We start from the raw sequence: 57181 nt of genomic DNA, 5'->3' as shown, positions 1-57181 counted from the left end.
CCTGTCCCGTGCAGCATTGAGGTGCGCTGTCCATACTTATCTGCAGTGCCCATGAAGGAGGGAGACACCATGCACTGGCAGACTCATACGGTTTTCAACCAACCTGTTCCTCTGAATAACAGCAACTTATTTCTTTCCGACCGCGCGCTGTATGATGCCGTCATGCGCGAGGGCGCGGCGTGGGACGCCGAGTTCCTTGCCAGTATCGGGCAGCAGCTGGGCACGGCGGAATCGCTGGAACTGGGGCGGCTGGCGAATGTCAATCCGCCGGAATTGTTACGTTATGATCCCGCAGGCCAGCGGCTCGACGACGTGCGTTTTCACCCGGCATGGCATTTATTGATGCAGGGATTGTGCGCCAATCGGGTCCACAACATGGCGTGGGAAGAAGACGCGCGCGTTGGCGCGTTTGTCGCTCGCGCCGCGCGTTTTGTCCTGCATGCGCAGGTTGAATCCGGCACGCTGTGCCCCATCACCATGACATTTGCCGCCACGCCGCTGTTGCAACAAGCGTTGCCGAAGCCTTTTCACGACTGGTTTAAACCGTTACTCAGCGATCGTTACGATCCGCATATGGCGCCCGGCAGCCAGAAACGCGGCCTGCTGATCGGCATGGGAATGACGGAAAAACAGGGCGGTTCCGATGTGCTGAGCAATACCACCCGCGCGGAAAAAAGCGGCGATATGTACCGGCTGGTGGGACATAAATGGTTCTTCTCCGTACCGCAGAGCGACGCGCATCTGGTACTGGCGCAGGCGCGCGGCGGCCTGTCCTGCTTCTTTGTGCCGCGCTTTTTGCCCGACGGGCAGCGCAACGGCGTACGGCTGGAGCGGCTGAAAGACAAGCTTGGCAACCGTTCAAATGCCAGCAGCGAAGCGGAATTTTGCGATGCCAGCGGCTGGTTGCTGGGGGAAGAGGGCGATGGTGTACGGCAAATTCTGAAGATGGGCGGCCTGACGCGTTTCGATTGCGCCTTGGGCAGCCACGGTTTGATGCGGCGCGCTTTTTCGGTGGCGCTGTACCATGCGCACCACCGGCAGGCCTTTGGCAAAAATCTGGTCGATCAACCATTGATGCGCGACGTTCTCAGCCGTATGGCGCTGCAACTGGAAGGGCAAACCGCGTTTCTGTTTCGTCTGGCGCGCGCCTGGGATCTCCGCGCTGACGCACAGGAGGCGTTATGGGCGCGGTTATTTACCCCGGCGGCGAAATTTGCTGTCTGCAAGGCAGGCATTCCTTTTGTCGCTGAGTCGATGGAGGTGCTCGGCGGGATTGGCTACTGCGAAGATAATGAGCTGCCGCGCCTGTATCGTGAAATGCCGGTGAATAGCATCTGGGAAGGATCCGGCAATGTGATGTGCCTGGATGTGCTGCGCGTATTGAGCAAGCAATCGGGCGTGATGGCGCTGTTGGCCGAGGAGTTTGGCGCGGTGAAAGGCCAGGATCGCCATTTCGATCGCGCCTGGCGGCAGTTGCAGCCGCAACTGCATAAACCGAATGAAACGCAGGGGAGAGCCATCACCCAGCAGCTCTTTCTGCTGGGATGCGGAGCGCAAATGTTGCGTCACGCGTCACCGCCGATGGCGCAAGCCTGGTGCCAGGTGATGCTCGATACCCGTGGTTCGTCGCCGCTGGCCGCCCCGATTCAGGACGACCTGCTGCTCCGCGCCACGGGTGGGGTAAATTAATCCACTTTCAGGCGGAACTGGCTCACCAGACGGGTCAGGTTAGCGCCTTTTTCCCGCAGCGCCTGGGCGGTTTCTTCGCTATGCGACACCCGCCCGGCGTTGATATTGGTGGCATCGCCGATGTGCGTCATCGCCAGATTGACCTGATTGATCCCCGCCGACTGCTCGCGCGAAGCGTGGTTGATTTCGCCGACCAACTGGTTGATATGGTTCATATGGTGGATGATCGATTGCATCGCCACCTGCGTCGCTTCCGACTGAGCATGACCTTCGCTAACTTTCTTCTGCGTGTCGCCAACCAGCACTTCGATCTCTTTCACCGCATTGGCACAGCGTGACGCCAGCGCGCGAACTTCCTGTGCGACCACCGCAAAACCTTTCCCGTTTTCGCCTGCGCGGGCGGCTTCCACCGCCGCGTTCAGCGCCAGGATGTTGGTCTGGAAAGCAATGGATTCAATCACATGGGTGATATCGGCAATCCGCTGTGAGGCGGTGCGAATATCTTCCATCGTCGTGACGGAAAGGGCGACGGTCTCGCCGCCTTTTTGCACCACATCGGTGGTGTCATTCACCAGGCTTTGCGTCTGTTCCATGTTGGCCGCGTTTTGCTGTACGGTGGCAGCCAGTTGCTCCATGCTGGCGGAGGTCTCTTCCACACTGCTGGCCTGCTTGTTGATCTGCTCGCTGATCTCACTGCTATCGGAAGCCAGCGCATTGGTGCCAAGGTTGATTTCCGTTGCGGATTCGCGAACCTGCAACACAATGGTGTGCAGACCATCGCCGATGCCGTTAATGGCAGTGATTAACTGGCCGACTTCATCCTGGCGATCGACGGCGAGCGTGGCGCGCAGATCCCCGGCGGCATAATGCTGGGCCAGTTCGATGACGCTACGCAGCGGGCGGGTCAGCCAGCGGCGAATAATCACCACGAACATGGCGGCAAACAGCAGAGAGATGACTACGCCTGCCAGCAGGAACAGGTTGCGCATAAAGGTGACATCCTGCAACAGAAGGTCTTTGTCCACTTCACCAACCACGGTCCAGTTCCAGCCGGGCAGCGTGGTGTAAGACATCAGCAGCGTGCGGCCATCTTCACTTTCGCGTTCCAGCGTGCCCTCGCTGTTTTTCAGCAACGTTTGCAGATCGTTTTCATCCCAGTGCGGGCGCTTGCCTTCCTCGGTGTCATGGAACAGATAGCTGCCGTAATCATCCCCCTCGTTACGATCGAGTACGAAAATGTGGCCGTTATCGCCCAGCTTGTGATCGAGGATTTTGCTGCGCATTACATCCCAGGAACGGGAGATATCGACGCCGACAAACAGGATGGCGATGGTATTGCCGCTGGCATCCTTCACCGGTTGATACTGAGTGATATAGCGTTTACCGAACAGCAACGCCTGGCCGCGGTAAACCTCGCCTTTCATGATTGAGGTGAAAGCCGGGCTGGTTTTTTCCAGCCGGGTGCCAATTGCGCGCTCGCCATCCTCTTTACGCAGCGAGGTAGCTACGCGGACGAAGTCACTGCCGCTACGCACGAATATCGTGGCGATCGCGCCGGTACGCTTCAGAAAATCATCTGCGATGGCGTTGTTGTTGTGCAGCTCGATGTCGCCACCTTTGAACAGTGGAACATCAATGCCGTTAATTTCGCGGTGCTGTTGCGGATCGACCGCCAGCGGTTGCGGCAGAAAACTGCTGAACAAACGCGTGTAGCTTTCCACCTCTTCGCTAATACTGCTGTTGAACATTTCTACCATGCTCACCACGCCGGTGGTCTGGTTACGCAGATCTTCCATCGCCAGCGTTTCCTGTAACTGGCTGGCTTTATTGCTCATCAAAAAAGTAAACAGAAGAAAAAGCGCAGCAACGCTTATGCCAGTCAGGAGCGACAATTTGGCACCGAGGCCAGTGCGAATAAAAAGGGGGCTCATAGGATGTCCATATATTTTGTGGGTATGCCATTACCGCCGAACAATAGGAGATGCAAATTTGAATGTCAAAATAGCGAAAATTCATTAATGGTTATTTTCCATAAAATATAATTATTGTGTATGTATTCGTACACAGGCACGGGGGGTAGCATTCCGGGAAAAAATGTATGGCGCTGAAATACGGCAATTTTATTAATATTTTATGAGAATGAAGTGAGTATTTTCTGTATGCTAAATATATTTATCTTCGTCGATTTTCTTTTTTCTCATTTCAATGACAATAATTATTTTAAGGCAATGGCTTTTCTGGCTGTTTTTTAACTAAAAATTGCCAGTAAAAATAATAATGGCTTTTTGCTGACGGGCGCTAAACAGAGTGGGATCCAGGTAAATCCTTATAAACCGATGGCCCGCAGCACAAAAAAACAGCAGATAAATAGATGAAATCTGACCTGTTACTCTCTGTGCTGCGGGCAGGGACGTTAATCCATTTTTAAGCGGAACAGGCTGACCAGCTCCGTCAGATGCGCCCCTTTTTCCCGTAACGTGCGGGCGGTTTCTTCGCTTTGCGATACGCGTCCGGCGTTGATATGCGTGGCATCGCCAATGTGCGTCATTGCCAGATTAACCTGGTTGATCCCCGCCGACTGCTCACGGGATGCATGGTTAATCTCATGGACTAAGTTGTTGATCTCGCTCATATGGCGGATGATCGATTGCATCGCCACTCGCGTCGCTTCCGACTGAGCGTGGCCTTCGCCCACTTTCCTCAGCGTGTCGCCAATCAGCGCTTCGATCTCCTTCACCGCGTTAGCGCTGCGTGCGGCCAGCGCGCGGACTTCCTGGGCGACCACGGCAAAACCTTTCCCGTGTTCACCGGCGCGGGCGGCTTCAACCGCCGCGTTCAGCGCCAGAATGTTGGTCTGGAAAGCAATGGATTCAATCACATGGGTGATATCAGCGATACGCTGTGAGGCCTGGCGGATATCTTCCATGGTTGCCACCGAGTGATCCACGGTTTCGCCGCCTTTTTGCACGGCATCGGTGGTGTCATTCACCAGGCTCTGCGTTTGCTCCATGTTAGCGGCGTTTTGCTGCACGGTGGCGGCCAGTTGTTCCATGCTGGCGGACGTCTCTTCCACGCTGCTGGCCTGCTTGTTGATCTGCTCGCTGATTTCGCTGCTGTCGGAAGCCAGCGCAGTAGTACCGAGGTTAATTTCTGCCGCGGATTCGCGCACCTGCAACACAATGGTGTGCAGGCCATCGCCAATGCCATTGATCGCGGCGATCAACTGGCCGACTTCATCCTGACGATCAACGGCAAGGGTGGCGCGCAGATCCCCGGCGGCATAGCGCTGCGCCAGATCGATCACCTGGCGCAGCGGACGGGTGAGCCAGTGGCGGATAATCACCACGAACAGTGCGGCAAACAGCAGAGAAACCAGCACGCCAGCCAGCAGGAACAGGTTGCGCATGCGGTTGACGTCCTGTAACAGTACCTCTTTGTCCACTTCACCGACCACGATCCAGTTCCAGCCGGGTAATGTGGTGTAAGACATCAACATTGTGCGGCCATCGGCACTGGTGCGTGCCAGCGTACCGCTGCTGGTTTTGAGCAGCGTTTGCAGATCATTTTCATCCCACTGCGGGCGTTTGCCTTCCTCGGAATCATGGAACAGGTAGCTGCCGTAGTTCTTGCCTGCATTACGATCGATCACAAAGAAATGGCCGCTTTCTCCCAGCTTACGACCCAGGATCTTGCTGCGCATGATCTGCCACGAGCGGGAGATATCGATGCCGACAAACAGGATGGCGATGGTATTGCCGCTGGCGTCTTTTACCGGTTGATACTGAGTGATATAGCGTTTGCCAAACAGCAGTGCCAGGCCGCGATAAACCTCGCCTTTCATCACCGGGGCGAAAGCCGGGCTGGCGTTGTCCAGCCGGGTGCCAATCGCGCGATCGCCGTTCTCTTTGCGCAGCGAGGTGGCCACGCGGACAAAGTCATCACCGCTGCGTACAAACAGCGTGGCAATGGCGCCGGTGCGATTCAGAAAATCATCGGGAATGGCATTATTGTTGTGCAGCTCGGTGTCGCCGCCTTTGAATAGCGGAACATCAATGCCGTTAATTTCGCGGCGCTGTTGCGGATCGACCGCCAGCGGTTGCGGCAGGAAACTGCTGAACAAGCGTGTGTAGCTTTCCACCTCCTCGCTGAGACTACTGTTGAACATTTCAACCATATCCACCACGCCGGTGGACTGATTGTGCAGGTCTTCCATGGCCAGCGTTTCCAGTTGTTGGCTGGCTTTATTGCTCATCAGAAAAGTAAACAGGAGGAATAGCGTTGCTACGCTTGCGCCAGTCAGAAGTGACAATTTAGCACCGAGACCGGCGCGGGAGAAAAAGGCGCGCATAATTTGTCCGTTGTTCTGTGTATGAAGCACCTTCAACGGCACAAATTAGATAACATTTAGTACGTCAATGTAACAAAGTGTTACATTGAGATATCTTTACATTAACATAGTCTTAGTGATTGCAGGGAAATAAAAAAGCCACCAAATTTAGGTGGCTTTGTTTAGCGGCTCAGGCGTACAAGATCGCTTGTACCCGCCAGTTGTCAACTCGTTGATCTTCCTGCATTCGTACAATGCGATACCAGGAAGCTCCCTGTTCGTCTGCTTTTAACGCGATAACACGCTCCACATCCTGTAGGCTCCCTGAGACATTATTGACGGAAATCAGGCCGATTTCGTTCAGTCCCGTCACGCAGTCAGCGCTGGCGAACTCTGCGGGCTGCGCTGTTGTATTAAGCATTCCTGTAGAAAGCAACAGTGAGTTTACGGCAAGAGATCGTTTCATTGTCAGCTCCATTTTTCGTTACCCCGAAATATTGCAGGGCTTCCTTTCGCGCAACGGATTCCATTAATCCAATTGTGCACAGGAGAACATCAATGGACGCAAAGCAGTGTAAATATCCTGAAAATCAATGCCTCGCTATCGCCGATATAACAACGCACGTCCGACCCAACGGGCCGGAATAATGGAATCATCCATCATAATAATCACGTAATAATCGGCTTTTGCTGCGGCTGCTTTGGCCTTAATCGCGGCTTCCACGTCCATGGGAGAACCCAGTACCGTTACGCTTACTTCGCCTGTTTTTTGTAGACCGTGCGTTTGGTCGCGGCTGATCTCCTGCGGATGATCGCTCACCGGCGGAGCAGGTTGCGGTGTACCCTCTAACACAGAACAGCCGCTAAGCAAGGCGGCAAACAGAACCGATAGCAAAATGCGCATGGGTTTCTCATCTCTCCTGATAGCCATAGTGTAGTTCCTGACGTGATCCAAATTGGGGGAATGTTCCCGAATTGTTACCGCGAGCACTAATTTCGAATGAAAGTGGTTAGAAAGCGTAATCTATATCTCAACCTTACCTGATGCTATTGCGAATTCTGACTTGCGTCGAGGGGTTGCCGATGGCATACCAGCACAAGAAATCAAGGAGCGTGTGATGATCGAACTGCAAACAGAACACTTTGCCGGCGTGGAAGCACTACACGCTTTTCCGGCGGGAAAACGTACCGAACCCCTACCCAGCGTGGTGTTTTATCATGGTTTTACCTCGTCAAAACTGGTCTACAGCTATTTTGCCGTCGCGCTGGCGCAGGTGGGTTTCCGCGTGATCATGCCTGATGCGCCGGATCATGGCGCGCGTTTTAGCGGTAATGTGGAGCGACGCTTGCGCCAGTTCTGGCAAATTTTACAGGGCAATATTGAAGAGTTCTCCGCGTTGCGCGACGCCCTGGAGAGCCAGTCGCTTATTGATAATCAGCGGCTGGCGGTCGGCGGCGCGTCGATGGGCGGGATGACGGCGCTGGGGATTATGACCGCACATCCGGAAGTGCGCTGCGTGGCCAGCCTGATGGGTTCCGGCTATTTCTCTTCGCTGGCGCATACGCTTTTCCCGCCGCTGGATGTGACCAACGCAGAGCAACAGCGCGAGTTTGAAACCATTCTGGCGCCGCTGGCGCAGTGGGAGGTGAGCCATCAACTCGCACGTATTGCCGATCGCCCGCTGCTACTGTGGCACGGTGAGCAGGATGATGTGGTGCCCGCTGCAGAATCTTTCCGTTTACAACAGGCGTTGCAGGATGCGGGACTGGATGCGTATCTTACTTATCAGTGGGAAACGGGCGTGACGCATCGCATCACGCCGCTGGCGCTGGAAGCCACAACGGATTTTTTCCGCCGTCATCTCTGAAGGCGCATGCCGCACAGCGCCACCACGCAAATAATGGTGCTGGCCCAGAATGTGGATCACTTTCCATAACGCTGGCAAACCCTGATTAAACCTGCCGGTGGGGTATTTGATAAGATCCTAAAGAAAATTATTCTCCCTTCTGAGCGCGGCCCCAATCCGGGGCCGCAGCGCAAGGAAAACTTAGCCTGATTCGGTTAGCGGTAGATATCCGCGCTGGCGTGCAAAGCGCCGTTGCTGCCTGGCTCGTGTGTCAGGATGGGGTGAAAGTAGGTGGCGTTTTGTGCGTCGGTTGCGGTATTCAAAGCCTGGTCGGCTTCCTGTTCGCTGGCGAAGTTATGATTAATGTAGATAACGCCTAAGCTGCGCACATCATCCATGTTCCGGGCTTGCCGGTTATCGAGTTTTATTGCTGCCGTTGCATTGAGGCTCAGCAATAGGGTTGTTAGTAAAATTGCGATGTATTTCATGATGTTACTCTCCGATATAACGCCGAATATTATGTTTTGAACATCTCTCCTCCTTTGTTTTGAGGCCTGATTAAAGTTTACGCGTTTGTTATAAAACGTATCGCGACGATTTCTGATGCTGTCGTTCAAAAAATTGCCGGAATGCGTTTTGTTTAATTTTAATGCGTGGCGGGGAGTTCTCTTTGCGCTTAGTGCGAATTATTTGTGCAATTCACCTTGAGTTTGCCCGGTGGGATCAGTATTATGACGCGTCAATTTTTCAGCCGACCTTTAACACGTTCCTTGCCTCCCCGGGCCTCGGCTGACCCAGACAGGAGGCTGAATAATCCGTAAGGAGCAATTCGATGCGTCATTACGAAATCGTTTTTATGGTCCATCCTGACCAGAGCGAACAGGTTCCGGGCATGATCGAGCGTTACACTGGTGCTATCACTGGTGCGCAAGGCACGATCCACCGTCTGGAAGACTGGGGCCGCCGTCAGCTGGCTTACCCGATCAACAAACTGCACAAAGCTCACTATGTTCTGATGAACGTTGAAGCGCCGCAGGAAGTGATCGATGAGCTGGAAACAAACTTCCGCTTCAACGACGCCGTTATCCGTAGCATGGTAATGCGTACTAAACACGCTGTTACCGAAGCATCTCCGATGGTTAAAGCGAAAGACGAGCGCCGTGAGCGTCGCGATGATTTCGCAAACGAAACCGCAGATGATGCAGATGCTGGGGATTCTGAAGAGTAATTACTGATGGCCAACCGACTGGTGTTGTCCGGCACCGTGTGCAGGACCCCGCTTCGTAAGGTCAGCCCGTCAGGAATTCCTCACTGCCAGTTCGTGCTTGAGCACCGTTCTGTGCAGGAGGAAGCCGGTTTTCACCGGCAGGCGTGGTGCCAAATGCCTGTAATAATCAGCGGGCAGGAGAACCAGGCCATTACTCACAGTATAACGGTCGGTAGCGCAGTAACCGTTCACGGATTCATTAGTTGCCACAAAGCAAAGAATGGCCTGACGAAAATGGTTCTGCATGCCGAGCAGATTGAATTGATAGATTCTGGAGACTAGCCATATGGCACGTTATTTCCGTCGTCGCAAGTTCTGCCGTTTCACCGCGGAAGGCGTTCAAGAGATCGACTATAAAGATATCGCTACGCTGAAAAACTACATCACCGAAAGCGGTAAGATTGTCCCGAGCCGTATCACCGGTACCCGTGCAAAATATCAGCGTCAGCTGGCACGCGCTATCAAACGCGCTCGCTACCTGTCCCTGCTGCCGTACACTGATCGTCATCAGTAATCGGTCACGGTCCATTAATACGACTTTGAGAGGATAAGGTAATGCAAGTTATTCTGCTTGATAAAGTAGCAAACCTGGGTAGCCTGGGTGATCAGGTTAACGTTAAAGCGGGTTACGCTCGTAACTTCCTGGTACCGCAGGGTAAAGCTGTTCCTGCTACCAAGAAAAACGTTGAATATTTCGAAGCACGTCGCGCTGAACTGGAAGCCAAACTGGCTGACGTTCTGGCAGCTGCTAACGCTCGCGCTGAAGAAATCAACGCACTGGGCACCGTTACCATCGCGTCTAAAGCAGGCGACGAAGGTAAACTGTTCGGTTCCATCGGTACTCGCGATATCGCTGACGCAGTCACTGCGGCTGGCGTTAAAGTGGCTAAGAGCGAAGTTCGTCTGCCGAACGGTGTTCTGCGTACCACCGGTGAGCACGAAGTGGACTTCCAGGTTCACAGCGAAGTATTCGCTAAACTGATTGTAAACGTTGTTGCTGAGTAATTTTTACTCATAACGATGCCCTTAAGTGATTCGGGCTTGCAGAAAGGCGGCAAGTGAGTGAATCCCCGGAAGCTGAGTTAATTCAGTGACCAGGGTAAGCGAATGAGCCAATGAATCTGCAACGCGAAATACGATGGGGAATGAAACGCCGGCCTTGTGCCGGCGTTTTGCTTTTTAGCGCTACCAGAATGAAATGTGCCGGATAAGGGCTTATCCGGCTTTATGGGTTAACGTACGCGAATAAAGCTGCCGTCCGGCTGGCGGGTAAACAGCACCTGCTGGCCGCTGGTCTCAATGGTTAATCCGGTTACTACGCCGTTAGCATTCTGGCGAATCTTCACCATCTGGCCATTTTTCAGGCTGCTCAGCGGTTTTCCATCACCTTCCACTTTCGCCATCGCGTAAACATCGGTGGGCGGCAGATTATGATCGCGGAACAGTTGCGCCAGCGTTTTCCCTTCTTCCACACGATAAGAGCGCCACTGTTGCTCAATGCCGCCGGAAGAGGAGGACGTCGGGCGGCTTTGCGCCACCGGGGCTTCTTGCTGCTGTACCGGCTGTTGCTCTGGTTGCTGCTGTTCGAGCGACTCTTCAGCGCCGGGGGCGAGCTGTTGCGGATCGTTCACCACCGCGGGTGGCGTTTGCGCAGGGGCGACAGGCTGAGTGGCAGTGGATGAGGGTAACTGAATTTGCGCTTCGCGTGAGGTGGGAACCGGCCTCGTATCGTCCGTTGACGGTAGCAGAAAGCCGATAACCACCAGCAATGCGGCCAGGATCAAACCACGACGGTGAAACGGCGGGAGCGGGTCCATAAGGCGAAAATGGTCCGGGGCTTGCCAGATTTTCACCAGCGTAGGTTTCAGTTCAAATCGCCCGGGCATGGCTTTCCTCCTGCTCCGCGTCATTTAAAATCCTGTCTCGTTGAGTATATACACTTTATCCTTCCGGGGCGGCGTCCATCGTTTTTAACTCTCTGATCGTCAGCACAAAGTCGGATTTTGTTATAGCAATATTAGATTTATCTTACGGGCTCTATTCTTTCCCTTTCCCTGCGATTTGTCATCTTTCCTGCGACAAAGTTGTACCCGGCGCAGCCCGGCTGTTATGCTGCGCGCTACCTTAAAAAGCGATGAAAGGAAAACCCATGACAACCCCAACTTTTGACACGATCGAAGCGCAAGCCAGCTATGGCATCGGTTTACAGGTCGGACAGCAGCTTAGCGAATCCGGGTTAGAGGGGCTGTTACCGGAAGCGCTGGTCGCGGGCATCGCGGACGCGCTGGCAGGCAAACAACCTGCTGTACCGGTTGACGTTGTACATCGCGCCCTGCGTGAAATCCATGAACGTGCCGACGCCGTGCGTCGTTCCCGTTTTGAAGAGATGGCGGCGGAAGGCGTGAAATATCTGGAAGAGAACCGCGAGCGTGAAGGCGTGAACAGCACCGAATCCGGTTTGCAGTTCCGCGTCATCACTCAGGGCGAAGGCGCAATCCCGGCGCGCACCGACCGTGTTCGCGTGCACTACACCGGTAAACTGATTGACGGTAGCGTATTCGACAGCTCCGTCGCGCGCGGCGAACCGGCTGAATTCCCGGTTAACGGCGTTATCGCTGGCTGGATCGAAGCTCTGACGCTGATGCCGGTCGGCTCCAAATGGGAGCTGACTATCCCGCACAACCTCGCTTATGGCGAGCGTGGCGCTGGCGCATCTATCCCGCCATTCAGCACACTGGTATTTGAGGTGGAACTGCTGGAAATTCTGTAATTCCCCGCATAAATCCCTCTCTCTTTTTAGAGGGAGGGGTGAGAAGAGTGCGTCGATCGTTCGTTAATAAGATCAATGTCGATATATTATCTTGCAAACTATGCATTCAGGTGTATTTTTGTGAGGCGTTTCGCATTAACTAAGTGATATGACACTCACTTTCAACAAATATTTAACATTCGATTTAATTCAGAGTATCCATCCCGCCGATTCTTACCTAATATCGATGCGTCCATAAAGGACGGAACACGCAATAAAAGGCCAGAAGAGCCCAACAACACAGACAGGATTAAAACATGGTAGATCAGGTTAAAGTCGCAGCCGACGAACAGGCTCCGGCTGAACAGTCGCTACGGCGAAATCTCACAAACCGGCATATACAGCTTATTGCGATCGGCGGCGCTATCGGCACCGGGCTGTTTATGGGCTCCGGCAAAACCATCAGCCTCGCAGGTCCGTCGATCATTTTTGTTTATATGATCATTGGCTTTATGCTGTTTTTCGTGATGCGCGCAATGGGTGAGTTGCTGCTGTCAAACCTCGAATATAAATCATTTAGCGACTTCGCCGCCGATCTGCTGGGACCGTGGGCGGGGTACTTTACCGGCTGGACCTACTGGTTCTGCTGGGTGGTGACCGGGATGGCGGACGTAGTGGCGATCACCGCCTACGCGCAATTCTGGTTTCCAGGCATTGCCGACTGGGTCGCCGCGCTGGCGGTGGTATTGCTGCTGCTGAGCCTCAATCTCGCGACGGTAAAAATGTTCGGCGAGATGGAGTTCTGGTTTGCGATGATCAAAATCGTTGCCATCGTTGCGCTGATTATTGTGGGCGTAGTGATGGTGCTGATGCACTTCAAATCGCCGACGGGCGTTGAAGCTTCGTTCGCGCACCTGTGGAATGACGGCGGCTGGTTCCCGAAAGGCATCAGCGGTTTCTTCGCCGGTTTCCAGATAGCCGTCTTTGCCTTTGTTGGGATCGAGCTGGTCGGCACCACAGCGGCAGAAACCAAAGATCCGGAGAAATCCCTGCCGCGCGCGATTAACTCCATTCCGCTGCGCATTATCATGTTCTATGTCTTCGCGCTGATCGTCATTATGTCAGTGACGCCGTGGAGCTCAGTCGTCCCGGATAAAAGCCCGTTTGTGGAACTGTTTATGCTGGTCGGTATTCCGGCGGCTGCAAGCATCATCAACTTTGTGGTGCTGACTTCTGCCGCGTCGTCGGCGAACAGCGGCGTCTTCTCAACCAGCCGTATGCTGTTTGGCCTTGCGCAGGAAAAGATGGCGCCGAAAGCGTTCGCTTCACTCTCTAAACGCGCGGTGCCGGCAAAAGGGCTGACCTTCTCCTGTATCTGCCTGCTGGGCGGCGTGGTGATGCTCTATGTGAACCCGAGCGCGATTGCCGCGTTCACCATGATCACTACCGTATCGGCCATTCTGTTTATGTTTGTCTGGACGATCATTCTCTGTTCGTACCTGGTCTACCGTAAACAGCGTCCGCATCTGCACGAAAAATCGAGCTACAAAATGCCGCTTGGCAAATTGATGTGCTGGGTTTGCATGGCCTTCTTTGCTTTCGTACTGGTGCTGCTGACGCTGGAAGCGGATACCCGTGAAGCGCTGATCGTCACGCCGCTGTGGTTTATTGTGCTGGGCGCGGGCTGGCTCTATGCCGGTAAAAAACGTCTGGCTGACCGTCAGCCATAAAAAAAGAGCCGCAAAGCGGCTCTAAACTTCCATGAATCAAGGGCGCTCTTTTGGGCGCCTTTTATTATTCACCTGCGAGGGCACGCGGAAACAGGTTATTGTTTTCCAGACTGATGTGTTCCATTAGATCGTCAATTAACAGATTGATGCCGTTATACATGGCTTTCCAGGTGGTGCAGGCTTCCGGCGGCGGCGTGACGTTGTTGGTGATGTGCTTAATCACTTCCAGCAATTCACCGGCTTCATCGTGTTCACTCTCCATCACCGTGATCGGCCCCATAGCCTGCGAACCCATGCCCTGTTTGATCATTGGGAACAGGATCTGCTCCTCTTTCATCATATGGCTGGAAAGCTCCTGGTGCAGCATCGTCAAATATTTGGTTAACCCGCGCGGCACATTCGGTTTATCGGCATGCACGCGCTCTACTTTGGTGGCCTGTAAAATCAGCTCCGGCAGTTGTTCGCGGTGGCGATTATGGTAACGCACGATAATGTGGTCGATGATTTCCGAAAGTTTGGCAACGCGCCAGTCTTTCTCGATGGGCTGCTCGGCCAGTTTTGCCAGTTCGGCTTCAATCACATCAATATCCAGCTCTTTGCGCGCCGCAGAACGGCCTAGCGTCTGCTTACCGCCGCAGCAGTAGTCCATATCGTATTGACGGAACAGTGCGGAGGCGCGGGGGATTGAGAGCGCCAGCTCACCCAAGGGTTGATCGCGGAAAGCCATAGCAGTTACCTCATCGTGAAATTATAAGATGCATTTTAAATGCATCTTTATGGCGATGATATACCCCTTTTGGGGTGGGGGCCAGGCGCCTTATGCCTTTATTGCGCGAAAAACAGTGATATTCATCACAAAAAATCTTTCGCGTTTAACATATTGAATGCAGGTAATTTTATTGAAAAATTTTGGATAGAGTTTTGTAGCGAGATTAAACAACTACGTAACGCTGCCGATACAGAGACTCAGACCATTCCCTGTATCAAATGAAGGCCTACGATGTTCAAGCGTATTAAAGTTATTACCTTATTAATTATGGTGTTGCTCGTACTGGGTGCGATGCAGCTTATTTCTGCCGGCGTGTTTGTCAGCGCGCTGAATAATGACAAAAACAACTTTAACGTTTCTCAGATTTCCAGCCAGAACGTTTCTGAGTTCACTGATGCCTGGATCAGCCTTAACCAGGCGCGCGTCACGTTAAACCGCGGCATGCTGCGCTTACAGAGCAGCACCGCCAGCCAGATCAATGGCGGGCAACTGAGCGAGCTGGCCAACACCGCGACCGACTTGCTGAATCAGGCGCAAAAGCATTTTGAAAAATACAAAGCGATGCCGGACACGCCAGGGCTGGATAAAAATCTCTCCAGCGACCTGGAAAAACAGTACGGCATTTACCATGCGACGCTGACGGAAATGAACCGTCTGCTGTTGGCGGGTAAGCTGGAAGATATGTTCCGCCAGAATGCGGAAGCGAAACAGGTCGCTATGCAGAAAAGCTACCGCGCATGGCGTGATGCTCAGGCTGTACTGGCGAACCAGGGCGTAATCGAAAACGAGAGCGATTACCAGCGCATCCTGTGGATTCTGGGTGTCGTCATGGTCGTTGTTCTGGCGGTGATCATCATCAGCTGGGTGGCGATGCAGCGTGTATTGCTGAAACCGCTGCATGAAGTGATGGGGCATATTCGCCACATCGCGGCGGGAGATTTGACGCACGCGATCTATGCCGAAGGCAAAAACGAGATGGCGCTGCTGGCGCAAAATGTGCAGGAGATGCAGCAGTCGCTGGTGAAAACCGTCAGCGTGGTGCGCGATGGTGCCGACACCATTTATACCGGCGCGGGCGAAATCTCTGCCGGTAGCAACGATCTCTCTTCCCGTACCGAACAGCAAGCGGCCTCGCTGGAAGAGACTGCGGCCAGCATGGAGCAACTGACAGCAACGGTGAAACAGAACGCCGACAACGCCCGTCAGGCGACGCAACTGGCGCAGAACGCCTCCAGTACGGCGAAAAAAGGTGGTCAGGTTGTGGATGGCGTGGTGCGTACGATGGATGAAATTGCTACCAGCTCCAGCAAAATCGCGCAAATCACCAACGTGATCGACGGCATCGCCTTCCAGACCAATATCCTGGCGCTGAACGCGGCGGTTGAAGCTGCCCGCGCTGGTGAACAAGGCCGTGGTTTCGCCGTCGTTGCGGGTGAAGTTCGTACGCTGGCGCAGCGCAGCGCGCAGGCGGCGAAAGAGATCAAAGGGCTGATCGAAGATTCCGGTAGTCGCGTCGATGCAGGCGCTGCGCTGGTACATCAAGCCGGAGAGACGATGAAAGAGATCGTCAGTGCGGTTACCCGCGTGACGGATATCATGGGCGAAATCTCATCGGCTTCGGACGAGCAGAGCCGCGGTATCGACCAGGTGGGTCAGGCCGTTGCTGAGATGGATCGCGTTACGCAGCAGAACGCCTCGCTGGTGGAAGAGTCCGCCGCTGCCGCTGCCGCGCTGGAAGAGCAGGCTGCACGCCTGACGGAAACAGTAGCGGTATTTAAAGTCAACCGCAGCCGCAGCGTGCGCACGCCTGCGCTGGTAAAACCGGGCAGCAAACCGCAGGTGAAAGCCGCAGAGAGCTTTAGCGAAGCGAACTGGGAAACCTTCTAAACTCTCGCTTCAGGCTGAGCAAACCCGGCGCATGATGCCGGGTTTTTTTATTCCTGTTGTAGCGGAATGACACTCGCTTTTTGCGGTTTTGACAGCACTGCCATCACCACGCCACACACCAGCAGCACAATGCCGCAAAAGGTGAGCAGCGGTGGGATGCTCTGGCGCAGCAGGAAGGTATACAGCAGCCCGGCCAGCGTTTCGAAAACAATCAACGGGCCGACAATTACCGTTGGCAGACGCTGGCAGGCAATATTCCAGCATAGCGCGCCCACCCACGAGCAGAGCACGGCAATGGCAAACATCAGCACGATAAACACCAGTGGATGCGGACCGAATGGCAGGGAGAAATCGGGCTGCTGTACGCCAAGCCACAGGCAGGCGGCGAGATAACCGACCAGCGAGACGGGCAATGTCACCAGCGCCTGCGCCGTCGCCCACATCATCGGATTTTTATCCGGGTTCTCCCGCAACCAGCGGGCGTTACGCAGGGCATACCACGCCCAGCTACCCACCGAGGTAAATGCCAGAGCGATCCCCGTACCGTAACGACGCCAGGTGAAATCCGGCAGCCCGTGGCGCAGCTCGGCGATATTGACGCACACCAGGCCGATCGCGATGCAGGCGAGCGCGGGTGCCAGCCGACGCCAGGAGAGTTTGCCGTCCCGCTGGCTGTAGAGCAGGTTGGCGCACACCGGAATCACCACTGGCAGGGTGGCGATGATCATGGTCGATACCGGCGCGCCAGTACGCTGGATGGCGCTCGCCAGGCAGACGTAATAAATCAGGTTGCCCATCATCGTCAGCGCCAGCGCCGTCATCCAGTCGCTGCGCGTTAACTGGCGCAGACGCACGCGCCCGAGCCATGCCAGCGGCAGGGCGATCAGGCCCAGCGCCAGATAACGGCCGGTGGATTGCAGTACCGCCGGGTAATCCGGCACGATCAACGGCCCAACGAAAATTAACCCCCATAACAGCCCGGCAAGCAGGGCATACAACACACCACTAATCATCATTCCATCCACATTTACATTGGCTGTCGCCAGTGTAGAGAAGCGATGGCGCGGAATATTGTATGAGATTGCGCATTAACGGCGGGTGACTTGCTTCTGGTAACGCACCGGCGTGATGCCATAGCGGTGAGTAAAGGCGCGTGTCAGATGCGATTGATCCGTCAGCCCGGTCATGGCGGCGACGTCTGCGGCGGGCATGCCCTGCGTGAGAAACGCTTTTGCCCGCCACAGACGGATCGCCATCAACATCTGGTGCGGCGTGACGTGGAAGTGCGCCTTGAACTGGCGCTGAAAATGGTACGGGCTAAGCGCAGCAACGCTTGCCAACTCGTCCAGCGTCAGGCTGTGCATATAGTTGTCGTGCAGATAGTCGCGCACGCGTTCAAAACGGTGTGCGCCTTCCGGGCGCTGCGGCGCGTGATGCGCCAGCGGGCGAAAAGTATCGATCAGATCCAGCAAAATGCCTTGCTGCGCCAGCGGATCGTCGGTATGCCACAGGCCGTGGATCTGCGTGCAGATCTGCCGGGTGCGCAGCGGATCGTGACGCATCACCTCGCTGAACCACCAGTGGCGGACGCCGGTCACCTCTTCGAGCAACTGCGGATCGAGATAGACCATGCGATAACGCCAGCCGTCGTCGGCTGCGGCTTCGCCGGTGTGCAGCTCGTCGGGGTTCATGGTGACTACGGAATTGGCCGGAGCGACATACTGCGTGCCGCGATAGCGGAAGCGTTCGGCACCGGCTTCAATGGCACCAATGCCAAAGGCTTCATGGGTGTGGGGTTCGAACGCGTAACGGGAGATATGCGCGTGGTACAGCTCAACGCCCGGCACCTTCGCCAGGTGGCGAAAGCGTGCGCGATCTCGCTCGTCGTTAAACTGCTCTGGTACGCCTTCCACAATGCATCTCCACGCGGGTCATCGCTGCATTATTCAGGATGACCCGGCGGCAGGCTACAAAAATTAACCAATATTTAACCGTTACGCGAGGTCGTTGACGCTGTCAGCAATCGGCGTGGTCGGGCGACCAATCAGTTTGCTGAGCGTTTTGCTGTCGTCAAACAGACCACCTTTTGCGGCTCCGGCATCGGAATCCGCCAGCAGATTAGCAAACACGTCCGGCAAGCCCGCACCTTTCAGCGCGGCGGCGAAATCCGCTTCGCTCAGGTTCTGGTAGACGATGTTTTTGCCACTGGCTTTGCTTAACAGCGCGGCCAGTTCACTCAGCGTCCAGCCGTTGTCGCCCGCCAGTTCGTAAACCTTACCGGCATGACCCTCTTCGCTGATCACACGAGCCGCAGCGGCAGCATAATCCGCGCGGGTCGCCGAAGCGATTTTGCCGTCGCCTGCGGCACCGATAAAGACACCGTGCGCCAGTGCAGCCGGTGCGCTGGCAAGGTAGTTTTCGCTATACCAGCCGTTGCGCAGCAGTGCATACGGAATGCCGGATTCAGCGAGCATTTTCTCGGTTTCAACATGTTCGACGTGCAGGCCGAGCGGGGATTTATCCGCATGCAGCAGGCTGGTGTAGGCGATAAATTTCACCCCGGCGGCTTTAGCGGCGTTGATCACATTGCGGTGCTGCGCGGCACGCTGGCCCACTTCGCTACTGGAGATCAGCAGCAGTTTATCGACGCCTGCCAGCGCCTGCGTTAGCGCGGCCTGGTCGCCGTAGTCGGCCTTACGCACCAGTACGCCCTGTTTGCTCAGCGCTTCGGCTTTCGCCGGGTTACGGACAATGGCGACAATCTGTTTTGCCGCGACGGTTTTCAGTAGCTCTTCTACCACAAACTGGCCCAGTTGGCCGGTCGCGCCGGTAAGTGCGATCATGGTGTTCTCCTTACGTGTTCAGTGAGTGTTGTGGTAAGCTATCATCCACACTAACTTTTGGTAAGTACGTACAAAAAGGTAAGTATGAAAACAGTTTCTGCCCCCCGAACCCTGAGTGAACTGGTACGCGACGGCAATTTGTTCGCCGAGCAGTGTCCGTCGCGGGATGTCCTCAAACATGTAACCAGCCGCTGGGGTGTGTTGATCCTTGTGGCGCTGCGTGATGGCACGCACCGTTTTAGCGATCTGCGCCGCAAGATGGGCGGCGTCAGCGAAAAGATGCTGGCGCAAAGCCTGCAATGGCTGGAGCAGGATGGTTTTATTAACCGCGTCGCATACCCGGTTGTACCGCCGCATGTGGAGTATAGTCTGACCCCGCTTGGCGAAGAGGTCAGCGAGAAGGTCGCCGCGTTGGCGGACTGGATAGAACTGAATATTCCGCAGGTGCTGGCGCATCATGCGAAACAGGTGGCGTAAGCCCGGTAATCGTTAGCGCCACCGGGCAAGATGCCAGATGGCGCTGCGCTTAGCTGGCCGACAAAAGCGAGGCCTCACGGATCGGGTTAATCACGACTTGTTTAAATCGATGCTATAAATCGCAAAGCCGATTTCGTCGTTCCCCACTTTTTGCATCGGATAACGCGCGTTCTGTTTAATAAACGCGGCGGCTTTGTCCGTCGGCGCGGTTTCAAAACGAATATCCAGCTTGTGGTTTGCGTGAACCGGAGCCAGTTGCCAGTTGTTATCGGCGGCGGGATGGATTTCCCCGGCGCGCTTCGTTTCATCGCTGATCCACTTTGCCAGCACGGCGCGGTTTTCATCCGGCGAAGCAAACGCGATATGGCTGTCTCCCGTCCCGGCAAACTTACCGCCATAGGCGCGGTAATTATTGGTGGCGACGAGGAAAACCGCGTTCGGATCGATGGGCTTGCCGTTAAACGTCAGATCCTTAATGCGTTCCGCCTGCGGATTTATGCTCTGGCATTCGCCGTCATAACGCGCAGGCTGCGTCACATCGATCTGGTATTTCACGCCGTCGATAACATCGAAGTTATAGGTGCGGAAACCGTCCCAGTTAATCAGGTTTTGCGGCTTATCGCTGTTGGGATCGATTTGATTGAACTGCCCGGCTGAGCACTCCAGCCACTCTTTCACCTCTTTACCGGTCGCTTTTACTACCACCAGTGTGTTGGGGTAGAGGTAGAGATCGGCGGCGTTACGGAACGTAAGCTGGCCTTTTTCCACTTCAACAAAACTGGCCGGATCGTTTTTACGTCCACCTGCTTTAAACGGCGCGGCGGCAGAGAGCACCGGCAGTTTCGCCAGATCCGGATCGCCCTGAATAAAGTGCTCGACGTAGGCTTTTTGCGCGTTATTCACCACCTGTACGGTCGGATCGTCCTGCACCAGCGACAGGTAGCTGTACATGTTGTCAGCCGATTGACCAATCGCCTTTCCCACAAAATGGCGCGTGGCATCGTGATCGTGTTTGAGGATCGCGACCAGCTTACTGTCTTCGCCAACGAGGGCTTTTTTCGCCGCCGCGTCGTAGATCGGGCGCGCTTCGGCTTTGGATTGCGTCACCTGCCATTTGCCGGAATCGTTGTTCAGCACCAGATCGACTACGCCGAGATGGTCGCCCCACATGCCCGGCATCACCGACGGAATACCGTTCAGTGTGCCTTTGCTGATATCTGCGCCTTTGATGGCGGCAAAATCTTTACCCGGGAAGACGGCGTGAGCGTGACCAAACAGAATGGCATCGACGCCTGGCACTTCGCTCAGGTAGTAAACGGAGTTTTCCGCCATCGCCTGGTACGGCTCCGCCGACAGCCCGGAGTGTGCCACCACGACCACCAGATCGGCACCTTTGGCGCGCATTTCCGGCACGTAGCGGCGCGCGGTTTCGGTGATGTCATTGACCGTCACTTTGCCGTTGAGGTTGGCTTTATCCCACACCATGATCTGCGGCGGCACAAAGCCGATATAACCGATGCGCAGCGTGTGGGTTTTGCCCTCTTTATCCTGCACGGCGGTCTCTTTAATCAGGTAAGGCGTGAACAGCGGTTTTTTGCTTTTGGCATCAATGATATTGGCGTTCACATAAGGGAACTTCGCTCCCGCCAGCGCTTTGTGCAGGTAATCCAGGCCATAGTTGAATTCATGATTGCCGAGGTTACCCACGGTGTAATCAAGGGTGTTCATCGCCTTATAGACCGGGTGAATTTCTCCCGCTTTAAGCCCCTTTGCCGCCATATAGTCGCCCAGCGGACTGCCCTGGATTAAGTCGCCGTTATCCACCAGCACGCTGTTTTTGACTTCGCCCCGCGCGGCGTTGATCAGGCTGGCAGTGCGCACCAGTCCGAATTTTTCCGTCGCAGTATCTTTGTAGTAATCAAAATCCATCATGTTGCTATGCAAATCAGTGGTTTCCAGAATACGCAAATCCACCGTTGCAGCCTGCACGCTGGCCGCAATCAGCGTCGCCAGAAGCGTTGCACTAAACTTAATCATCAGAGGCATCCTTTTTCGATCTAAGCCACAAAAGAAATTGTTATGTACATTTTGTTGCTTACAGAACTGTGAATACTGCCATAAAAGTGAGCAAAGAAAACGCAATCGTTATCACAGATGGCAGATTCCAGCGCAATGCGATATAAGTAAAACAACGAGTTACAAACCACTGAACAGATAAGAGGTGGATATGTTAGATGCAATTTGCCAACTCGCGCGGGAAGCGGGTGACGCCATTATGCAGGTGTATGACGGTCACAAACCGATGGAGGTCACCAGCAAGGTGGATGACTCCCCGGTGACCGCCGCAGATATTGCGGCCCACGGCGTGATTGTGCGCGGTCTGCAGACGTTGACACCAGATATTCCGGTGCTCTCGGAAGAGGATCCGCCCGCATGGGAAATTCGCCAGACATGGGGACGCTACTGGCTGGTAGATCCGCTGGATGGCACCAAAGAGTTTATCAAGCGTAACGGCGAATTCACGGTCAATATCGCTTTGATTGAAAAGGGAAAACCTGTGCTGGGCGTGGTCTACGCGCCGGTGCTGAAAGTGATGTACTCTGCCGCTGAAGGCAAAGCGTGGAAGGAAGAAGCGGGGCATCACCAGCAGATTCAGGTGCGCGATGCGCGTCCGCCGCTGGTCGTGGTGAGCCGCTCCCACGCTGATGATGAACTGAAAGAGTATTTACAGCAGTTAGGCGAACATCAAACCACGGCGATTGGTTCATCGCTGAAGTTCTGCCTGGTTGCAGAGGGGAAAGCGCAGCTCTATCCGCGTTTCGGGCCGACCAGCGTCTGGGATACGGCGGCAGGGCATGCTGTTGCGGTAGCCGCCGGGGCGCATGTTCACGACTGGCAGGGGCGTACTCTGGATTACACCCCGCGTGAATCCTTCCTCAACCCCGGCTTTCGGGTCTCTATTTACTGAGTAACTTGTGCAGCAGGTCGATCACCTGCTGCACCTCTTGCTGGCTCAATCCACCGTCTTTAGCAAACTGCACGCGGCCTTCTTTATCCAGCACGATAATCGCGGAACTCTCTTCGTCCAGATGCCACGCTTTACGCGTCACGCCTTCACTATCGACAATAAATTGCGACCACGGATAGAGCTTCTTGTTGCTCTCAATGCTGCTGCGCACAAACATGGCGCTGCCCGGAATGGCATCATCGGTGTTGACGATGGTGGTGGTTTGATAGCGGTCATGAGGCAGATTTGCAGCTTTTATCGCCTCAATCAGCCCGGCATTCTTCTCTTTAGCGGAGGTGCGACCGGCAATATGCTGTACAACCCGCACCTTGCCTGGAAGCTGGGCGCTGTTCCAGTTTTTATAGCTAAACTTGTCATTCTCAAGAATCAACTCCCCTCTGTCGGCAATGCCCACAGGCGGCACGCGCTGATTGGTTTCGAAGTTATGGGCTGAAGCCATCAGCGGCAGTAACAGGCATGTCGCTGCCAGGATAGAACGTAGGGTCATGGTGTTTCCTTATCGTTATGCAGGTGATCCGACCACTTGAATTACGGTTTTAATCATAAGTGCGATCTATACGTTTTTCCCGCAAGGGGGATGCCAGTTTGCGGGCGGACGCACATAACTGTGAAAAAAAATGGCTTTATACTGCGTGGATTAAGGGACTGAAAAGAATATTCTGAATAATTGTCATCAAAAGGTAAATAAAGTTATTCACACTATGTATGAGTGAGGTTCTGAACTATAGTCATTGAGCATTAAAATTTGCGCTCACCAACGCTGGTCCGATTGTGGTACCGCAAGGGCGTAATGCTTTACAGGAGAAACAAGAATGAAAATTTTCCAGCGTTACAACCCACTTCAGGTGGCTAAGTACGTAAAAATCCTGTTCCGTGGACGGTTGTATATCAAGGACGTTGGCGCTTTCGAGTTCGACAAGGGTAAGATCCTTATCCCGAAAGTGAAGGACAAACAGCATCTCTCTGTGATGTCCGAAGTCAACCGTCAGGTTATGCGTCTGCAAACTGAGATGGCTTAACCAACCCGTTGTGCTATGCAGTAGTTTAAGTACTATAAAAAAACGGCCCCACAGGGGCCGTTGATATTTCAGCAGGCGATTACGCCGCGCCTTTATCTTCCGCGTCAGGTAGCTTCGGCGTCAGCACCGCCGCGCGAGTGTCGATACGGGTAACCAGCAGCTGATCGATGCGGTAGTTATCGATATCCACCACCTCAAATTTGTAGCCGGAGAATTTCACCGCATCGGTGCGCTTCGGGATCTTACGCAGCATAAACATCATAAAACCGCCGATGGTTTCATAGTTGCCGGACTGCGGGAATTCATCGATATCCAGCACGCGCATCACGTCATCAATCGGCGTGCCGCCATCTATCAGCCATGAGTTTTCATCACGGGCGACAATCATCTCTTCCAGCCCCTGGCCGATCAGATCGCCCATCAGCGTGGTCATCACGTCATTAAGGGTGATAACCCCGACCACCAGCGCGTATTCGTTCATGATTACCGCGAAGTCCTCACCGGCGGTTTTGAAACTTTCCAGCGCTTCCGACAGGGTTAAGGTATCCGGCACGATCAGTGTGTTGCGGATCTGCACGCCGCTGTTGAGCGCCATGCTTTGATTCGCCAGCACGCGGTTGAGCAAATCTTTGGAATCGACATAGCCGACAATATGGTCGATATCACCATTACAGACCAGAAATTTAGAATGCGGATGTTCGGAGACTTTGTTTTTCAGGCTCTGCTCATCTTCATGCAGATCGAACCAAATCACGTTCTCGCGCGAAGTCATTGACGACGGCACGGTGCGTGACTCCAGTTCAAACACGTTCTCAATCAGTTCATGTTCCTGTTTACGCAACACCCCGGCTAAGGCACCGGCTTCCACAACGGCATAAATATCGTCGGAGGTGATGTCGTCTTTGCGCGCCATCGGCAGTTTGAAAATACGGAAGATGACGTTGGCCAGGCCGTTGAAGAACCAGACCAGCGGGCGGAAAAGGAACAAACAGAAGCGCATCGGGTTGATGATACGCAAAGCCACGGCTTCGGGCGCAATCATACCGATGCGTTTCGGTGTCAGGTCGGCGAACAGAATAAACAGCCCGGTCACCAGCGAGAAGGAGATAATAAAGCTGAGCTGTTCGGCCAGCTCCGGGGAAACCACGTTGATCAACATGCTGTGAAAAACGGGAGAGAAAGCCGCATCACCGACGATACCGCCAAGAATGGCGACGGCGTTAAGACCAATTTGCACCACCGTAAAGAACATGCCGGGCGTTTCCTGCATTTTCAGAATGCGTTGCGCGTTGATGTTGCCTTCATCGGCAAGCAGTTTGAGCTTAATTTTTCGCGATGCGGCGAGTGAGATCTCTGACAACGAGAAAAACGCACTTACCGCGATCAGACAGAGTATGACTAAAATGCTGTTTAACATAATTTATCCAGCTATTAACCGGATCCTCGGAAGGGGTTTTGAATATCCATGTGGTAAACACAATGAAAGCCGGCCCGAAGCGGTGAGCCGGCAATTTCGAGGGGTAGTATAGCGTAAGCCTGTCGCTAGCTGCCAGAGGCTTAATTTTCGCCGAATTGTCTGAGAATTCCCTTACTATTTTATGGGTTAAGCTGCGGTGGTAAACAAACCCCAATCCCACCGATACCGCAGTATCCATGCGGGTTTTTATACAGATACTGTTGGTGCTCATCTTCCGCGTAGTAGAACGGCGTTGCGGATTTGATCTCCGTGGTCACGGTACGTGCATCTCCGGCGCTGCGCATGGCTGCCTGGAAGCGTTCAAGGCTGGCGCGCGCGGCGGCGTTTTGCTCCGGCGTCAGCGGGTAGATTGCGGAGCGGTACTGGGTGCCGAGATCGTTACCCTGACGCATTCCCTGTGCCGGATCGTGGTTTTCCCAGAACACCTGCAGCAACTGCTCGTAACTCACCACTTTCGGGTCGTACACCACGCGCACGGCTTCGGCATGGCCGGTCTGCCCTGTGCACACTTCGCGGTAGGTCGGATTTGGCGTATAGCCGCCGGTGTAGCCCGCAGCGGTGCTGTAGACGCCCGGCAACTGCCAGAACAGGCGCTCTACGCCCCAGAAACAGCCCATAGCAAACAGCGCAATCTCCATACCTTCGGGAACATGGCTCATTGAATGCTCGTTAACAGCGTGTAAACTGGCGACAGGCATGGGTGTATTGCGTCCGGGCAATGCATCTGACTGAGAAACAAGGTCTTTTTTATCAAAAAAGCTCACGGTGATACCTCCCGGCGAGAGTAATTGCGGTTAGGGTTGTGTTGCGGCGTGTGTTTTAACACAATAAACACCACAAATCAGGCTAGATTTAAACATAAGAAATTTTGGGCTAGCCGTCCGTTTTTCAACCTGCATTAGCGGGTTTTTATCAGTCTGTGTTCTGCATAAAAGCCGACCAGGCTCAGCGCGGAGTTGCGCTTACGTTTCCTTCCAGAGGTGGGAACAAGGATATTCAGGAGAGAACGTGCCAAAGATCCGTCTTTTATGTTTTGCCGGTTTGTTGCTGGCGAGTGAAACGGCTTTTGCCGCGAATGTACGATTAAAACTGGAGGGATTAACGGGCGAACTGCAAAAGAATGTGCGCGCTCAGTTGTCCACTATCCAGAGTGACGAAGTGACGCCGGATCGGCGTTTTCAGGCACGTGTTGATGATGCTATCCGCGAAGGGTTGAAAGCCTTAGGTTACTACGAACCTACCATTGATTTCGAACTGCTGCCGCCACCAGCAAAAGGGCGTCAGGTATTGATTGCCCGCGTCTCTGCGGGTGAACCGGTGTTGATTGGCGGCACCAACGTGATCCTGCGCGGCGGCGCACGTGACGACAGCGATTACCTGGCGCTGCTCAAAAAGCGTCCCGCCATCGGCACCGTGCTGCACCATAACGATTACGACAATTTCAAAAAATCCCTCACCAATGTGGCGCTGCGCAAAGGCTACTTTGACAGTCAGTTTATTAAAAGCCAGCTCGGCGTTGCGCTCGATCGCCACCAGGCCTTCTGGGATATCGACTACGACAGCGGCCAGCGTTACCGCTTTGGCGCGGTGACCTTTGAAGGTTCGCAAATTCGCGACGAATATCTGCAAAACCTCGTCCCGTTTCATGAAGGGGATTACTACCAGACCCAGGATCTGGCGGAGCTGAACCGTCGCCTGTCCGCCACCGGCTGGTTTAACTCTGTTGTGGTTGCTCCGGAATTTGATAAAGCGCGTAGGACCAAAGTGCTGCCGCTGAAAGGCGTGGTGTCACCACGTACGGAAAATACCATCGAAACGGGGGTTGGCTACTCCACCGATGTCGGGCCGCGCGTTAAAGCGACGTGGAAAAAGCCGTGGATGAACTCTTACGGCCACAGCCTGACCACCAGCATGAGCGTCTCGGCGCCGGAACAGCAGCTTGATTTCAGCTATAAAATGCCGCTGCTGAAAAATCCACTGGAGCAATATTATCTGGTTCAGGGCGGCTTTAAACGTACCGATCTGAACGATACTGAAGCGGATTCCACCACGCTTGCGCTGTCGCGCTACTGGGATCTCTCCAGCGGCTGGCAGCGAGCGATTAACCTGCGCTGGAGCCTCGACCACTTTACTCAGGCCAGCGTCACCAACACCACCATGCTGCTCTACCCCGGCGTGATGATCAGCCGTACCCGCTCGCGCGGCGGCCTGATGCCGACCTGGGGCGACTCGCAACGCTACTCGGTTGATTACTCCAACACCGCCTGGGGATCGGATGTCGATTTCCTCGTATTGCAGGCGCAAAACGTCTGGATCCGCACGCTTTACGATCGCCATCGCTTTGTGGCGCGCGGCAATCTCGGTTGGATCGAAACCGGTGATTTCAACCGCGTACCGCCGGATCTGCGCTTCTTCGCCGGGGGCGATCGCAGTATTCGCGGTTACAAATACAAATCCATCGCGCCAAGAGATGATGACGGCAAGCTGATCGGGGCATCCAAGTTGGCGACCGGTTCGCTGGAGTACCAGTACAACGTGACCGGGAAATGGTGGGGCGCCGTATTTGTTGACAGCGGCGAAGCGGTCAGCGACATCCGGCGCAGCGATTTTAAAACCGGGACCGGCGTTGGCGTACGCTGGGAATCGCCGGTCGGGCCTATCAAGCTCGATTTCGCCGTGCCGGTCGGCGATAAAGATGAACACGGATTACAGTTTTACATCGGTCTGGGGCCAGAATTATGAGTTTATGGAAGAAAATCAGCCTCGGCGTACTGGTGTTTATCCTGCTGCTGCTGGCAACCGTTGCCTTTCTGGTGGGGACCACCAGCGGGCTGCATCTGCTGTTTAACGCAGCAAACCGCTGGGTACCGGGGCTGGAAATCGGCCAGGTTACCGGCGGCTGGCGCGATCTGACGCTGAAAAACCTGCGCTATACGCAGCCTGGCGTGGCGGTCAATGCCGGGGAGATCCACCTTGCGGTCAAACTGGGTTGCCTGCGTAACAGCAGTTTGTGCGTCAACGATCTGTCGCTGAAAGAGATTAACGTCGCTATCGACAGCAAACAAATGCCGCAGAGCGCGCCCGTAAAGGAAGAGGAGAGCGGGCCGCTCAATCTCTCCACGCCCTATCCGATTACCTTAAGCCGGGTGGCGCTGAACAAGGTAAACATCAAAATCGATGACACCACGGTATCGGTGATGGATTTCAGCACCGGGCTGAACTGGCAAGAAAAGAACCTGACGCTGACGCCGACCTCGCTGAAAGGGTTGTTAATTGCGCTGCCGAAAGTGGCCAATGTCGCGCAAAAAGAGGTGGTGGAGCCGAAGATCCAGAACCCGCAGCCGCAGGAAAAACCACTGGGCGAAACGCTGAAAGCGCTGTTTGACAAACCGCTGCTGCCGGAAATGACCGATGTGCACCTGCCGTTGAACCTCAATATTGAGGAGTTCCGCGGCGAACAGTTGCGCCTGACCGGCGACACCGATCTTCTGGTCAGTAGCCTGCTGTTGAAAGTCAGCAGCATCGATGGACAGATGAAGCTTGATGCGCTGGATATCGACTCCAGCCAGGGTACGGTAAACGCCACCGGCAGCGCGCAACTGCATGATAACTGGCCGGTGGATATCACCCTCAACAGCACACTCAATATCGATCCGCTGAAGGGCGAGAAGGTGAAGCTGAAAGTTGGCGGTGAAATGCGTAAGCAGCTTGAGGTTGGTGTGAATCTCTCCGGCCCGGTTGATATGGTCTTACGGGCGCAAACGCAGCTCGCCGAAGCGGGATTGCCGCTCAACCTTGAGTTGACGAGCCAGCAACTTTACTGGCCGTTTACCGGGACAAAACAGTTCCAGGCGGACGATACCAGACTGAGCTTCTCCGGCAAAATGACCGATTACGTGCTGTCGTTCCGCACGGCGGTGAAAGGGCAGGATATTCCCCCGGCAACCATCACGCTGGACGGTAAAGGTAACGCGCAGCAGATCAGCCTTGATAAGTTGACTGTTGCCGCGCTGGAAGGGAAAACCGAACTGAAAGCGCTGCTCGACTGGCAGCAGGCGATCAGTTGGCGCGGCGAACTGACGCTTAATGGCATTGATACGGCAAAAGCCTTCCCCGAGTGGCCGTCAAAACTGAATGGCCTGATCAAAACCCGCGGCAGCCTGTACGGCGGGAGCTGGCAGATGGATGTGCCGGAGCTGAAACTCAGCGGCAACGTGAAGCAAAACAAAGTGAGCGTTGACGGGCAACTAAAGGGCAACAGCTATTTGCAGTGGACGATCCCGGGCCTGCATCTGGCGCTGGGGAAAAACAGCGCCGATATCAAAGGCGAACTGGGGGTTAAGGATTTGAACCTCGACGCTAACATTGATGCGCCGGGGCTGAATAACGCCTTGCCGGGCCTCGGTGGAACGGCGAAAGGGGTGGTGAAAGTGCGCGGTACGGTCGATGCGCCGCAGGCGCTGGTGGACATTACCGCCAATGCACTGCGCTGGCAGGAGCTGTCTGTCGCCCGCGTTCGCGTTGAAGGGGATGTTACGTCCAGCGATCAGATCGCCGGGAAACTCAACGCGCGCATTGAGCGTATCGCCCAGCCGGGCGTGAACCTCAGCCTGGTAACGCTGAATGCCGACGGCAACGAAAAGCAGCACAAATTGCAGTTGCGCGTGCAGGGCGAGCCGGTCTCCGGGCAGTTAAATCTGGCCGGGAGCTTCGATCGCCAGCAGCAGCGCTGGAAAGGGACGCTGAGCGATACCCGCTTTGCCACGCCGGTTGGCCCGTGGTCGATCAACCGGCCAATCACTCTCGACTACCGTAATCTGGAGCAGAAAATCGCTATCGGCCCGCACTGTTGGCTGAACCCCAACGCTGAACTGTGCGTGCCGCAGACTATCGATGCGGGCGCTGAAGGGCGCGCGGTAGTGAATCTGAATCGCTTCGATCTGGCGATGCTCAAACCGTTTATGCCGGATACCACGCAGGCCAGCGGCGTATTCAGCGGTAAGGCGGATGTAAGTTGGGACACCACCAAAGAGGGCCTGCCGCAGGGCGAGGTGACGCTTTCCGGGCGCGGCGTGAAGGTCACCCAGGAAGTGAATGGCGCGCCGCTGCCGGTGGCGTTCGATACCCTGAACCTGAATGCGCAGCTTCGTAACAACCGTGCCGATCTCGGCTGGCTGATTCGCCTGACTAACAACGGCCAGTTTGACGGTCAGCTACAGATTACCGATCCGCAGGGACGACGTAATCTGGGCGGTAATGTGAACATCCGTAACTTCTCGCTGGCGATGGCCAACGCCATCTTTAGCCGTGGCGAGCAAGCCGCAGGGACGCTGAATGCCAACCTGCGGCTGGCGGGGAATGCACAAAGCCCGCAATTGTTCGGACAGCTAGGGCTGAACGGGCTGGATGTCGAGGGCAACTTTATGCCGTTTGACATGCAGCCCAGCCAGTTGGCGATCAATTTCAACGGCATGAGTTCGACGTTGCAGGGCGTGGTGCGTACCGGGCAAGGGCAGATTAACCTCAGCGGGGATGCTGACTGGCGGCAACTGGATAACTGGCGTGCGCGCGTGGCGGCGAAAGGCAGTAAAGTGCGCATTACTGTGCCGCCGATGGTGCGGCTGGATGTTTCGCCAGATGTGGTATTTGAAGCCACGCCAAGCCTGTTTACGCTCGATGGGAATGTCGATGTGCCGTGGGCGCGCATTGTGGTGCACGATCTGCCGGAAAGCGCAGTGGGCGTCTCCAGTGATGAGGTGATGCTCAACAACGATCTGCAACCGGAGCAGCCAAAGAGCGCGTCGATTCCGATCAACAGCAATCTGACGGTCCACGTCGGCAATAACGTGCGGCTGGATGCTTTCGGTCTGAAAGCACGGCTGACCGGCGACCTGAAAGTGGCGCAGGATAAGCAAGGGCTGGGGCTGAACGGGCAAATTAATATCCCGGAAGGGCGCTTCCATGCGTATGGCCAGGATCTGATTGTGCGCAAAGGCGAACTGCTGTTCTCCGGCCCGCCGGATCAACCGCTGCTGAACATTGAGGCGATTCGTAATCCGGAGTCGACCGAGAACGATGTGATCGCCGGGGTTCGTGTTACCGGTACGGCGGATGAACCGAAAGCTGAGATCTTCTCCGATCCGGCGATGTCGCAGCAGGAAGCGCTCTCTTATCTGCTGCGCGGGCAGGGTTTGGATAGCGAGCAGAGCGACAGCGCGGCAATGACCTCTATGCTGATTGGCTTAGGGGTTGCACAAAGTGGTCAGGTTGTGGGTAAAATCGGCGAGACATTCGGCGTCAGCAATCTGGCGCTGGATACTCAGGGGGTAGGCGACTCCTCCCAGGTGGTGGTCAGCGGCTATGTTCTGCCGGGTCTACAGGTCAAATATGGTGTAGGAATTTTTGACTCACTGGCGACTCTCACGTTACGTTATCGCCTGATGCCTAAGCTGTATCTTGAAGCGGTGTCTGGCGTAGATCAGGCACTAGATTTGCTCTATCAGTTTGAGTTTTAGCAATGCGAATATTTGTCTACGGCAGTTTACGACGCAAGCAGGGCAACAGCCACTGGATGACCAACGCTCAGTGGCTGGGGGACTTTTGCGTCGAAAATCATCAGCTGTATAGTCTGGGGCATTACCCGGGGGCTGTTCCGGGCGAAGGAAACGTAAAGGGTGAAGTTTACCGCATCGACGCGGCAACGCTCGGTGAACTGGATGCCTTACGTACCGCAGGGGGCGAATACAAACGTCAACTGATCCAGACGCCTTATGGCAGCGCCTGGATGTATGTGTACCAGCGTTCGGTTGAGGGAAGAACCTTGATTGAAAGCGGTAACTGGCTGGACAGGGAACAGTACCAGAAGTAATTAGTCATAGAGAACCGCGCCGCATGGCGCGGTTTTTCTTTGGCGGGCCGCAGAAATTTTTCGCCGGATGGCACCCGATCAATGCTTAATCCAGATCGTTGCCCAGTGCAGGCCGGGTAAGGCGATTCATCGATGCGCAGCCATAAAAAAGCCCCGGCCGCATAATGCGCACCGGGGCTTTTTCACTGAAGCGTATTATTTTTTGGCAGCGCGTTCGAAGGAAGCAACGATTTCCGCTTTCGCGGCTTCAGCGTTGTCCCAACCGTCCACTTTCACCCATTTGCCTTTTTCGAGATCTTTGTAGTGCTCGAAGAAGTGGGTGATCTGCGCTTTCAGCAGTTCCGGCAGGTCGTTCACATCTTTAATGTGATCGTACTCTTTGCTCAGTTTGGTGTGCGGAACCGCAACCAGTTTCGCATCTTCGCCAGATTCGTCGGTCATTTTCAGCACGCCAACCGGACGGCAACGGATCACAGAGCCTGGCTCCAGCGGGTACGGCGTCGGCACCAGCACGTCAACCGGGTCACCATCCAGGGAGAGGGTGTGGTTGATGTAACCGTAGTTGCACGGATAGAACATCGCGGTGGACATGAAACGGTCAACGAACAGCGCGCCGCTTTCTTTGTCAACTTCGTATTTGATCGGATCAGCGTTAGCCGGAATTTCGATAACCACGTAAATATCTTCTGGCAGATCTTTACCCGCCGGGACGTTCAATAAGCTCATGTTTGTTTCCTTTAAAATGTGTGGCAAACAAGTGCCGGGTATTATAGCCAACTGGCGGTGAATGTCTTCGCCTGTTTTAACTTACTCACACATTTTCAGAGCGCTTCGCATCCCCTTTTCATGACCGTTTTATCCATAACAATAGCAGCATACTGAATAATTTTGTGGAAACGATTACAGCGTAATTTTTCACCACCCTGCAACAGTTAAATTTCCATAAGATCAAGTGCGGATTTAGGGTACATAAGAGTGCGTCATTTCGCGCGCCAGATCTCAACTGGTAATCAACAATTCATTCACTTTTCCGATTTGTGATGTAACGCATTCTGTTACATCGCGGTTTGTCTATAGTTTTCTCCGCAGGTGAAGTTGTAGCCAACAATAACCCTACGAGGATGCTCTTATGTGGAAGCGCTTACTTCTTGTCACAGCAGTTTCGGCAGCCATGTCGTCTATGGCGATGGCCGCCCCTTTAACCGTAGGATTTTCGCAGGTCGGATCAGAATCCGGCTGGCGAGCCGCTGAAACCAACGTCGCGAAAAGCGAAGCCAGCAAACGCGGCATTACGCTGAAAATCGCTGACGGTCAGCAAAAACAGGAAAACCAGATCAAAGCCGTACGTTCGTTTATCGCTCAGGGCGTGGACGCCATCTTTATTGCGCCAGTGGTGGCAACGGGCTGGGAGCCGGTACTGAAAGAAGCGAAAGACGCCAAAATTCCGGTATTCCTGCTCGATCGCTCCATCGATGTTAAAGATAAATCGCTCTATATGACCACCGTCACCGCCAACAACATTCTTGAAGGCAAGCTGATTGGCGAATGGCTGGTGAAAACCGTGGCTGGCAAACCGTGTAACGTCGTCGAACTGCAAGGCACCGTCGGCGCCAGCGTGGCGATCGATCGTAAGAAAGGGTTTGCCGAAGCCATTTCTACAGCCCCCAACATTAAGATCATCCGTTCGCAATCCGGCGACTTTACTCGCAGTAAGGGTAAAGAGGTGATGGAGAGCTTCATCAAGGCGGAAAACAACGGCAAAAACATCTGCATGGTTTACGCCCATAACGATGACATGGTGATCGGTGCGATTCAGGCGATCAAAGAAGCGGGTCTGAAACCGGGCAAAGATATCCTGACCGGCTCCATCGATGGCGTGCCGGATATCTACAAAGCGATGATTGACGGCGAAGCCAATGCCAGCGTCGAACTGACACCGAACATGGCTGGCCCGGCATTCGACGCGTTAGAGAAATACAAAAAAGACGGCACCCTGCCGCCGAAGCTGACCATCACCAAATCCACGCTCTATCTGCCGGATACGGCAAAAGAGGAGCTGGAGAAAAAGAAAAATATGGGTTACTGAGTCGTGAAAACCCTCTCCCCATCGGGGAGGGGGTAATGGTTTAAGGGGTCGATAATGAACGCGGAAGCACACCAGGAAATCCTGCGTACCGAAGGCTTAAGTAAATTCTTTCCCGGCGTAAAAGCGCTCGATAACGTGGATTTCAGCCTGCGGCGTGGCGAGATCATGGCGCTGCTTGGGGAAAACGGCGCCGGGAAATCAACGCTGATTAAAGCGTTAACCGGCGTTTATCATGCGGATAAAGGGGCTATCTGGCTGGAAGGTCAGCAGATCAATCCCAAAAACACCGCCCATGCACAGCAACTTGGCATCGGCACCGTGTACCAGGAAGTAAACCTGCTGCCGAATATGTCGGTGGCGGATAACTTATTTATTGGCCGCGAACCGCGGCGTTTTGGTTTGCTGCGCCGTAAAGAGATGGAAAAACGCGCGACCGAGCTGATGGCATCTTACGGTTTCTCGCTGGATGTGCGCGAGCCGCTCAACCGTTTTTCGGTGGCGATGCAACAGATCGTCGCGATCTGCCGCGCCATCGATCTGTCAGCCAAAGTGCTGATCCTCGATGAACCGACCGCCAGCCTTGATACCCAGGAAGTCGAGATGCTGTTTACGCTGATGCGCCAGCTTCGCGACCAGGGCGTCAGCCTGATTTTCGTCACCCACTTTCTCGATCAGGTGTATGAAGTCAGCGATCGCATTACCGTATTGCGTAACGGCGGTTTTGTTGGCTGTCGCGAAACCCGCGAGTTGCCGCAAATCGAGCTGGTGAAAATGATGCTGGGCCGCGAACTGGACAGCAACGCGCTTCAGCGCGCCGGACGTACGCTGTTGAGCGAGAAACCGGTTGCGGCGTTCAGCGGCTATGGCAAAAAAGGCGTCATCGCGCCGTTTGATCTGGAAGTTCGCCCCGGCGAAATCGTCGGCCTGGCCGGGCTGCTGGGTTCCGGGCGCACCGAAACCGCCGAAGTGATTTTTGGCATCAAACCCGCCGACAGCGGCAGCGCGATCATCAAAGGTAAGAGCCAGACCCTCCGCTCTCCGCACCAGGCTTCATGCCTGGGAATCGGTTTTTGCCCGGAAGACCGCAAAACCGACGGCATTATCGCGGCGGCCTCCGTCCGTGAAAACATTGTGCTGGCGTTGCAGGCGCAGCGCGGCTGGCTGCGGCCGATTCCGCGCAAAGAGCAAAACGCGATTGCCGAGCGCTTCATCCGCCAGTTGGGGATCCGCACGCCGAGCGCTGAGCAGCCGATTGAGTTTCTCTCCGGCGGCAACCAGCAAAAAGTGTTGCTCTCGCGCTGGCTGCTGACCCGGCCTCAATTTCTGATCCTCGATGAACCGACGCGCGGTATCGACGTTGGCGCGCACGCTGAGATCATTCGTCTGATTGAAACCCTCTGCGCCGATGGTCTGGCGCTGCTGGTTATCTCCTCTGAACTGGAGGAGCTGGTGGGCTATGCGGATCGCGTGATTATCATGCGCGATCGCAAACAGGTGGCGGAGATCCCGCTCGCAGAGCTGTCGGTTCCGGCGATCATGAATGCCATTGCGGCGTAAGGAGTAGAGTGTGATGCCTCAAACTGTGGGTCAAACCGGGCAGCCGAAGCGCCGCTTTAACTGGCCCACCGGAACGCCCCAGCTTATCGCGCTGGTGCTGGTTCTGGTGGTGGACAGCCTGGTCGCGCCCCATTTTTATCAGGTGGTGCTGCAGGATGGTCGCCTGTTCGGCAGCCCGATCGACATTCTTAACCGCGCAGCACCCGTTGCGTTGCTGGCGATTGGTATGACGCTGGTGATCGCCACCGGCGGCATTGATCTTTCTGTTGGTGCAGTGATGGCAATTGCGGGCGCAACGGCGGCATCGCTCACCGTTTCCGGGCACAGCCTGACGGTGGTGCTGCTGGCCGCGCTGGGCACCGGCGTGCTGGCCGGATTGTGGAATGGCATTCTGGTGGCGATCCTCAAGATCCAGCCTTTCGTTGCCACGCTGATCCTGATGGTGGCTGGGCGCGGTGTGGCGCAGCTCATTACTTCCGGGCAGATCGTCACCTTTAACGCGCCGTCGCTGGCGTGGATCGGCAGCGGATCGCTGTTGCTGTTCCCGACGCCGGTGATTATCGCGCTGCTCACGCTGGTGCTGTTCTGGTTGTTTACCCGTAAAACGGCGCTCGGCATGTTTATTGAAGCGGCAGGGATTAATATTCGCGCGGCAAAAAACGCCGGGGTGAATACGCGCGTCGTGGTGATGCTGACCTACGTATTGAGTGGCGTGTGTGCGGCTATCGCCGGGGTGATCGTCGCGGCGGATATTCGCGGCGCAGATGCCAATAACGCCGGGCTGTGGCTGGAACTGGATGCCATTCTGGCGGTGGTTATTGGCGGCGGCTCGTTAATGGGCGGGCGCTTTAACCTTGTACTCTCGGTGGTCGGTGCGCTGATTATTCAGGGTATGAATACCGGGATTTTGCTCTCCGGTTTCCAGCCGGAACTCAACCAGGTCGTAAAAGCGGTGGTGGTGATGTGCGTATTGATTGTCCAGTCGCCGCGCTTTATCGCGCTGATTAAAGGAGTACGCGGTCATGATAAAACGTAATTTGCCGCTGATGATAACGTTAGGCGTGTTTGTGCTCGGTTATCTCTACTGCCTGACGCAGTTTCCCGGTTTTGCCTCGACGCGTGTGATTTGCAATATCCTGACGGATAACGCTTTTCTGGGCATTATCGCCGTTGGTATGACCTTCGTGATCCTCTCCGGCGGTATCGATTTGTCCGTCGGCTCGGTGATCGCCTTCAGCGGCGTCTTTCTGGCAAAAGCGATCGGTGACTGGGGAATATCGCCGCTGCTCGCTTTCCCGATGATTTTACTGATGGGCTGCGCTTTCGGCGCATTTATGGGGCTGCTGATCGACGCGTTAAAAATCCCGGCATTTATCATTACTCTCGCGGGGATGTTCTTCCTGCGTGGCGTCAGCTACCTGCTCTCGGAAGAGTCGATTCCGATTAATCACCCGATCTATGATTCGCTCTCCAGCCTTGCGTGGATGATCCCCGGCGGCGGGCGGTTGAGCGCTATGGGATTATTAATGTTGCTGGTGGTGGTAATGGGGATTTTCCTCGCTCACCGCACCCGTTTTGGCAATGAAGTGTATGCCGTTGGCGGCAACGCGACGTCGGCGAACCTGATGGGGATCTCCACCCGCGGCACCACCATTCGCATCTATATGCTTTCTACCGGGCTGGCGACGCTGGCGGGGATTGTCTTCTCGATTTATACCCAGGCCGGTTACGCGCTGGCGGGCGTAGGCGTGGAACTGGACGCCATTGCCTCGGTGGTCATTGGCGGGACATTGCTCAGCGGCGGCGTGGGCACGGTGCTGGGAACGCTGTTTGGCGTGGCGATTCAGGGGCTGATCCAGACCTATATTAACTTCGATGGCACGCTCAGCTCGTGGTGGACGAAAATCGCCATCGGCATCCTGTTGTTTATTTTTATCGCGTTGCAACGCGGCCTGACCGTGCTGTGGGAGAACCGTCAAAGCTCTCCTGTAACACGCGTTAACACAACGGCAATAAAGTAATAACACATTGAAATAATTACTTTCTCCTAAAGTAAATCCGGTAGCGGTCGATAACTGACGAAATGGGCTTAATTTACGCCAAAAAGTATCGCTGCTACCGGAATTCACATCATGCTTAAAACGCTTTCGATCCGTACTGGTTTACTTTCTTTGCTGGCTGTTATGACGCTGCTGCTGCTGCTGGTCAGCGGCATCGGGGTGTATGCACTTAATAAAAGCTCCTCGTCGCTGGAGCGAATTAGTCAACTTCAGGGCGAAAAAATGGCGCGCCTGAGCGAGGGGTACACGCTGATTTTGCGGGCGCGTAACGAAGCCGGTCAGGCGGTGCGGATGATGGAAGTGGGGCTGCTGGATGACGCGGCCAAATCCGTGAAGCAGATCAACGGCGAAATCGCGCAGGGCGAACAGTCTCTCAGCAACGTGATCGCCGCTGGTGTGGATGATGAGCAGGGTTCCGCGCTGCTTGCCCAGGTGGCGAAAAGCTACGGCGATTACGTGAACCAGGGCATTAAACCGATGCAGGATGCGCTGAATCAGCAAAGCGCGGATGCCTACTACGATTTGCTGGAAAACAAACTGATCCCCATTTCCCGCCAGTTCGACAACGATATGCAAGCCTTCCAGAAGTGGGGCGAGGCGCGCGGCAGAGCGGAAGTGGACGCCGTACAGGGCAGCAAACACGTGGTGATGTTGCTGATTCTGGTGGTGGCGCTGATGGTCGCCGGGATTATCGTGCTGGCCTGGCTGGCGCTGCGCCATATGTTGCTGAAACCGCTGGATCGCTCTATCGAACAGCTTGAGCATGTTGCAGCCGGCGATTTGATTGCAGTTAAAGCCGAGGCAAGCAGTAAAGAGTTTAACCGTCTGAACGCGGCCATCGAAGAGATGCGTCACTCGCTGATAAGCTCGGTTACCCGCGTTCGTGATGCCAGCGCACAAATCGATACTGGCAGCCGCGAACTGGCCGCTGGCAACGTCGATCTGTCGCAACGCACGGAGTCAACGGCGACATCGCTTGAACAAACGGCTGCCAGCATGGAGCAGATCACCGCCACGGTGAAACTGAACGCCGACAACGCCGAGCAGGCGCATAAACTGGCGAAAACCGTTTCCGATACCGCCGATCGCGGCAGTGAAATGGTGTGCTATGTGATTGAAAAAATGCGCGATATCTCCAGCAGTTCCGATCGCATCGCCGATATTCTCAGCGTGATTGATGCCATTGCCTTCCAGACCAATATCCTCGCGTTGAACGCTGCGGTCGAAGCGGCGCGCGCGGGAGAGCAGGGGCGTGGTTTCGCGGTGGTGGCCGGGGAAGTGCGTAATCTTGCCAGCCGCAGCGCCGAATCGGCGAAAGAGATCCGCCAGCTTATCAGCAGCTCGCAGGCGCAGGTGTCTGAAGGCAGCGATCTGGCGATGCAGGCGGGTGAAACAATGGATGAAATCGCCGAAGAAGTGCTGCGTATGACCAAACTGATGCGCGAAATCGCCAACGCCTCGCAAGAGCAGAGCCGGGGTATTGAGCAGGTCAATATCGCGGTCAGTCAGATGGATGAAACCGCGCAGCAGAATGCGGCGCTGGTACAACAATCGTCTGCCGCGACCCGTTCGCTGGAAGAGCAGGCGCGCGAGCTGTTGCAAGCGATGGCATCATTCCGCCTGCAAACCCAGGGATAATCAAAGGAAGAGAAATGGGTGTTTGTATTCAATGCGATAACGAAGCGCTGAAAGACAGCGATTATTGTGCGGCGTGCGAAGAGCGCGAGTTTAAAAAGATCCGCGGCTGGCTGTTTGTACCGGCGATTGGCCTGCTGGTGTCGCTGATTGCGATCATTGCCTCCATTAACACCACCACCAAAGTGTTGATGGAGCACTACAGTGCCATCGGCACAGGGCCGAAAGCGCTGCTGATTTACGAACTGGTTTTCTATATCGCCATGTTCGCTTATACGCTGTTTGTTTGCGGCCTGTTTTTTCGGAAAAAGCGTTAGCTTCCGCGCTTTTACATTGGTTTTCTGCTGATTTGGCTGATTTTTTACGGCGTTGATTTATTGCTGGCACACTACCTTATCGCGCTGCCGTTCGTCTTCGAAACGGTGAAGGCGTTGATCCGCAATGCGATAAGCGCTGCGATTTGGGTGCCCTATTTCCTTATCTCCGAGCGCGTTAAACGGACTTTCGTGCGCTAAAAAAAGCGCCACATTTGTGGCGCTTTATTCCTCTTTCCCTGCGCTTACGCGTCCGGGAATTCACGCATAAAACGTTCTACATCATCAACCATGTGCTCATTGCCGACGAAGAACGGACGGCGCTGGTGCAGGCTTTCCGGTTGAATATCCAGAATGCGCTCTTTCCCATCGCTCGCTTTGCCGCCCGCTTGTTCAGCGAGGAACGCCATCGGATTGCACTCATACAGCAGACGCAGTTTCCCTTGCGGGTGGCTTGCGGTGCTTGGGTAGAGGTAGATGCCGCCTTTCAGCAGGTTGCGATGGAAATCCGCCACCAGCGAGCCGATATAGCGCGTGGTATACGGACGGTTGGTCGCTTTATCCTCTTCCTGGCAGAACTTCAGGTACTTTTTCACGCCCTGCGGGAATTTGATGTAGTTACCTTCGTTGATGGAGTAGGTATTGCCACGCTCCGGGAACTGCATACGCTCCTGGCACAGGCAGAAAACGCCGAGTGATGGATCGTATGTAAAGGCGTGGACACCGCAGCCGGTGGTGTAAACCAGCATGGTGGACGAACCGTAGACCACATAGCCCGCAGCAACCTGTTTGTTGCCCGGTTGCAGGAAGTCTTCTTCCGTAACCGGCGTGCCGACAGGAGTCACGCGGCGGTAAATAGAGAAAATGGTTCCGACAGAGACGTTAACGTCGATGTTCGATGAGCCATCAAGAGGATCCATCAGCACCACGTATTTGGCGTGTTCACAACCTTCGAAAACGACAATTTCGTCCTCTTCTTCAGATGCGATACCGGCCACGATATCGCGTGCGCGAAGTGCAGCTTTCAGTTTTTCGTTTGCGAACAGGTCGAGTTTTTGTTGCTCCTCGCCCTGGACGTTTTCAGCACCGCTTGCACCCAGGATATCGACCAGACCGGCCTTATTGATATCGCGATGAATGATCTTGGCGCCCAGTTTTATCGCCGACAGCAAAGCAGTTAATTCACCGGTGGCGTGTGAGAACTCGTGCTGCTTTTCGACAATAAATTCACCTAACGTTTTCATAACACTTTCCCTGCATGTATATGGAGTAAAGCGATCTTGTCCTGAAGGTTTCAGGTTGCTGGTGACAGCAAGTCCCGGATAGTAAACAGCCTGAACCTTAACAGCCAGCGCTTTCGAAGTCGAAAACGCGACGGACATACAACAATACTAACAAAGATTCAAAAGGCCGTGCTCAGGTGAATCGCGCCAGCAGTATGGGGATTATCCTGAAATGCATTTCTCAGACGTTAAACATATGCGTAAAATGTGCGCCAGTTTTGGAAAGGATAAAAACGTATGCGCATTCATATTTTGGGGATTTGTGGCACTTTCATGGGCGGCCTGGCCTTGCTGGCGCGTTCGCTGGGACATCAGGTGACGGGCTCTGACGCCAATATTTACCCGCCGATGAGCACGCTGCTAGAAAAGGAAGGCATTGAGCTGATTGAAGGTTATGACGCAAGCCAACTCGATCCCGCACCGGATTTAGTGATTATTGGTAACGTCATGAAGCGCGGTAATCCATGCGTGGAAGCCGTGCTGGAGAAAAACATTCCATTTATGTCCGGCCCACAGTGGCTGCACGATTTTGTTTTGCGCGATCGCTGGGTCGTCGCCGTTGCCGGTACGCACGGCAAAACCACCACCGCCGGGATGGCAACCTGGATCCTCGAAGCCTGCGGCTACAAGCCGGGCTTTGTTATTGGCGGCGTACCAGGGAACTTTGAGGTTTCTGCGCGTCTGGGCGATAGCCCTTTCTTCGTCATTGAAGCCGATGAGTATGACTGCGCGTTCTTCGACAAGCGTTCCAAATTCGTTCATTACTGCCCGCGCACGCTGATTCTGAATAACCTTGAATTCGATCATGCGGATATTTTTGACGACCTGAAGGCGATTCAGAAGCAGTTCCACCACCTGGTGCGCATCGTGCCGGGACAAGGGAAAATCATCTGGCCGGAAAACGATATCAACCTGAAGCAGACCATGGCGATGGGCTGCTGGAGCGAGCAGGAACTGGTGGGCGAACAGGGCCACTGGCAGGCGAAGAAACTGTCCACCGATGCCTCAAGCTGGGAAGTGTGGCTGGACGGCGCATGCGTTGGGCAGGTGAACTGGGGTCTGGTGGGCGAGCACAACATGCACAACGGTCTGATGGCGATTGCCGCTGCGCGCCATGTTGGCGTTACACCGGCGGATGCCGCCAGTGCACTGGGCTCGTTTATCAATGCCCGTCGTCGCCTGGAGTTGCGCGGGGAAGCAAACGGCGTAACGGTGTATGACGATTTCGCGCATCACCCGACGGCAATCCTCGCCACGCTGGCCGCGCTGCGCGGTAAAGTCGGCGGTACGGCGAAAATCATCGCCGTGCTGGAACCGCGCTCCAACACGATGAAAATGGGCATCTGCAAAGACGATCTGGCGCCGTCGCTGGGACGCGCTGATGAAGTGTTCCTGCTACAACCGCAGCATATTCCGTGGCAGGTGGCGGAAGTGGCCGACGCCTGTGTGCAGCCTGCTCACTGGAGCGCGGATGTCGATACGCTGGCGGAGATGATCATCAAAACCGCACAGCCTGGCGATCATATTCTGGTGATGAGTAACGGCGGTTTCGGCGGCATTCACCAGAAGCTGCTTGATGGCTTAGCGAAAAAGGCTGAGGCCGAAGCGGACAAGCTCTGACGGCTGGCTGAAATAAAAAACCGCGACCGGGAACCCGGCGCGGTTTTTTTTATGGCTGCGGATTACTCTTTTGCCATTGGCGTGTCGATAGTTTGCGGCGTTTTGCTGCCCTGAATCTCTTTCACGCGTTTCTCTACGTCAGCCACCTGTGATCTGTTATGCAGCAGGGTGTACGTCAGATCGAAGCGTGTACTCTGACCCGGTTGCAGTTGTTTTACGCGTTTTTGCGCGCGTTCAATGGTGACCGGATAGGCATAGCTGGTGCCCGGCTCAATTCCGGTGACATAGCCCTGTTTTTCCGTGTCCGTGTTTTTCCACATCGTCAGCACTGGCAGTTGTTCGGTGTTATAGCTAATCGCCACCCCTATATCGCCCGCTTTGTTCACCAGCGCGGCCACCGTCTGTTTGCTGGCATCGGCCAGCGGTTTGATATTAAACACCATCTCATCGAAGCCTTTGGTCGGCCCGGCGTAGGTTTGCCACTCTTTCAGGCCACCTTTGGCGTAATCATTGAAGGGGCTGACGTTTTCATACGGCGTTATAAAACGCGCGCCCTGTTCGAGAATCGGTTTGCTGAAGTTGCTGTGATAGATAATTTGATAGTCGTGTGGGTAATCCGCATGGTTGGTCAGCACATCATGCAGGCTGAAGCTGTTGCTGCCAGGAATATAGCGCAGCTCCGTCTCAGTTTGCAGATCCACTTTTTTAAACGCGCTCTCTTTTACCAGCCCGCGAATACGAATTTCATAAGGCGCTGTTTCGCTGACATCCACCGAAACCTGGGATGCAGGCGTGTTGCCCACTTTGCCGTGCAGGGTATAAATCTGCCCGTCAGCGGTGACCGGATGGCCGGTCCATTCATAACCGCAGCGCACCACCATCTCGTTGAAACCTTCCAGCCAGCCCAGGCCGTTACGGCTTTCGAGGTTAATAAATGCCGGGTTGACTACCTCTTTAACCGGTGAATTCCAGCCCAGATGTACGCCAAAACCGTCGGCGTAAAGCAAATTCATGCCGCGCGTCGGGCTAAGGGCAATGGTGAGGCCGTTTTTGCTGATCAGTTTAATGACTTTACTGCCTTCCTGCTTGCCACCATGCAGTACCACCTGCTCAATGCTGAACTGCTGATCTTTGATGTTCAGCTGATCGCTGGTAATCCGCCAGTTTCCTTGTTCTGTACCGCCTTCAGCACTTGTCAGCACCCAAGTTTTCGCCATCGCCGGGCCAGAGATAAGCAGTGCCAGAGCGGAAAGTATTACTCTCTTTTTCATCATTTCATCCTTTTTAGCTGAATCGATTATCGTCACCACGGCGAAAATCTACGTTTTGCGCAGTGGATAAAATGTGATCCGATTCATCTGATGAAAAACAGCGCAGAATGATGTCTGAAAAGCGAATATTGATCCCATTTATGAGAGAAATGAAACGTATAACGGTATTAAATTTGTGATCGCTGATGATTTTAGCTTTAACGATTCAGCTAAACAGGTGTAATGCAGAAAGGCGATAAAAAAACGGGGGAAATCCCTCCCCTGGCGGAGAGGGGGATTGTCGGGCGATTACTGCTCGCTGGTTTCGGCCAGTTCGCGCAGATACTGGAAAATCAAACGCGCGGATTTTGGCGGTTTGTTGCCTTCTTTCTCTTTCTGCGCGTTACGGATAAGCGAACGCAGTTGCTGACGGTCGGCGTTCGGCCACAGGTTCAGCACTTCCGGCACCGCATCGTCGCCCTCTTCGATCAGACGATCGCGAATCTGCTCCAGCTTATGGAAAAATGCCACCTGCTGGTTGTGACGGTTTTTCAGCTTATCCAGCGCCTGGCGGATAGGATCCACGTCGCGTTGACGCAGCATTTTACCGATCAGCTGTAGCTGGCGGCGGCGGCCCTCTTTTTTGATGCGCTGCGCCAGTTCAATGGCGTCACGCAGATCCTGGTCGAGCGGGAGCTTATCCAGCGCGTTTTTCCCCAGATCTACCATTTCCGCGCCAAGCTGCTTTAACTCTTCAGCATCGCGCTTAATTTCACTTTTACTGACCCAGATGATCTCATCATCTTCGTCTTCAATATCATCACCGGGCACGTCGTCGAGCCAGTCGTCGGGCTGCTTTGTCATCTCAGGCTCCTTAAAAAAAGAGGCTAATGTTACCAGTTAAGGCGCGCACTGAAAAACGGTTCTCTGTTAGACTTCAAAGATTCTCTCCCTTAATTATGGCATTGGCGATGAAAGTAATCACACAAGTTGCACAACAACGCAAAACGCTGGAAGAAGCGGTTTCCACAGCACTGGAGCTGGCCTCCGGGAAAGCGGATGGTGCGGAAGTGGCGGTTAGCAAAACCACCGGGATCGGCGTCAGCACGCGCTACGGTGAAGTGGAGAATGTAGAATTTAACAGCGACGGCGCGCTGGGGATCACCGTTTATCACCAGAACCGCAAAGGCAGCGCGTCATCCACCGATCTCAGCCCGGATGCCATCGCCCGTACGGTGCAGGCCGCGCTGGATATTGCCCGCTACACCTCGCCGGATCCTTATGCAGGCGTGGCGGACAAAGAACTACTGGCCTTCGATGCGCCGGATCTCGATCTTTTCCACCCGGCGGAAGTGACGCCGGATGAGGCGATTGAGTGGGCGGCTCGCGCTGAACAAACCGCGCTGAAGGCTGACAAACGCATCACTAATACCGAAGGCGGCAGCTTCAACAGCCACTACGGCATTAAAGTTTTCGGCAACAGCCACGGTATGTTGCAAAGCTACTGCTCCACCCGCCATTCGCTGTCGAGCTGCGTGATTGCCGAAGAGAACGGCGAAATGGAGCGCGATTATGCGTACACCATTGGTCGTGATATCAACGATCTGAAAACGCCGGAGTGGGTCGGCGAAGAGTGCGCTAAGCGCACGCTGTCGCGCCTCTCGCCGCGTAAGCTGCCGACCATGAAAGCGCCGGTAATTTTCGGTCATGAAGTGGCAACCGGGCTGTTTGGTCATCTGGTCGGTGCGATTGCTGGTGGCGCGGTGTACCGTAAATCGACTTTCCTGCTCGACTATCTCGGCAAACAGATCCTGCCGGAATGGCTGACCATTGAAGAGCATCCGCATCTGCGTAAAGGGCTGGCTTCGACGCCGTTCGACAGCGAAGGCGTGCGCACCGAACGCCGCGATATCATTAAAGATGGCGTGTTGATGCAGTGGCTGCTGACCAACTACTCCGCACGTAAACTGGGGCTGAAAAGCACTGGCCACGCTGGTGGTATTCACAACTGGCGCATTGCCGGACGCGGCCTGAGCTTTGAGCAGATGCTGAAAGAGATGGGCACCGGCCTGGTGGTGACCGAACTGATGGGGCAGGGCGTGAGCGGTATTACCGGCGATTATTCCCGTGGAGCTTCTGGTTTTTGGGTAGAAAATGGTGAAATTCAGTATCCGGTGAGCGAAATTACCATCGCCGGCAACTTAAAAGAGATGTGGCGCAATATTGTTACCATCGGTGACGATATTGAACAGCGCAGTAACATTCAGTGTGGTTCAGTGTTGTTACCGGAGATGAAAATCGCCGGACAATAACATTACTCCGTGGCGCAAAGCAGTGCGCCTTAAGCGTGAATAATAAAAAGGAAGTGAGCAATGCGTAAAAATCTGTTAGCGATCCTTGCTGTGTCGTCATTGTTTGTTGGTTCGACGGTGTTTGCCGCCGATCTCGGTGATGATATGGATACCCTCAACGAAAATCTCAAAGTGGTGCAGAAAACCAGTGACGCCACAGAAATGAAAGATGCGTTAACCAAGATGCGTACCGCCGCGCTGGATGCACAAAAAGCCACACCGCCGAAGCTGGAAGGCAAAGCGCCGGACAGCGCCGAGATGAAAGATTTCCGGCACGGTTTTGATATCCTGGTGGGGCAAATTGACGGTGCGCTGAAGCTGGCCAACGAAGGCAAAGTGAAAGAAGCACAGGCGGCAGCGAAAGGGTTTGTTGACACGCGCAACACCTATCACAAGAAGTATCGTTAATCGGCTTTGAGCAGTACGTATAAAGCATTCCTCAGGGGGAAGATAGCGGTTTCCCCCTTATCCTCTTCACAGAGACGTTTTTATCCTCTCCCTGCGCGTTTCCGTATTTAGCCAATAATAACCAAATTTGGTAGCTTGCTTTTCTGGCATATTAAAAACCGTTATCCGAAATATTGCCGATACGTCTTCACAGACAAAGATTATTTGCCTTATTTTAACACGATGAAATTATCACAAATGCTGAATACAAAGATTGGAATAATTCCATGAAGGGATCTCTGCGTTGCAAATAATATTTCGCTGTAATCGCAATGTGAATAATAAAACTTATTCACCAGACTCTGTCTGGTTGAATATCCTGTCTTTTTGCGCGGTTATAAAAATACATTCTAATTTTTATCTGATTGTCACTGTTATCATTTGTTGTCTATTAGTGGTTTTATTGTAACTCCATGAAAAATATGTATAAAAACAAAGAGGTGATTATTTGAGCACTATTGCCTGTTGATTGACTGTTATTAATTTGGGGCATAGCCTTATAAGGCTGGCTTATGATAGCCAGTCGTATTATTCTTGTGACAATTTGATGGATTAAATACCTATGACAGGTGATATCACGGATTCAATTGGCAATACGCCATTGATAGAGATTCTTAAAGACCGGCAGTTCAATTCTCATCTTTATGTCAAGCTGGAATCATTCAACCCCGGAGGATCAATAAAAGACCGGGTTGCATTACGGATGATTTCTCAATGCGAACGGCATGAGAAAATTAGACCCGGTATGGAATTGGTTGAAGCTACCTCCGGTAATACAGGTGTTGGCGTTGCCTGGATCGGAAAGCATAAGGGATATAAAGTCACCATTGTTACCCATGATAAAATCAGTAAAGAGAAACTGGCGTTATTAAAACATCTTGGCGCTAATGTTATCCTCACTTCATCATCGTCCCCCGCAGGTTCCCGAACCCACTATATAGAAATGGCTAAAGAATACGCAGCAGTTTCCGGGCGGTATTATCTTAACCAATTCTGTTCTCCTTATAACAGTGAAGCTCATTATTTTTCAACAGCACCAGAAATATACCAACAAACGCAGGGCAATGTGGATGCCATTGTTTGTGGTATCGGATCCGGCGGTACCGTCATGGGAATATCGCGTTACTTCCGCGAACATGCTCCCAATGTGAAAATTATCGCTATTGATCCAGCCGGTTCGATTTATCACGCAGATAAATATTCCGAGGATCGTCAGCCAAAGCCCTGGTGTATTGAAGGGGTCGGTTCTGATTTTATTCCGGAAATATATGACAAAAAATTTGTCGACGAGATTTATCAGGTTACCGATAGAGAAGCCATCGACACCTGCCATGAGCTGTATACCAGTGATGCAGTAGATATTGGCCTGTCGAGTGGTGCTATTGTTTCAGTGGCGAAAAAAATAGCCGAAATGGCACTCTACAAGCATATTGTTTGCATCTCTCCTGATTCCGGTGAGCGCTATATCTCTAAACTAGCGGCAAAATAACCCAGCAATCTATTTTTATGGGGAACTCCTGATTATGACTGTTTTTTCTTATAAAACAGATGATGAGCTATATTCAAATTTCGATCTTGAAAGAAACGTTCTTACTAATCTGAAAAGCACTCTGGAAGACAAATTCATTGTGTTGGTTGAAGGCGACCATTCCGATGAAAATAAAATATATACGCATAATGCAGCCGCTGAAATAAGGGGGATTCTGGCTATTGATAAAGCCCTGTGTGCTTTGGGGCTCAACTACAAAAGAGTGGCCAGTACCGACGCCAAAATAAAAGATTATCTGGCTGTTGCTGATTATGCATTTATTTATGCGCAAGGCGAATTTGGCGAAGATGGTCGTATTCAGGGATGGCTGGATTATCTTGGTGTTGCTTATCCTGGGCCTGGCATCGCAGCCAGCGCCATTTGTTGCGATAAATTATATTTCAAGCACGTTATGAAAAGTTCAGGCATTAATACCGCGCCTTATTACGAACTGGAAAGCGGTGAAACGCTAGATTCATTACAGACAAAAGCCGCTATTCTTGCTTATCCGGTAATGATGAAAGAAAGGCAGGGTGGCAGCAGCCTGGGTATTACGTTAATTAACAACGATCAGGATTTGAAATACTGGAAAGAACAGCAGTGTGTGAAAGGCATCACTTCGTACTTAATGGAAAAGTATATTGATGGCGCATTTGTGACGGTTGGAATTATTCAATTATCAACCGGATACTATGTTCTGCCGGTACTGACTACAGAGACGGAAGCGCAGTTTTATGATGCAGAATTGAAACTTGGCAAAAGCAAAAATAGCATTAACTACTGTTTGGGCGGCAATTTTTCTGCAACACAGCAGCAAACCATAAAAGAGACTGCATGGCAGGCATTTTTGCACAGTGGCTGTGAAGGTATTTCCAGGGTCGACATGATGATTCAGGGCGATAACGTCTTTGTCCTGGAGATCAATACTGTGCCAGGGATTTCTCATGGCGGGAACTTTACCCAAATGTTTACCTCTTTCGGCTTCAGCTATGAAGAAATGATCCTCGCAATAATGAATACGGCATTTCTTAAGCAAGCAACGCACCAGGCACCGATGTGAAAAGACCACCTTACGTTTGCCAGTATTGGCACACGGAACTCAAAGAGTTCCACAGTCTGCCGGCGTCGTTGACGGAACTTCTTGATTTTTGGTCCGTTCGATCATGTGGGCTGGCATGCGCAAGCTCGGCACTCCTGTTACTGGAAGGGATTCATGTTTCTGTCCAAACGTTGTTCAACGCTTGTGTCAGCATCGGCGGGTATACCGCGCAGGGCTGGCGGCATGAACAACTTGCGCAGGTGATTTCAACGCATGGCATTACCGCCCAGGCGATGCCGTTGAGTCTGGAGCAGGTCATAGAAAAACTGACAACATCACAGCTCATCATCGCTTCTGTTACGCATAAATTTCCGTGCGATGGCCGTCGTGGTGGACACCTGGTTTTGCTCTATGCACTCAGGAATATGTTTGGCCAACGCTTTATCTGTTTTATGGATCCGACAACCTGGGGGAAAACACATCATGCTGTTACGGTTGAACAGTTTTCCTGTAGTTTTTCAATGAAAGGCATCGTTCTGTCTGGCAGGGTATAAAAACATGGCACATTTTCTTTTTATCAATGCAAACCTTACTGGCCTTAAAGCAATTAAAGAAATTATTTCTTTAGGGCATGATATCTCTTATGTCGAATCGACTTCTTTTATCTGTTACGCTGACACTGATGAAAATAAATATATTAAAAAGTCGTTAACTGATATTTACTATTTTGAAGATACTGACAAAGCCGATAAGCTTCTGAAGCTTGCCTGTGAAATAGATAAGAAAAAAACACTTGATGGAATAATTTGTATTGCGGAGAACTCAATGGAATCGGCTGCTGCGGTAGCCGAAGCACTGCATTTACCCTTTCCCTCATACCATGCAGTATTAAAAAGCAGAAATAAAGATAATACTCGTGAGTGCCTTAATCAACACGGTATTAAAAATGCAAAATTCCGCCATGTGAAAACCAATGGTGATTTAGTTCGTGCTGCCGATGAAATAGGTTATCCTTTGGTTATTAAGCCTAAAACATCCCTTAACAGTGTGGCGACTGCAATTGTTCGTGATGCTTCACAATTGCATCGCGCCTGGCAGGGGATCATGGATGCTGTCGCTCGCGAACCGTTAAAAATGCAGGAGCAGTATTTACGCGGGTTTCTGGTGGAGGAATACCTGGTCGGTAATATGGTATCCGTGGAAGTTGCGCATGATGGCCTGCTATATAATGCATTTATGATTTCCGGCCGGGGACGTTCAAGTCAGAATGAACTTGTAGAATACCGAATTGATATGCCTGCGCTATTAACAGAGTCTGAACAGAAATTATGCCGCGAATATACTATTTCTGTTCTTTCCGCTCTGGGATTAAGCCATGGGATTTTCCATATTGAATTGATCCTGACGAAATCAGGGCCGGTGCTTGTTGAAGTTAACCCGAGAATTATGGGTAGCTATATGCCTATCCTTTATAACAATGTCTCTGGAAACAATATCTTCCGCTGGCTTGCTGATATTCATTCCGGCGTGCCATTGAACGAACAGGAGATTCTGCAAAGCGACGGTGTCGGCAGCGCTATCCGCTTTGACGTCGCCAAAGAGGGAAGCTACTCGCCGCAGAAATTCCGTGAGCTGGTATTGTCATGGTTCCGGCCAGTCTATGAAGAGTTATCCGGTCAACAAGGCATGTCGCAGGTTAAACCGGGTGAAACGATAGGGCGGATTCAGGTTATTTATCCGAACCATCAGATGCTGGAAAACGATCTGTGCGGCTTTTTTGCGCAGGTTCAACAGGAGATGGAACTGGAGTTACTCCATTGATTAAAGAAAACGCCATAGATTATCCGCTCACTGGCAAACGTAATATTGCAATGCTGGTGGCAGGGTCTTTTATTGCGACAGTCGGGAGAGGCGTGACTCTCCCGTTTTTGCCGCTGTTTTTACATAACCAGTTGGGAATGTCTATCCTCAATACTGGTAACGTACTTACGCTGGCAATTGTCGTTGGGATTTTATTGAGTATCGTCAGTGGAAAGTTGGCTAACCTTTTCAGCCATAAATTATTATTGACATTATCTTTGCTTATTTTTTCTCTCTCATTTTTAATTCTCGGTTATTTCTACTCTGCCGTTGTTTTTGTTATCTGCTTTACGTTGATAACCTGCTGCTACGCATTATATTCCACGATCATCAAGTGCTTTATTTCTGACCATTTCGGTGACGATGAGAAAACCCGCGTTTTTTCTCTGAATTATACCTTTATCAACATCGGCTGGATGGTTGGGCCGTTAATCGGCGCCTGGCTGGTGGGAAATCATGTCTATTTCCCTTTTCTTTTATCTGCCATCCTGGGCCTGCTGGCCATTGTCGTGACGGCGGGTTTGACGATGAGAACGCAGGCGGTAGCCGCAACGGCTCCTTCATTGCATACATCTGCGCGGGATAAACGGCGGCTTATTATTCTTTGGGTTTTCACGCTGGCTATTTTCCTGGCTTCTTTCGTGTTTGAGCGCTTTGCCAGTTGTATTTCACAAATTCTGATGGTGAATCACGATGCGGTAACCGTAGGGAATATTGTCTCTGTTCTGATTACCACCAATGCGATTACGGTTGTGTTGTTCCAGTACATTACCGGCAATCTCATGAGTAAGTTCTCATTCGCCATGGGATTCCTGGCTGGGACAATATGCCTGGTAGCGGGGTTATTTATCTTCAGCACTGCCGGTGAAAACCGGGTTGTCTGGATCGCGGGAATGTTTTTTTTCTCGTTCGGCGAGATTATTTTTGCACCGTTGCAATATCGGGTCATTGACCAGATTGCGCCGCCTGCGGAGAGAGCCTTTTATTTCTCGTTTCAGAACATGGGCAGCCTTGGCGGGGCGGTAAATCCGGCAGTGACAGGCGTGCTGCTTGCGTTTATGCCACCAGCGGACGTACCCGTCGTGTTGATACTGGTGAGCGTATTCTGTTTTGCGCTGTTTTATGTCGGGATTGCACTATCGCGCAGGCTGGCGCCTGCGACAGCATAATCTTTAGCGCAGAACGCCCATTCACTGGGGGGAAGCCGCCATCCGGTATGTTGATTCCGCCGCTTATGGAATCAACAGTACCTTGCCGCTAAACAGCCGGTTCTCCAGCAAGTTATGCGCCTCTTTGCCGCGGGAAAGCGGGAATGATGTCACCGTGGGCAGCGTGATATCTCCGGCTTTCAACAGCGCAAACAGCCGGTCGGCGCGGCGCTGTCTCTCCTGCTGCGAGGTGAGGTACGTCCAGAGATCGGCACCGATAACGCCGGCGGATTTCAGTAACAGCCCGGTCGGATCAAAGGCCGGGATCTCACCGCCAGACATACCAAATAACACCACCCGGCCGCTATCTTTCAGGCTCTGCATACTTTCCAGCAGCGTGCTGCCCACCGAATCAAAAACGATATCGCAGCCTGATGAATGCCAGGCGCGCCCCTGTTCTGGCCAGCCGTAATAATCGGTCGCGACCTCGGCACCATTGTGCAGGCAGGCGGCCTGTTTGCTTTTACTGGAGGCGACAGCGAAAACATGCACGCCGCGCGCCACCAGCATTTGCGTCAGCAGATTGCCAACACCGCCCGCTGCCGCCAGCACCGCAACATGCATGCCCGGTTCAACGGGTAAGATGTCATGCAACAGATAATCCGCGGTTAAGCCCTGTAACAATATCGATGCGGCTTCCGCTTCCGAAACCCAGTCAGGCAGGCGGATAGCATGATCTTGTGGCACCAGAATGTGGCTGGCATGCGCCAGTGGAACATCGGCAAAGCCGACGCGATCGCCCACCTGCCAGCCTTCCACGCCGCTGCCGACGTTGAGCACGCGCCCCGCACCTTCGTAACCGGCAATCCACGGCGCCGTTCCCGCCAGCGGATAACGCCCCTGGCGACGATAAATATCGGCAAAGTTCAGCCCGGCGGCGGAAACCTCCACCAACAGTTCGCCTTCGCCCGGTTCCGGCGCAGGGCTGGTGCGCAACCACAGCACTTCGGGGGAACCAAATTGATCAAAAACCAGCGATTGCATCATGAAAAAATCCCGCAGATGATAATCACATTATTATTTCTCGCTGCTATGCGGGGATAAATGCGGGTTTGTTATCTTCATTTGATACTGAAAATTTGGAATAGCCAAAAATGGATTATTTGAAATGCGTTGAATCGTTTGTCACGACGGTGACCCGCGGCAGCTTTACGGCGGCGGCAGAAACGCTGGGGATCACGCCCGCGATGGTGGGTAAACACGTGCGCGAACTGGAGCTCAGAACGGGGTGTCAGTTGCTGCATCGCACCACGCGCCGCCAGGGGTTAACCGACGCGGGCCAGCGTTTCTATCAATATGGGCTGCAAATTCTGGCCACGGTGCGTGACGCGGATGGGCTGGCAAGCGAGCTGTATGAAAATGTTGCCGGGTTGCTGCGCATCAGCGCGCCAGTTGCCTGGGGGAACCGAGTACTGACGCCGATCCTGTCGCGGTTTTTGCAGCATTATCCGGGCGTGAATGCGGAGATGGTGCTCAGCGACCGTAAAGTCTCGCTGATTGAAGAGCGTTTTCAGTTGGCGATTCGGATTGGTGCCATTAACGATGACGGTAGCGTCGCCATTCCCCTTCCGCCGTATCGCATGTTACTTGCGGCCTCGCCGGACTATCTGGCTCGCCACGGCGTTCCCGGTTCACCGGACGAGCTAAAGCACCATCACTGCGTCAGCTTCAGCCAGTGGCGCTCGGATCATCGCTGGCAACTGGAAGGGCCATCCGGCACGCAGGAGATTGCGATCGTGCCCCGGCTGATGGTCGATTCCGGCGAGGCGCTGCGCCAGGCGGCGCTCAGCGGGCTGGGAATTGTGCAGCACGCTTTTATCACGCTGCAACGGGACATCGACGCCGGCCGACTGTGCAGGGTACTGCCAGAGTGGCTACCGTCGCCAAGACCGATGCATCTGTTGCGTTTGCCCGGCCGTCCGCTGCAGCCGCTGGTCGCCTCTTTCACCGATCATCTTCTGCGTGAGCTGAAGGCGGATCAGCAATAAGAAAACCTTATTACGCTCACGCTTTTCCCTTCGGCTTCCGCGTTTGTTTCTGCTTCCGCAAGGGCGTTTTTCCGCTTCTTTTGCGTAAATCTGTGACGCCTGCGCAGTGATATATCTCTTCCCGGACGATTTATGTGGCGCAGATCACTAACGCCTTTTCCCTTTCCACTTTGAAGTGGAAAACTCCTGGCTACAAACTCGTAACCCGCAACGTTAGTTTTATCTCAACGAGATGAATGGGGTACGACGAGTGAATAACGGAGCGGTAATGAACGATGCCCAAGAGCGGGTGGAGCAAACGGCAACCCTTGCCGGGCGCATGCTGACGCAGGTCTATGCGCTGCTGAGCAATCACGGTATCACGCCGAATGCGGTACAGCAGCAGATGCTGACCTCCCATGTTCGCGCGATGGCGCACCGGTCGGTGACCGGCGAACCGCTGCCAGAAGTGGATGCCAGCCTGTTTGATGAAATCTCGCCTGAATCAATGAACCTGGCCCGTGAAGTGGTGGCAGCGTTTGGCAATCTTCCGGAAGAAGAAGCCTGGCTGCTGTCGGTGCACTTTGAAGTGGCAAAAGAAAACCTCTGAGGAGCAAAAAATGGAACAAATTACCGTAGTGATTGGCGATCGTCTTGGCAAAGGCCAGAAAGTCGCAGCCGGCGTTGAAAAAGCGGGCGGCCGCGCCGTGGTGGTACCGGGCGTAGCGGCGGATATGAAACTGGGTGACGTGATGAAAGCAGAAAACGCCACGTTCGGCATTTCGTTTTGCGGCAGCGGCGGCGCGGGTGCCATCACCGCACAGAACAAACATGGCTATAAAGCCAAATACGGCATGCGCTCCGTGGAAGAGGGCGTTACCGCCATCAATGAAGGTTGCAATGTTCTCGGCTTCGGCTTTATGGACAAAGAAGAGTTGGGCGAGCGCCTGGTGCAGGCGTGGCAGAAAAAATACGGCGCATAACCATGAAAGAACAGTTCACCACCACGGTCAGGGTTAAGGGAAAAGGCGAAGCGAAAGCGCGCGCCTTCGCGGATGCGTTGAACCAGGTTCAGGCCGCGGTGATGAAAGCGTCGCCGCAGATTTTACTGCGTATCGAGCCACAGGATGTGCAGGTTGTTCATGCGCAGGAAACGATACGGAAAGAGGCGTTTTTATTCCTCTTTCTGCGTCGGGAAAGACGGACGTACAGCGTGGAGCTGGACGTCACCGTCAACGTGACCGCCATCAATCTCGATAAAGTGGACTTCGTCACGAAATAACTCAACGCATACCCGGTGAATCACCTCCGCTGGGTAGAAGAGGGCAGACTGATGTTCTTAATCATACTAATAAAATCGCTCATCATCGGCGGCCTGGTCGGCGTCGGTGTTGGCGCGGGGGCTGCACGCATGTTCCATGCGCCGACCACACAAGGGATGGGCGCATTTCGTACACTGGGCGAACTGAATTCCTGCGAAGGCGATCCTGCATCGCATTTCTCATTCGGCTTAGGCTTCTTCTTTAACGCCTGGGCCTCGTCCGTTGCGGCAGGTTCTTTTACCCAGGACGTTGACCACCGCATCATTCCGAACTGGGGTGCGGCGGCGTTGATGGTGAAAAACCGTAACGTCGGCGAAACCCTGCACGATCCGAAAAAGATGGCGATTGCCTGTGGCCTGATTGGCATGGTGGTCGTCACCTTCCTTAACCTGACCGCTTCCTCCGTTCCGGCGGCCTTGCAGGTCACCGCCGTTAAAGTGCTGGTTCCGGCGGCCAACCTGCTGGTGAACACCGTAATGCCGGTGATCTTCTGGCTGGCAGCCATCGACGCAGGCAAAAAATCGGGTTTCTGGGCGACCGTCTTTGGCGGCGCGGCGCAGCTAATTATGGGCAACGCCGTACCTGGCCTGGTACTGGGCATTCTGATTGGTAAAGGTGTGGAAGAGAGCGGCTGGAACCGCGTCACCAAAGTGATGATGACGGCCATTGTCGCGCTGTTTGTGCTGAGCGCGTTCTTCCGCGGCTTCGATCTGAAAATGATCGAATCTTTCCACCTGAGCGCGCCGAACTGGCTGGAGCTCATCCACAACTCGCTCAGCGGCAAATAAGGAAGCGAAATGGAACAGAATAAAGGGTTTTGGTACGCCGACTGGTCGTTCCCGATCTTTGTTGGCCTGCTCTCTTCCGGCGTGTTCGCCGGGACACATATGTACTATCTGTACGGCATTGGCGCGTTTAACGAAGTGGCGTTTGTCTCGATGCTGCGTTCCGGCATGGACACCGGCGTATACGGCGCGGTCGCCGCGTTTGGTGCCAGCTTCCTGTTCGCCCGCATCATCGAAGGTTCGCTGGTCGGTATCCTTGATATCGGTGGCGCAATCCAGACCGGTGTCGGCCTCGGTGTTCCGGCGCTGTTGCTGGGTGCAGGGATCCTCTTCCCGGTAGAGAACTTTGTCGCCTCGCTGGCAACCGGCCTGGTGCTTGGCCTGGCCATTGGTTACCTGATCATCCTGGCGCGTAAGTTCACCATCAACCAGAGCGATTCCACCTACGGCGCAGATGTGATGATGGGCGCAGGTAACGCATCCGGTCGCTTCCTTGGGCCGCTGATTATCCTCAGCGCCATGACCGCTTCCATTCCTATTGGTATTGGTTCGCTGGTTGGTGCTCTGCTGTTTTACCTCTGGCAGAAACCGATTACGGGCGGCGCGATCCTCGGCGCCATGCTGCTGGGCTCCATCTTCCCGGTCGCCCTCTGAACCCTACGGGCGCTACGGCGCCCGTTATTACTGGAGATTCGCATGTTTGATTTACTCCTGCGCCGGGCGCGTCTGGTTGACGATACGCTGACGGATATCGCCATCAAGGCAGGGAAAATCGCCGCGCTGGGCGAGATAAACGACCCGGCGGTTAAAACGCTCGATCTGCACGGCAAACACTATGTCAGCGCCGGATGGATTGATTCCCACGTACACTGCTACCCGAACTCGCCGATTT

General features: G+C 53.8%; 55 protein-coding genes and 1 pseudogene (1 of these 56 cut by a window edge). 36 read left to right on the top strand and 20 right to left on the bottom strand.

The features are described 5' to 3' along the window. Nucleotides 1–69 precede the first annotated feature (69 nt). Nucleotides 70–1689, top strand: coding sequence for an isovaleryl-CoA dehydrogenase (locus tag AWR26_RS23130; protein WP_064568692.1), 1620 nt, complete (start codon nt 70–72; stop codon nt 1687–1689). On the opposite strand, the gene AWR26_RS23125 is transcribed toward AWR26_RS23130, so the two are convergent. The 4 genes from AWR26_RS23125 to bsmA all read right to left on the bottom strand — a co-directional run bounded on the left by AWR26_RS23125 (nt 1686) and on the right by bsmA (nt 6947). After that, nucleotides 1686–3620, bottom strand: coding sequence for a methyl-accepting chemotaxis protein (locus AWR26_RS23125; RefSeq protein WP_064568691.1), 1935 nt, complete (start codon nt 3618–3620; stop codon nt 1686–1688). The two genes, AWR26_RS23130 and AWR26_RS23125, sit on opposite strands and share 4 nt — an antisense overlap. 482 nt (nt 3621–4102) lie before the next feature. After that, nucleotides 4103–6037 carry a methyl-accepting chemotaxis protein gene (locus AWR26_RS23120; RefSeq protein ID WP_064568690.1) on the bottom strand — a complete coding sequence of 645 codons (1935 nt, stop codon included), beginning with the start codon at nt 6035–6037 and terminating at the stop codon, nt 4103–4105. Nucleotides 6038–6206: 169 nt separating this feature from the next. After that, nucleotides 6207–6494, bottom strand: a complete 288-nt coding sequence (yjfN, locus tag AWR26_RS23115; RefSeq protein ID WP_007372763.1) for a DUF1471 family protease activator YjfN — start codon at nt 6492–6494, stop codon at nt 6207–6209. A 123-nt stretch (nt 6495–6617) separates the two neighbouring features. Then, complete coding sequence (gene bsmA / locus AWR26_RS23110) at nt 6618–6947, bottom strand: biofilm peroxide resistance protein BsmA (protein ID WP_071892786.1); 330 nt, start codon at nt 6945–6947, stop codon at nt 6618–6620. Between the two features lie 187 nt (nt 6948–7134). On the opposite strand from bsmA, the gene yjfP reads away from it, so the two are divergent. Beyond that, nucleotides 7135–7884 carry an esterase gene (yjfP, locus tag AWR26_RS23105; protein WP_064568688.1) on the top strand — a complete coding sequence of 250 codons (750 nt, stop codon included), beginning with the start codon at nt 7135–7137 and terminating at the stop codon, nt 7882–7884. A 194-nt stretch (nt 7885–8078) separates the two neighbouring features. Here the strand turns inward: yjfP and yjfY are convergent, their stop codons facing one another. Next, nucleotides 8079–8351, bottom strand: coding sequence for a DUF1471 family protein YjfY (gene yjfY / locus AWR26_RS23100; RefSeq protein ID WP_043956973.1), 273 nt, complete (start codon nt 8349–8351; stop codon nt 8079–8081). Nucleotides 8352–8695: 344 nt separating this feature from the next. On the opposite strand from yjfY, the gene rpsF reads away from it, so the two are divergent. From rpsF to rplI, 4 genes are read left to right on the top strand one after another with little or no spacing between them, the layout of a single operon-like run. After that, on the top strand, nt 8696–9091 hold the full coding sequence (rpsF, locus tag AWR26_RS23095; RefSeq protein ID WP_043955435.1) for a 30S ribosomal protein S6: 396 nt from the start codon (nt 8696–8698) through the stop codon (nt 9089–9091). Nucleotides 9092–9097: 6 nt separating this feature from the next. Beyond that, nucleotides 9098–9412, top strand: coding sequence for a primosomal replication protein N (priB, locus tag AWR26_RS23090; RefSeq protein WP_064568687.1), 315 nt, complete (start codon nt 9098–9100; stop codon nt 9410–9412). Nucleotides 9413–9416: 4 nt separating this feature from the next. Further along, nucleotides 9417–9644 (top strand): 30S ribosomal protein S18, encoded by a 228-nt coding sequence (gene rpsR, locus AWR26_RS23085; protein ID WP_000135199.1) that lies wholly within the window; start codon nt 9417–9419, stop codon nt 9642–9644. 41 nt (nt 9645–9685) lie between these two features. Then, nucleotides 9686–10135, top strand: a complete 450-nt coding sequence (gene rplI, locus AWR26_RS23080; protein WP_007372771.1) for a 50S ribosomal protein L9 — start codon at nt 9686–9688, stop codon at nt 10133–10135. 227 nt (nt 10136–10362) lie between these two features. On the opposite strand, the gene AWR26_RS23075 is transcribed toward rplI, so the two are convergent. Further along, on the bottom strand, nt 10363–11016 hold the full coding sequence (locus AWR26_RS23075; protein WP_064568686.1) for a LysM-like peptidoglycan-binding domain-containing protein: 654 nt from the start codon (nt 11014–11016) through the stop codon (nt 10363–10365). Between the two features lie 263 nt (nt 11017–11279). Between AWR26_RS23075 and fklB the strand changes: the two genes are divergently transcribed. Further along, nucleotides 11280–11900, top strand: coding sequence for an FKBP-type peptidyl-prolyl cis-trans isomerase (gene fklB / locus AWR26_RS23070; RefSeq protein WP_007372773.1), 621 nt, complete (start codon nt 11280–11282; stop codon nt 11898–11900). A 296-nt stretch (nt 11901–12196) separates the two neighbouring features. Then, nucleotides 12197–13609 carry a D-serine/D-alanine/glycine transporter gene (gene cycA, locus AWR26_RS23065; protein ID WP_043955431.1) on the top strand — a complete coding sequence of 471 codons (1413 nt, stop codon included), beginning with the start codon at nt 12197–12199 and terminating at the stop codon, nt 13607–13609. A gap of 64 nt (nt 13610–13673) precedes the next feature. Here the strand turns inward: cycA and ytfE are convergent, their stop codons facing one another. Beyond that, nucleotides 13674–14336, bottom strand: coding sequence for an iron-sulfur cluster repair protein YtfE (ytfE, locus tag AWR26_RS23060; RefSeq protein ID WP_064568685.1), 663 nt, complete (start codon nt 14334–14336; stop codon nt 13674–13676). 273 nt (nt 14337–14609) lie between these two features. Between ytfE and AWR26_RS23055 the strand changes: the two genes are divergently transcribed. Continuing rightward, the gene (locus AWR26_RS23055; protein WP_064568684.1) at nt 14610–16265 is read left to right on the top strand and encodes a methyl-accepting chemotaxis protein; all 1656 of its coding nucleotides are present in this window, start codon (nt 14610–14612) and stop codon (nt 16263–16265) included. Between the two features lie 47 nt (nt 16266–16312). Here AWR26_RS23055 and AWR26_RS23050 read toward each other — a convergent pair whose 3' ends face one another. The 3 genes from AWR26_RS23050 to AWR26_RS23040 form a co-directional block, all read right to left on the bottom strand. Next, nucleotides 16313–17278, bottom strand: a complete 966-nt coding sequence (locus AWR26_RS23050; RefSeq protein WP_064568683.1) for a DMT family transporter — start codon at nt 17276–17278, stop codon at nt 16313–16315. A 75-nt stretch (nt 17279–17353) separates the two neighbouring features. Then, nucleotides 17354–18178 carry an AraC family transcriptional regulator gene (locus AWR26_RS23045; RefSeq protein ID WP_043955425.1) on the bottom strand — a complete coding sequence of 275 codons (825 nt, stop codon included), beginning with the start codon at nt 18176–18178 and terminating at the stop codon, nt 17354–17356. A gap of 81 nt (nt 18179–18259) precedes the next feature. Then, entirely contained in the window at nt 18260–19108 is an 849-nt protein-coding gene (locus AWR26_RS23040) for an SDR family oxidoreductase (protein ID WP_064568682.1), read from the bottom strand. A gap of 84 nt (nt 19109–19192) precedes the next feature. Between AWR26_RS23040 and AWR26_RS23035 the strand changes: the two genes are divergently transcribed. Continuing rightward, entirely contained in the window at nt 19193–19585 is a 393-nt protein-coding gene (locus tag AWR26_RS23035; RefSeq protein WP_064568681.1) for a winged helix-turn-helix transcriptional regulator, read from the top strand. 90 nt (nt 19586–19675) lie between these two features. On the opposite strand, the gene AWR26_RS23030 is transcribed toward AWR26_RS23035, so the two are convergent. Next, nucleotides 19676–21622 carry a bifunctional 2',3'-cyclic-nucleotide 2'-phosphodiesterase/3'-nucleotidase gene (locus AWR26_RS23030; protein ID WP_139227940.1) on the bottom strand — a complete coding sequence of 649 codons (1947 nt, stop codon included), beginning with the start codon at nt 21620–21622 and terminating at the stop codon, nt 19676–19678. A gap of 190 nt (nt 21623–21812) precedes the next feature. On the opposite strand from AWR26_RS23030, the gene cysQ reads away from it, so the two are divergent. Beyond that, nucleotides 21813–22553 (top strand): 3'(2'),5'-bisphosphate nucleotidase CysQ, encoded by a 741-nt coding sequence (cysQ, locus tag AWR26_RS23025; RefSeq protein ID WP_064568679.1) that lies wholly within the window; start codon nt 21813–21815, stop codon nt 22551–22553. On the opposite strand, the gene AWR26_RS23020 is transcribed toward cysQ, so the two are convergent. Beyond that, nucleotides 22543–23100, bottom strand: coding sequence for a YtfJ family protein (locus AWR26_RS23020; RefSeq protein WP_064568678.1), 558 nt, complete (start codon nt 23098–23100; stop codon nt 22543–22545). The two genes, cysQ and AWR26_RS23020, sit on opposite strands and share 11 nt — an antisense overlap. Before the next feature lie 325 nt (nt 23101–23425). Here AWR26_RS23020 and AWR26_RS23015 point away from each other — a divergent pair, with 325 nt between their 5' ends. Next, nucleotides 23426–23632, top strand: coding sequence for a DUF1107 domain-containing protein (locus AWR26_RS23015; protein ID WP_003856054.1), 207 nt, complete (start codon nt 23426–23428; stop codon nt 23630–23632). Nucleotides 23633–23711: 79 nt separating this feature from the next. Here the strand turns inward: AWR26_RS23015 and AWR26_RS23010 are convergent, their stop codons facing one another. Both AWR26_RS23010 and msrA read right to left on the bottom strand, forming a co-directional pair. After that, nucleotides 23712–25049 (bottom strand): hemolysin family protein, encoded by a 1338-nt coding sequence (locus AWR26_RS23010; RefSeq protein WP_064568677.1) that lies wholly within the window; start codon nt 25047–25049, stop codon nt 23712–23714. 179 nt (nt 25050–25228) lie between these two features. After that, nucleotides 25229–25873 carry a peptide-methionine (S)-S-oxide reductase MsrA gene (msrA, locus tag AWR26_RS23005; RefSeq protein WP_043955418.1) on the bottom strand — a complete coding sequence of 215 codons (645 nt, stop codon included), beginning with the start codon at nt 25871–25873 and terminating at the stop codon, nt 25229–25231. Nucleotides 25874–26117: 244 nt separating this feature from the next. On the opposite strand from msrA, the gene tamA reads away from it, so the two are divergent. The 3 genes from tamA to AWR26_RS22990 are packed head-to-tail and all read left to right on the top strand — an operon-like array spanning nt 26118 to nt 31977. Next, on the top strand, nt 26118–27851 hold the full coding sequence (gene tamA, locus AWR26_RS23000) for an autotransporter assembly complex protein TamA (RefSeq protein WP_064568676.1): 1734 nt from the start codon (nt 26118–26120) through the stop codon (nt 27849–27851). Further along, nucleotides 27848–31624: an autotransporter assembly complex protein TamB gene (tamB, locus tag AWR26_RS22995; protein ID WP_064568675.1), complete on the top strand. Its 3777-nt coding sequence runs from the start codon at nt 27848–27850 to the stop codon at nt 31622–31624. The genes tamA and tamB overlap by 4 nt, the downstream gene beginning before the upstream one ends. 2 nt (nt 31625–31626) lie before the next feature. Further along, the gene (locus tag AWR26_RS22990; protein WP_035887013.1) at nt 31627–31977 is read left to right on the top strand and encodes a gamma-glutamylcyclotransferase family protein; all 351 of its coding nucleotides are present in this window, start codon (nt 31627–31629) and stop codon (nt 31975–31977) included. Nucleotides 31978–32103: 126 nt separating this feature from the next. On the opposite strand, the gene AWR26_RS25930 is transcribed toward AWR26_RS22990, so the two are convergent. Both AWR26_RS25930 and ppa read right to left on the bottom strand, forming a co-directional pair. Continuing rightward, nucleotides 32104–32163: a hypothetical protein gene (locus AWR26_RS25930; RefSeq protein ID WP_139227952.1), complete on the bottom strand. Its 60-nt coding sequence runs from the start codon at nt 32161–32163 to the stop codon at nt 32104–32106. Nucleotides 32164–32172: 9 nt separating this feature from the next. After that, nucleotides 32173–32703: an inorganic diphosphatase gene (gene ppa, locus AWR26_RS22980; protein WP_023478348.1), complete on the bottom strand. Its 531-nt coding sequence runs from the start codon at nt 32701–32703 to the stop codon at nt 32173–32175. Nucleotides 32704–33106: 403 nt separating this feature from the next. On the opposite strand from ppa, the gene ytfQ reads away from it, so the two are divergent. From ytfQ to AWR26_RS22950, 6 genes and pseudogenes are all read left to right on the top strand, one after another. Then, nucleotides 33107–34063, top strand: a complete 957-nt coding sequence (gene ytfQ, locus AWR26_RS22975; RefSeq protein ID WP_064568674.1) for a galactofuranose ABC transporter substrate-binding protein YtfQ — start codon at nt 33107–33109, stop codon at nt 34061–34063. A 54-nt stretch (nt 34064–34117) separates the two neighbouring features. Further along, nucleotides 34118–35620, top strand: a complete 1503-nt coding sequence (ytfR, locus tag AWR26_RS22970) for a galactofuranose ABC transporter, ATP-binding protein YtfR (RefSeq protein WP_064568673.1) — start codon at nt 34118–34120, stop codon at nt 35618–35620. A 13-nt stretch (nt 35621–35633) separates the two neighbouring features. Then, nucleotides 35634–36656: a galactofuranose ABC transporter, ATP-binding protein YtfT gene (ytfT, locus tag AWR26_RS22965; RefSeq protein ID WP_043955409.1), complete on the top strand. Its 1023-nt coding sequence runs from the start codon at nt 35634–35636 to the stop codon at nt 36654–36656. Further along, a complete protein-coding gene (yjfF, locus tag AWR26_RS22960) occupies nt 36643–37641 on the top strand; it encodes a galactofuranose ABC transporter, permease protein YjfF (protein ID WP_064568672.1) in 999 nt (332 codons plus the stop codon). Before ytfT ends, yjfF begins: the two co-directional genes overlap by 14 nt. A gap of 111 nt (nt 37642–37752) precedes the next feature. Further along, nucleotides 37753–39318, top strand: a complete 1566-nt coding sequence (locus tag AWR26_RS22955; protein ID WP_064568671.1) for a methyl-accepting chemotaxis protein — start codon at nt 37753–37755, stop codon at nt 39316–39318. A 14-nt stretch (nt 39319–39332) separates the two neighbouring features. Beyond that, nucleotides 39333–39830, top strand: a pseudogene (locus AWR26_RS22950) (DUF2569 domain-containing protein). 44 nt (nt 39831–39874) lie between these two features. Here the strand turns inward: AWR26_RS22950 and fbp are convergent. Next, nucleotides 39875–40873, bottom strand: coding sequence for a class 1 fructose-bisphosphatase (fbp, locus tag AWR26_RS22945; protein WP_064568670.1), 999 nt, complete (start codon nt 40871–40873; stop codon nt 39875–39877). Between the two features lie 276 nt (nt 40874–41149). On the opposite strand from fbp, the gene mpl reads away from it, so the two are divergent. After that, a complete protein-coding gene (gene mpl, locus AWR26_RS22940) occupies nt 41150–42532 on the top strand; it encodes a UDP-N-acetylmuramate:L-alanyl-gamma-D-glutamyl-meso-diaminopimelate ligase (protein WP_064568669.1) in 1383 nt (460 codons plus the stop codon). Nucleotides 42533–42594: 62 nt separating this feature from the next. Here mpl and AWR26_RS22935 read toward each other — a convergent pair whose 3' ends face one another. Continuing rightward, a complete protein-coding gene (locus AWR26_RS22935; RefSeq protein ID WP_064568668.1) occupies nt 42595–43803 on the bottom strand; it encodes an aldose 1-epimerase family protein in 1209 nt (402 codons plus the stop codon). Nucleotides 43804–44091: 288 nt separating this feature from the next. Then, entirely contained in the window at nt 44092–44646 is a 555-nt protein-coding gene (gene yjgA, locus AWR26_RS22930; protein ID WP_064568667.1) for a ribosome biogenesis factor YjgA, read from the bottom strand. Between the two features lie 95 nt (nt 44647–44741). Here yjgA and pmbA point away from each other — a divergent pair, with 95 nt between their 5' ends. From pmbA to AWR26_RS22895, 7 genes are all read left to right on the top strand, one after another. After that, entirely contained in the window at nt 44742–46094 is a 1353-nt protein-coding gene (gene pmbA, locus AWR26_RS22925; protein WP_064568666.1) for a metalloprotease PmbA, read from the top strand. A gap of 60 nt (nt 46095–46154) precedes the next feature. Beyond that, nucleotides 46155–46541 carry a cytochrome b562 gene (cybC, locus tag AWR26_RS22920; protein ID WP_043955395.1) on the top strand — a complete coding sequence of 129 codons (387 nt, stop codon included), beginning with the start codon at nt 46155–46157 and terminating at the stop codon, nt 46539–46541. Nucleotides 46542–47142: 601 nt separating this feature from the next. Continuing rightward, nucleotides 47143–48069, top strand: a complete 927-nt coding sequence (locus AWR26_RS22915) for a PLP-dependent cysteine synthase family protein (protein ID WP_082934130.1) — start codon at nt 47143–47145, stop codon at nt 48067–48069. A gap of 34 nt (nt 48070–48103) precedes the next feature. Then, nucleotides 48104–49168 (top strand): D-alanine--D-alanine ligase family protein, encoded by a 1065-nt coding sequence (locus AWR26_RS22910; RefSeq protein WP_064568664.1) that lies wholly within the window; start codon nt 48104–48106, stop codon nt 49166–49168. After that, a complete protein-coding gene (locus tag AWR26_RS22905) occupies nt 49165–49701 on the top strand; it encodes a hypothetical protein (protein WP_139227942.1) in 537 nt (178 codons plus the stop codon). The genes AWR26_RS22910 and AWR26_RS22905 overlap by 4 nt, the downstream gene beginning before the upstream one ends. A 4-nt stretch (nt 49702–49705) precedes the next feature. Beyond that, nucleotides 49706–50968, top strand: a complete 1263-nt coding sequence (locus tag AWR26_RS22900) for an ATP-grasp domain-containing protein (protein WP_064568662.1) — start codon at nt 49706–49708, stop codon at nt 50966–50968. Further along, nucleotides 50965–52176: an MFS transporter gene (locus AWR26_RS22895; protein ID WP_064568661.1), complete on the top strand. Its 1212-nt coding sequence runs from the start codon at nt 50965–50967 to the stop codon at nt 52174–52176. Before AWR26_RS22900 ends, AWR26_RS22895 begins: the two co-directional genes overlap by 4 nt. 63 nt (nt 52177–52239) lie before the next feature. Here the strand turns inward: AWR26_RS22895 and AWR26_RS22890 are convergent, their stop codons facing one another. Further along, entirely contained in the window at nt 52240–53202 is a 963-nt protein-coding gene (locus AWR26_RS22890) for a quinone oxidoreductase family protein (protein WP_082934129.1), read from the bottom strand. A 107-nt stretch (nt 53203–53309) separates the two neighbouring features. Here AWR26_RS22890 and AWR26_RS22885 point away from each other — a divergent pair, with 107 nt between their 5' ends. The 7 genes from AWR26_RS22885 to AWR26_RS22855 form a co-directional block, all read left to right on the top strand. Next, nucleotides 53310–54203, top strand: a complete 894-nt coding sequence (locus AWR26_RS22885; protein ID WP_064568660.1) for a LysR family transcriptional regulator — start codon at nt 53310–53312, stop codon at nt 54201–54203. Between the two features lie 250 nt (nt 54204–54453). Further along, nucleotides 54454–54792: a glycine dehydrogenase gene (locus AWR26_RS22880; RefSeq protein ID WP_071892783.1), complete on the top strand. Its 339-nt coding sequence runs from the start codon at nt 54454–54456 to the stop codon at nt 54790–54792. 10 nt (nt 54793–54802) lie between these two features. Next, the gene (locus AWR26_RS22875; protein WP_020456288.1) at nt 54803–55165 is read left to right on the top strand and encodes an SFCGS family glycine-rich protein; all 363 of its coding nucleotides are present in this window, start codon (nt 54803–54805) and stop codon (nt 55163–55165) included. 2 nt (nt 55166–55167) lie between these two features. Then, on the top strand, nt 55168–55464 hold the full coding sequence (locus AWR26_RS22870) for a DUF4312 family protein (RefSeq protein WP_035887026.1): 297 nt from the start codon (nt 55168–55170) through the stop codon (nt 55462–55464). A 51-nt stretch (nt 55465–55515) separates the two neighbouring features. Next, the gene (locus AWR26_RS22865; RefSeq protein ID WP_035887027.1) at nt 55516–56292 is read left to right on the top strand and encodes a DUF4311 domain-containing protein; all 777 of its coding nucleotides are present in this window, start codon (nt 55516–55518) and stop codon (nt 56290–56292) included. Nucleotides 56293–56301: 9 nt separating this feature from the next. Continuing rightward, nucleotides 56302–56943, top strand: a complete 642-nt coding sequence (locus AWR26_RS22860; protein WP_007372812.1) for a DUF4310 family protein — start codon at nt 56302–56304, stop codon at nt 56941–56943. A 42-nt stretch (nt 56944–56985) separates the two neighbouring features. Continuing rightward, a protein-coding gene (locus tag AWR26_RS22855; RefSeq protein ID WP_064568658.1) for an amidohydrolase/deacetylase family metallohydrolase crosses the window boundary here: on the top strand, nt 56986–57181 show its start. It continues 938 nt past the right edge of the window; the window shows 196 of its 1134 coding nt (coding positions 1–196); the start codon lies at nt 56986–56988; its stop codon lies off the right edge, out of view.

The organism is Kosakonia oryzae (assembly GCF_001658025.2).
Lineage (GTDB): Bacteria > Pseudomonadota > Gammaproteobacteria > Enterobacterales > Enterobacteriaceae > Kosakonia > Kosakonia oryzae.
Note: the sequence above shows the minus strand (reverse complement) of the source record. Positions and strands in the feature narration are given on the sequence as shown.

Coding starts and splice junctions, on each gene's coding strand:
- AWR26_RS22885 (WP_064568660.1), top strand. CDS start 53,310: ATGGATTATTTGAAATGCGTTGAATCGTTTGTCACGACGGTGACCCGC.
- AWR26_RS22865 (WP_035887027.1), top strand. CDS start 55,516: ATGTTCTTAATCATACTAATAAAATCGCTCATCATCGGCGGCCTGGTC.
- ytfT (WP_043955409.1), top strand. CDS start 35,634: ATGCCTCAAACTGTGGGTCAAACCGGGCAGCCGAAGCGCCGCTTTAAC.
- priB (WP_064568687.1), top strand. CDS start 9,098: ATGGCCAACCGACTGGTGTTGTCCGGCACCGTGTGCAGGACCCCGCTT.
- rpsR (WP_000135199.1), top strand. CDS start 9,417: ATGGCACGTTATTTCCGTCGTCGCAAGTTCTGCCGTTTCACCGCGGAA.
- AWR26_RS23050 (WP_064568683.1), bottom strand. CDS start 17,278: ATGATTAGTGGTGTGTTGTATGCCCTGCTTGCCGGGCTGTTATGGGGG.
- AWR26_RS23035 (WP_064568681.1), top strand. CDS start 19,193: ATGAAAACAGTTTCTGCCCCCCGAACCCTGAGTGAACTGGTACGCGAC.
- AWR26_RS22860 (WP_007372812.1), top strand. CDS start 56,302: ATGGAACAGAATAAAGGGTTTTGGTACGCCGACTGGTCGTTCCCGATC.
- rpsF (WP_043955435.1), top strand. CDS start 8,696: ATGCGTCATTACGAAATCGTTTTTATGGTCCATCCTGACCAGAGCGAA.
- AWR26_RS22990 (WP_035887013.1), top strand. CDS start 31,627: ATGCGAATATTTGTCTACGGCAGTTTACGACGCAAGCAGGGCAACAGC.
- AWR26_RS23120 (WP_064568690.1), bottom strand. CDS start 6,037: ATGCGCGCCTTTTTCTCCCGCGCCGGTCTCGGTGCTAAATTGTCACTT.
- ytfR (WP_064568673.1), top strand. CDS start 34,118: ATGAACGCGGAAGCACACCAGGAAATCCTGCGTACCGAAGGCTTAAGT.
- pmbA (WP_064568666.1), top strand. CDS start 44,742: ATGGCATTGGCGATGAAAGTAATCACACAAGTTGCACAACAACGCAAA.
- AWR26_RS22890 (WP_082934129.1), bottom strand. CDS start 53,202: ATGATGCAATCGCTGGTTTTTGATCAATTTGGTTCCCCCGAAGTGCTG.
- ytfQ (WP_064568674.1), top strand. CDS start 33,107: ATGTGGAAGCGCTTACTTCTTGTCACAGCAGTTTCGGCAGCCATGTCG.
- AWR26_RS23040 (WP_064568682.1), bottom strand. CDS start 19,108: ATGATCGCACTTACCGGCGCGACCGGCCAACTGGGCCAGTTTGTGGTA.
- AWR26_RS22870 (WP_035887026.1), top strand. CDS start 55,168: ATGAAAGAACAGTTCACCACCACGGTCAGGGTTAAGGGAAAAGGCGAA.
- AWR26_RS23130 (WP_064568692.1), top strand. CDS start 70: ATGCACTGGCAGACTCATACGGTTTTCAACCAACCTGTTCCTCTGAAT.
- AWR26_RS22910 (WP_064568664.1), top strand. CDS start 48,104: ATGACTGTTTTTTCTTATAAAACAGATGATGAGCTATATTCAAATTTC.
- fklB (WP_007372773.1), top strand. CDS start 11,280: ATGACAACCCCAACTTTTGACACGATCGAAGCGCAAGCCAGCTATGGC.
- ppa (WP_023478348.1), bottom strand. CDS start 32,703: ATGAGCTTATTGAACGTCCCGGCGGGTAAAGATCTGCCAGAAGATATT.
- AWR26_RS23075 (WP_064568686.1), bottom strand. CDS start 11,016: ATGCCCGGGCGATTTGAACTGAAACCTACGCTGGTGAAAATCTGGCAA.
- yjfY (WP_043956973.1), bottom strand. CDS start 8,351: ATGAAATACATCGCAATTTTACTAACAACCCTATTGCTGAGCCTCAAT.
- mpl (WP_064568669.1), top strand. CDS start 41,150: ATGCGCATTCATATTTTGGGGATTTGTGGCACTTTCATGGGCGGCCTG.
- fbp (WP_064568670.1), bottom strand. CDS start 40,873: ATGAAAACGTTAGGTGAATTTATTGTCGAAAAGCAGCACGAGTTCTCA.
- AWR26_RS22955 (WP_064568671.1), top strand. CDS start 37,753: ATGCTTAAAACGCTTTCGATCCGTACTGGTTTACTTTCTTTGCTGGCT.
- AWR26_RS22915 (WP_082934130.1), top strand. CDS start 47,143: ATGACAGGTGATATCACGGATTCAATTGGCAATACGCCATTGATAGAG.
- AWR26_RS23055 (WP_064568684.1), top strand. CDS start 14,610: ATGTTCAAGCGTATTAAAGTTATTACCTTATTAATTATGGTGTTGCTC.
- AWR26_RS23020 (WP_064568678.1), bottom strand. CDS start 23,100: ATGACCCTACGTTCTATCCTGGCAGCGACATGCCTGTTACTGCCGCTG.
- yjfF (WP_064568672.1), top strand. CDS start 36,643: ATGATAAAACGTAATTTGCCGCTGATGATAACGTTAGGCGTGTTTGTG.
- yjfN (WP_007372763.1), bottom strand. CDS start 6,494: ATGGAGCTGACAATGAAACGATCTCTTGCCGTAAACTCACTGTTGCTT.
- ytfE (WP_064568685.1), bottom strand. CDS start 14,336: ATGGCTTTCCGCGATCAACCCTTGGGTGAGCTGGCGCTCTCAATCCCC.
- AWR26_RS22935 (WP_064568668.1), bottom strand. CDS start 43,803: ATGAAAAAGAGAGTAATACTTTCCGCTCTGGCACTGCTTATCTCTGGC.
- yjgA (WP_064568667.1), bottom strand. CDS start 44,646: ATGACAAAGCAGCCCGACGACTGGCTCGACGACGTGCCCGGTGATGAT.
- yjfP (WP_064568688.1), top strand. CDS start 7,135: ATGATCGAACTGCAAACAGAACACTTTGCCGGCGTGGAAGCACTACAC.
- AWR26_RS23030 (WP_139227940.1), bottom strand. CDS start 21,622: ATGATTAAGTTTAGTGCAACGCTTCTGGCGACGCTGATTGCGGCCAGC.
- bsmA (WP_071892786.1), bottom strand. CDS start 6,947: ATGGCTATCAGGAGAGATGAGAAACCCATGCGCATTTTGCTATCGGTT.
- tamB (WP_064568675.1), top strand. CDS start 27,848: ATGAGTTTATGGAAGAAAATCAGCCTCGGCGTACTGGTGTTTATCCTG.
- cysQ (WP_064568679.1), top strand. CDS start 21,813: ATGTTAGATGCAATTTGCCAACTCGCGCGGGAAGCGGGTGACGCCATT.
- cybC (WP_043955395.1), top strand. CDS start 46,155: ATGCGTAAAAATCTGTTAGCGATCCTTGCTGTGTCGTCATTGTTTGTT.
- AWR26_RS23125 (WP_064568691.1), bottom strand. CDS start 3,620: ATGAGCCCCCTTTTTATTCGCACTGGCCTCGGTGCCAAATTGTCGCTC.
- AWR26_RS22875 (WP_020456288.1), top strand. CDS start 54,803: ATGGAACAAATTACCGTAGTGATTGGCGATCGTCTTGGCAAAGGCCAG.
- rplI (WP_007372771.1), top strand. CDS start 9,686: ATGCAAGTTATTCTGCTTGATAAAGTAGCAAACCTGGGTAGCCTGGGT.
- cycA (WP_043955431.1), top strand. CDS start 12,197: ATGGTAGATCAGGTTAAAGTCGCAGCCGACGAACAGGCTCCGGCTGAA.
- AWR26_RS23015 (WP_003856054.1), top strand. CDS start 23,426: ATGAAAATTTTCCAGCGTTACAACCCACTTCAGGTGGCTAAGTACGTA.
- AWR26_RS22900 (WP_064568662.1), top strand. CDS start 49,706: ATGGCACATTTTCTTTTTATCAATGCAAACCTTACTGGCCTTAAAGCA.
- AWR26_RS23010 (WP_064568677.1), bottom strand. CDS start 25,049: ATGTTAAACAGCATTTTAGTCATACTCTGTCTGATCGCGGTAAGTGCG.